We start from the raw sequence: 57,671 nt of genomic DNA on the forward strand, positions 1-57,671 counted from the left end.
AAACATCAATATTGTAGAAAGAATCCCAGCATACATACAAGTTGGTGGGTAAAATTCTTATATTTAAATTATTTATCAAAAGACCTAAATTAAATTCTGCGTCTTCGGCATTTACAAAATTTATATAGTGTCCTTCATTCTGAATAATATTAAAAATATTCGTCCGCTCGTTTTTTTGTATTTTATATTTTAAACAAAAAGAAATAAAAGCATCATCACTCTTTTTTTTTGAAAGGGTGATAAAATTAATATTCACCATTTCATGGTCTTTTCTAAAAAAAATCTAATTTAAATTGTTCCATATCTTTTTCATATATCGGTTGTTGAAATAATATTTCAACAGCCCGTAGAGTCAATCCATAGAGTCAACCAACAAGTGCAAAATTAGTCAATCATTTTATAAAACTCTTGTTTGGTGTTGAAAACTTGAGTTTTTCTCTTCCAACCTGGAGTACAAAGTACCGACGCGTTCTCGTAAGTTCATTTTTCTTTGTTCTGGGTTACAAAAATAGCAAAAGGCAGAGAAGCTATCCCTGCCTTTGTGCATAATTATTTAGAACAAAATTGATTATCAGGCAGTTATTCCAACAGCTACCAATCTGGAGCATTACCGGATTTTATCACAACTTAAGTAGTAATCCAATTGCATTATTGCGATCATCTATATTAAAAGTCTTTTTTGCATCTATATCTGGGAAAACACCTTTTTTGGTATATACAAAAGGCGTAACAATAATTTTTTTTTCAGCCAAAGAAAAACTAATTATTCTGTGCGATTTATATAATATATTCCAACTCTTAATACGCATTTCTTTTAGCACATTCTTTGCTGTTTCTTCAGTTACAGATACTCCAGAATTACTATATTGCAAAGCTATATTTATCACACTTTCCATATTACGAACATCATTTATAGAGACTACAAAACATGGTGGATGTGCAATCCATAACCCTAATTCATTTTTTGATTCAGGATAAATTTTAATCTCTGTATCCGTTTTGCATATAGTTATTTGTTTTTTTATATTCATAGTTTTATCTATTTATAACCAAGGAACATTTCCTTTTTGAGAGAAGATTTATAATTACCATATATTATAATGACAACTCCCAATCTAGGGCATTACCAAAACTTTAAATATCGTTATTCAAAGTATTTTGCAACATTCTGAAAGTTTTGCTTTTTTTGTCTATTTTGTATAATTTATAGATACTATCATAACTGCTTATAACAATTACTGAATCACTGATGCTTTTTATATTATATTTATCACTTCCTAAAATTAATAGACTATCTTTATATAGCGACCACTTCTCGCTCCATAATTGATCGCGTAGATAATATTTTTGTATTTTATTTCTATCAATATGCTCGTAAATAAACCATTGCCCATCTTTGTTAAAATAATAATAAATAAAATGATTGTCATCTTCATGTTCCTTTGTTTTCCAAAAGCAATAAGAACCCTCGCAAATAATTTCAGCACCATTTTTTTTATGAGGTTTACATGATATTATCCAAAATAAGAGAACAATAAAACCTATAAAATAAAAATAATGTATTTTGCAGTCCATTAACTTCTTGCCAATGGACTGCACTTTATATTTAAAATTGTATTTCATTGCCACCATTTAAATAAATTGGAACACTATTTACACCATTTGCTTTTAAAAGTTCGATCTTTTAAAAATCATATTGATAATCAGATGAATATTTTGATAATTCCCCATTTGGAGTATTACCTATCCTCTACAATACTATTTGTATATTTCTAAAATCTCTTTTTGTAAAATATAATATTTACTATCAGGTTTAAAATTCCATTCTCTTACAATATCAATAAGTTTTCTTGAATCTTTCCCATATGTTTTTAATGGTGCCATTAGTGATTGTCTCTTAGACACACATAGATAATATACAATATCTACCTTATGCTGAATAGCAGCAACTTCCAACATACTGATCTCATTTGTTGTAAATTGAGGTGGTACTTTCCCTTTCTCTATAAGCTCTTTAACGTATAGCAAGGAGGTTCCCGCAGCCTTATAAGGAGCACTCCTCTCAAGCCCTGTAGCAGGGTCGATAGCTTTTATTGTAGGGTCTGCACCTGCGTCTAAAAGATCTATTAAATAGCGCTTATCAATATTATAATTTTTGTCTAAATAGCCAGAAGCTAATATCAATGGGGTCGAACCGTCTTTTCGGCAAATATAATTAGGATTTGCTCCTAAATGTAGCAGACATTTAAATGACAAATACTTACCATTTGATATAGTCCACATTAGTAGACTTCTTTGTGAATATGCATTAGGTTCGTCTATGTCCATATCCTTATGATTAGCTATATAGTTAATTATTCCTGAGGTATCTTCATCGACAACATATTTCAAAAATTCTGCAACTTCCTTCCTTTCAAAGCCACGAACATTCTTAAATGAATGTTTTTGACCACAAGACAATACTATTATGCAAATTAAACAAATATTTATATAATATTTCATTTTGTTTTATTTTATTTTTTTTCATTAAAGAGGATATCATATGATTTTTTATACGTTGAAGAGTTCGTATTTTATCATGTTCCCTCCACTACATTTCATTATAAACAAATTCAGACAAATACCAATGACCATTGATTTTAGAGAAAGCCAGTATGTAGAAACAACTACTTTGAGGTATATAGATTTTTTCCGTTGCACTATCTTCTGAATCTAATTTATATGATACTGTATACATCGAATCATTTATTGCTTTGTTGGCACTATTTAAATAATATATTAAATCACCTTTTCCCCAAGAAAAATTTGTTATAGAATCAGTTTCATCTTCTATTGAAGATTCTTCGTAGTCTGAATTAAATCCTGTAACCTCTTGAGCGATTCTTTGTATCTGAAACACAGAATCTCTATGAAATTGAGTTATAAAGTCCGAAAATGATTCATTTGTCAGTTTTTTTGTAGTGTTAAAATCCTTATTTTTTTTCGTGATATTCTTTTTCTCATCATTTTTAAAATAAGTACAACATGACAAAAGACACATTATAATGAATATATATATATAGTTCTTCATTTTTGTAGTATTATAATCTTATAGGGTGGAAAATCCCCCTATAAGATACATAAGTTATTCTTTATCTTGAGTATTAATTTTAATTCATAGAGTCAACCTACAAGTGCAAAATTAGTCAATCATTTTATAAAACCCTTGTTTGGTGTTGAAAACTTGAGTTTTTCACTTCCAATCTGGACGTAATGTGCCGAAGCGTTCTCGTATATTCATTTTTCTTTGTTCTGGACTACAAATATAGCAAAAGACAGGGAATCTTTCCCTGCCTGTACGTCAAACCATTTAAACATCACATTGATAATCAGATGAATATTTTGATAATTCTCGATTTGAAGCATTACCCGAAATTTGTTATATTTTAGAACTCTGTTATTCAAAGATATTCTGAATTTGTCGAATTCACGTTAATTAGAATAGTCATCTATCTGAAATAATATCCAAGAATGCTTATCTGTTTTGAATAAATATTTTATATATATTCCCGAATCATAGCCCTTTAAGATAACAGTATGCGTCATTGTATCAACCTTTAACATTATTTTTTGCCCATCTATGATAGAATCGTTGAATTTTGTATATATCCAATCACTCTTGCTGATATGCAGAATCGAGTCTGTCTCTTCATAATCATAACCTTCATATATAATTTTCAACGGAAACAAAATGTGTTGCCGTTGAAAACATGAGTCTGAGGCGAACTTTTTGAAAAAATCATAAAAAGTTGTTTTTCCTGTCACATTTTTTTTTAGTGATATCACAGCCCCATCCTTTAAAACTTGCTTTTTATTATTTGGTTGTGCACAGCTTATTAAACAGAGGAAAACAAATAGTATGTAAGTAAACTTATTCATAATATATGATAACTACTCGTTGGCGGAATTTATTTAAGTTGATAAGTATGAGTAAAAAGTTGCACACGTCGTTGAGCTTTTAGTAACTTAGTGCTACAAAATCTATTAGGTTATAAAATCATTGTTATGCACAACCTCATGGCAAAGTTCAAAAAAATACTTGAAATCTGCAAGCAATATGCTGGAAATCAAGTCTACGGGAAGAGAAAAGTTCTCGGTTTGAAGCATTATCTATGTCGTGATACTATATCTATTTTTCTACGATAAGACTATTTCTCCATACTATTTTCAAACTGTTCTTTCAAGATATTATCAATTTTAGAGCTTCGTTTAAAAAACGGATATGTTTGGTAAAACATTTTTAAGTCCATGGTATCAGTATAGTTTTCCATTATCCATGAAGATACAATATAGACCATCATATTGTAGTTAGCCTTATTTTGTTGTTCTGCAGGAAGTAAGCTTATTGCTTTTTGTATTCCTTTAATTTTGTGAGGATATTTGATTAGCATTTGGCTCAACCCATCAGCAAAAGTTTCATCGTACTGTTCATCGGTATGTGAAAAACAGTGTTTTACAACTAAAGCATAGTCCTGTTCTGTAGAAAATTTCTCTTGAAAAAAGTTTCCATCAATAATTCTTTTCACAAAAAGACTATCACCAAACTCTATTTTGTTTTTTTTTATTGTTTCCTTTTTCTGAATAGTATCTTTAATATTTTTCTTTTGTATTGATATGAGGTGAGAGTTAGAGTTGTTACTATTACAACCTGTAACACCCCCAAAAATTAACAGAGTCATTAGAATTAGTAAATTTTTATTTTTCATTTTCATGTTTTGTTCCTCCTCTTTTCGACTCTTTTTCTTCTGTATTCTGAGGTCTATGACCGGTGACTACAACTTCAGGTAACTCGTAGAATTTCATTTACTTTTCTTTGACTTAGCAATTATCTTATCTTCAATACTTTCGTTCATAATTACAAGATATTTTTGTCGCGAAAGAATACATTTTTCGCGACAACAAAGATACATATTGTATTTAATAATTTGAAAGAATCCAGGGAAAAACACATACCTGTTCAAAAATGGCAATTCATCCAATTCGTTGTTAAAACAAACGCAAATGATTGTTTTTGCCAACAAACGACCTGTTTAGGTGAAAGAGTTGTGCCGATGAACGGTGTTCTTTCTGCTTTGTTTCCTAATAAATCTTAAATCAGTGGAACTTCCGCAACTTTTAATTATATTTGTACATCCAACAAACAATCAAACAAATGGAACTATGGTAACAGGAATTGTGATTTTGGTAGTCATCGTGCTACTGGTGCTGGGATGCATCGGCATCTATAACAACTTGGTGAGATTGCGCAACAATCGTGAGAATGCGTTCGCCAATATCGACGTACAACTAAAGCAGCGTGCCGACTTGATTCCTCAGTTGATTGGGGCCGTCAAAGGTTACGCCGAACACGAGAAGCAGGTGCTGCAGCGCATCACCGAGGCCCGCGCCATGGGCATGGGGGCTACGACCATCAACGAGAAGATGAAGGCCGACAACGCACTGACGCAAGCCTTGGCAGGTCTGCGCGTGTCTTTGGAGGCTTATCCCGAACTCAAGGCCAACCAGAACTTCATGCAGCTGCAGAACGAGATTGCCGACATCGAGAACAAGCTCTCTGCCGTGCGCCGTTACTTCAACACGACGACGCGCGAGCTGAACAACGCCGTGCAGACATTCCCTTCCAACCTCTTTGCCAACATGTTTGGCTTTAAGCGCGAACCCATGTACGAGGTGGCTCCCGAACAGCGCGCTGAGATTGAAAAGGCACCAGAGGTGAAGTTTTAAGGCATGAAATACGTAGGCATCCAAACGCAGATACGCCGCAACAACCTCATGAGCGGGTTGTTGCTGCTGGCGTTTCCCGTCATCATCCTGGCGATGATTTGGATTTTTCTGGCGCTGCTCAACTACTTAGGCGGAGGCTATTACGACGCGAATGGCGAAATGGTACACACCCTCAACGTAGAGGAGGTGAACGCTTATTTCGTCCAGGCCATTCCCTGGGTCGTCATCGGGGTGGGCGTTTGGTTCGCCATCGCTTATTTCTCCAATGTGTTGATGATTCAGCATGCCACCGGCGCCCGTCCGCTCACGCGGCGCGAAAACCCGCGCATCTACAACATTGTGGAAAACCTTTGTATGACTTGCGGCATGGACATGCCCAAGATTAACGTGGTAGACGACGCGCAGTTGAACGCCTTCGCCAGTGGCATCAACGCCAAAACCTACACTGTGACGCTCACCACGGGCATCATCAACCGTCTCAGCGACGAGGAGCTCTCCGGCGTGGTGGCTCACGAGCTTACCCACATTCGTAACAAGGACACGCGCCTGCTGGTGGTGAGCATTATCTTCGTGGGCATCGTGGCCACGGTGATGTCCATGGTGGTGCGCATGTTGTATCACGCGATGTGGTGGGGTGGCGGCTCGCGCAGAAGCAACGACGAGAAGGGTAACGGACTGTCGTTCCTGGTCATCCTCGTCGTGGGCTTGGTTTGTTGCGCCATCGCCTACTTCTTCACCATCGTCACCCGCTTCGCCATCTCTCGCAAGCGCGAGTACATGGCAGACGCCGGTGGGGCGGAGCTGTGCGGCAATCCTATGGCCTTGGCCAGCGCCTTGCGCAAGTTGTCGCAAGACCCAGGACTGGATAACGTCAAACAACAAGACGTGGCCCAGCTCTTCATCGTGCAGCCGGATGAAATGTCATCGGGCCTGATGGGTTTTATGAACTCGCTCTTCTCCACGCATCCCGACACGAAGAAGCGCATCGCCATCCTCGAACAGTTCTGATAACCTTTGGCGGATGGTTTGTCACTTCCACATGATTTTGTCAGGAGAGAACCATGATTGACACGATATTATACTTTTTTTGAGTGTCGAGTGTCAATTTGTGTCGAATTGTTCACTTCTGACATTAAATTGCTATCGTTCTTGGTGAAAATAAGATAAAATGTTGTAACTTTGGCATCTCAAGTTCTTGACAGCTGAAGTGGAATACGACAGGACTATCTGTTTTTCTCACGTAACACCCCAACTCTTGGGATGTTTCAGGTGCATGAGCTTGAGAATTACCTAAAAAAAAGAATTTACCTAAATACAACAAGCTTATGCGAAAATTATTACTTTTATTCACGTTGTCGTTCTGCATCATAGCATCGGCCGACAACAGACAAAAGTTTGTCAGCAACACACTCAACAGTAGGTTGCAGGCATTATCCTTGCCGCTGTACAAACAGGCTCCAGTTACGAAACCAGTCGACCAAACGTCCATCGTTCCCAATGATGCGCAGCAGGTAACCTCTGTAGTATACAATGAAGACGGTTCGGTGAATGTTCCTTTTGTCTTTGCACCCACGAAGGAGGACTTTGCCAAGTTCAAGGTTGTGAATAACAATCAAGACAAATGTACTTGGAAATTCAATGCTAAGAAAAAGGCGCTGATGTATCGGTATTCCACCAAGGTGAATGCCGATGATTACGTTATCTTGCCGGCCATCAACATCGTAGAAACTAGTAAGGTTTATCAATTCACCATCGATGCGGCTCCCAGTAATTATACGTATGGCGAGTCGTTTGAGATGTGTGTGGGTCGATCGCCAGATCCTAAAGACCTCAAGACAATCTACGCTTCGGGCATGCTTTACGGTGAGAAATATGATCAACACAAGGCTTACTTTCATGCCACAGAGCCAGGGTTGTATTATGTAGCGGTCAAGGCCACGTCGCCCCGTAATGGTTGGTGTCTCTACGTCAAGAACCTGGGTGTTGCGCAAACCGAAATCAGCGTTGCCGCACCAGACTATCCAACCCAAGTCAAGACCAAGGCAGCCGACCTTGGGAAAAATGAGGCTATCGTGACTTTCAAGATGCCCGTACAGACAGCGGGCGCAACGCCTCTGGCCGCAGACGTGTCGTTGACAGCCATGTTGAAGAGTTCGGCAGGCATGGTTATGGTGACTGGCCTTCCCGGTACCGAGCAACAGGCTGTCGTTCGAACTGTGCAAGGTCAGAACGAGCTTTCGCTGGTTGTCACGAATCCTGCCGGGCAAGGATTGCCCGTCAAGATGAAGCTGTACACCGGGAAGGACATCCCCGTCGTACCCGTGGTGTCTACCTCGGTGAGTGACGACAACATGACCATGCACCTGTCATGGGAGAAAAACACGGTTGGCGTGAACGGCGGGTATGTAGATCCCAACAAGGTGTCCTACAAGCTGAAGAAATATAAAGAGGTGGCTGGTATGGGCACCTGGGAAGATACGCTCACGTTGGGCAATGTCACCACTTACGACTATACGCTTCGCGCAGGCGAGAAGATGCAGATGGCCAATTTGGGCATCACGGCATCCAGTAGTATGGGCGAGAATAAAGAAGTAGCGGTGGCCTCCGAGATGATTGGAACACCCTATGCTCTTCCCGTTGTGGAATATCTGAGGAACCGTGAGATCAATAACAAGCCGGTTGCTCCTGAGGAAGTTGATGAGAACTCGAATGCTACTTGGGGATTCATGAATCCTGCCGAAGTGTTAGAAGGTGCAGCTAACGAGAGTGGATCAGCTATGGTTGGGTATATCACCCATACGGGAAAGAGTCTGGCAAAGCTCACATTCCCCAAATTCTCGATGGAAGGACAGTCGAAAGTAAATCTTGAGATGGAAGTGTATTTTCACGACTTGATGCCCCAAACGCAGGTCTATGTTTATATGCTCGGCTCTGAAGACATCCTCGTGGGTACCCTTGATGCCACCATGGGTAAGGGGTGGAAAAAAGTTTCTTTTGCCTTGCCTCCCGCTTGTGCCGGTAAAAAATGGGTAGGATGGTATATCAAAGCCAGTTATCCTGGCGTTGACGAAAATGAATATCTCCTGATAGACAAGTATCTTATACGTCCCGTAATTCCGAACGACCTGGCTGTTACCGTGCTTGATGGCACAGAACGGACAACCGTGGGTAAGCAGATGAAGTACAAGGCCACGGTGGAGAACTTTGGCACGCAGACCACTCAGTTAAAAGAGGCCCGCTTCACGCTCTTGGCAGATGGTGTGCAAATTGCCTCTTCTGATGTTGTGAAATCAGATGCACCCGTCAATTTAGCTCCCAACCAGGCTGTCAGTTTTGAATACGAGTTTGAGGCAACTGCTGATTTGATAGGTAAAATACAAGTTAAGTTCGACATCGTTCACGATGATGCGGTACTCAGAAACAATACCTTGGATACCAAAGCCACCATTCAGAAGGGTGACAACCCCGTAGTGACCGATCTCGCAGGGAAAAACGATGAGGCAGGTGATGGCATGACCTTGACATGGACCAGTGTGGGAAAACTTGTTGGACTGCAGGGATTTGAGAAAACTGTACCATTCTACTACGGTGCCAAGTTGGAAGAATTCAAGAATGTAGACATGGATAAGAAGCACACCTATATATCAACGAGCTTCAAGCTTCCTCACCAAGGATATGCTAAGGCTTTCCAAGTGTTCAACTACGAACAAGCGCACGTCACGATAGAGAGCTACAAACCACATGGTGGAAAACAATGCCTCATTGCTTTCTGTCCCGACGATCAGACAACCAAGGCTGATGACTGGCTCATCTCTCCAGCTGTGAAGGGTGGCTCTACGGTGAAATTCTGGATGAACATCCTCAATGAAAAATACTCGCCCGAAATCGTAGAGTTCTTGGTATCCAACAAGACCGACGATTCCGCAGATTTCACGCTTGTGGAAACGATACAAAAATCCAATGTGGCCTGGCAGGAGTATTCGTTTAAGCTACCCGATGATGCCAAGTATTTTGCCATCCGCTATCACAGCTTCGACCAGATGGGTGTCATGATTGATGACATTGATTACATTCCTGCCAGTGGCGAACCAGTTGTCACCTATCGTGTTTACAAGAACGGTCAGCAGGTTGCTGCCGATTTGAATGGTACGACCTTCCATGTTAACAAGGTGGCTGAAGGGGATTATCTCAACGTCACAGTATGTGTGGATGGGGTAGAATATGCTAAGTCGAATACCGTACATGTGGTGTCAACGGGCATTGATGCTGTGAACGGTGATGAGGAATGTCAGATTGTTGGTCTGCCAGGCGCATTGTCCATCAGCGCACCTGTCGACAAGAAGGTGAACGTGTGGACCATCGATGGAAGACTTGTTGTGTCGCTTCCAACTACGGGTGGAGTGCAGCACATATCCGTTCCAGGCGGAAGCTACATCGTAAGAATTGGTAACTGTGTACGAAAAGTAGTGGTTAGATAACGTTTTCTCTCCAAAGTTTCTTGAGAAACAACAGATGGACACGGATTGTTTTAGACGATACTTGTTTTTGCTTTTTTCGTCTGAATCATCTCCGTGTCCATCTTCATATAGGGGCGTTACCAATCGTTGCTCAGCTCACCTTTTTTTATTTTTGGTTTTGTTCCTGATGAGATATTTGCCGAAGGAGTGTCTTGTTGCAGTCTTACCATTTGTGCAAAATGAGCTATACGCCAAAACTTTACTTTAACTTGCAACCATTTATCAATCGATTTTCAAAGTAAACCTTAATTCCGCAGTATTTTTTCTTGTGAGAAAATTTTATATGTTGAGGTGTCTTTTTGGGACTCTATATGTTGATATGAGGTGCTTTGGTGTTTCTTGGGTCTTTTCTAAGCATAAAATCCCCCACCCAAACCAATGGGGAAGTATGAAAAACCACAAAGAAGTGATGTTTATTCAAGGAAGACCTCAGAGTAGTAGGTTTTATTTGTATACAGGTTCAGAACGTTCTGCCTTCCCGTTCTCACCCATTTTGCTGGCACGCTGACAAAATGGAGGATAAAGGCTTTCAGCCTGCTTGTCTTTTTCAATGGCTTAACCTTTTCGCTGATATTACGGACGAGATAGAGATAGAAGTTCTTCAGCATGGCGGTAACCATCATGAAAACCATGTTCTCAGCCATGAAGGAAAAGGGCAGATGCGACCAGCCAAAGTCATTGTTCTGTATGTCGAAGTTCTTTTCGCTTGCTCCACGCTCATTATAAAATGTAATGATGTCCTTCTCGGCAGACATCCAGTTATTGGTGAGGATACAGCGGTATGTGTATATTACTCCGAAGATATCCGTCTGCTCACTGCCATCCTTGTCTTTCAAAGGATTACGCTGTACGACAAGCCTGTATGACTTTCCTTCTATTAAGTTGTCCATGCTGACGGAGGTGATATCGCATTTCTCATAGCCAACTTCAATGCTCTTCCATTCTTTTAGCTGGCGGAACTCCTCATATCGGCTGCCGCAGTTGGCAGCACGTATATAGAACGTGTTGCAGCGCTGCTCTACGGTTTGGATGATTTCCTTTGAAAACGACCCGCAGTCGGCACGGAAACGCTCTATTACCACACCAAGTTCTGAGGTTACACGGTCCATAATGCGACGGAGCGTGTCCTCCTGATGGAATTTCACATTGGTGTTTCCGTCACGATTCTCACCTCCGACTATGATTCCCCCAATGGAAGCCCAACCAGGGAAATAGCCAAAATCCTGCTTGTAAGAATACTTTGCATCGAACTTGTGGGTTGGAACAAACTGGTGGTCAAAGTCTAAGTCAACATGACTACCCACCTTTATAAGCCCCATCCTCCGTATCATTCGTAAAAGTAAGGTATTCAACTTCTGTGCCGTGTTGAAACTATACGACTTGTCGGAGGTTTCGCTCTTATAGACAATACTTTTCTCGGCAAGCTCCTTTAGTCCGCGCCCCACAGTGTCGGCACCGGGTAATAGCGTATCAGGTCTCTGCTTGAACTGTCCTATAAGCACATTGATGTCCTCAAGGCATTCTCCACCACAAAGGTAACTGAAGAAGAGAGAGCCGAAAATACTTCCATGGCTGAATGCCTTGCCACTACTTCCACGTTTGCCCAATACAGATTCGGTAAGTTTTTCAAAGCCCAACTTTGAGAAAACGTCCATAATGTGATAAATTCCACCGAAAGAAGTGATATTCTCGTTTTTAATTGCTACCTTTGTTACGTTAGATATTTTATTTGTTTTTTTTATAGCAATAAGAATAGGTGAAATTTCTGACATATCCAAGTGTTTTGAGAACTTTGTTTCTCAGACACTTGGAGTTCTTACAAGAATTTATGCTGCGGAATTAGGGGAAAAGAAAGAATTATTTTCATGAAGAAAAAGATTTATTTACATGAAAAAAAATAGTCACAAGTTGTTGAGAAGACTACTTACGATACATAACAGGAGTAGAAATAACGATAAAATCAATGACTCTTGATGCTCTGTTGTTACAAAAAACATTCTATTTTAAAGTCGAAATAAGTAAGAACAAATCCCGAAATAAGTAATAAGAAAAAATGTATAAGAACTTAACATATCTGCTAAAGCACTCTGCTGTCATCCTTGTTATCCTATTTTTCGTTCGCATTTGCTTTGCTATTGCGTTTGTTCCGATGGGTCTTATAGGCAGCAACCTAACTGTTCTTCCACGTTTACTTTTCAATGTCCTGCGTTTTGATATGCAGGTAGTTTGTTACGTGTTGTTGCTTCCAACGGTTCTGACCTTTGTTTTTGCAGCCCTTCGTAAGTCGTGGTCTGATCGTGTATTAAGCCGTTTTCGTAAGGTTTATTATGCTATTGTCGATATTCTTATACTGGTACTCAGCGGTATAGATTTGGGCTTCTTTTCTAATTTCAATAGCCATATTAACCTCACTTTCTTTGATTTCTTCAATGAAGGACCAATGAGTTTGATACAGGCTATATGGGAAGAATACCATTGTGTTTATGAAGGTTTAGCCTTCCTTTTCCTCTCATTATTGATCTTTTATGTTATTCGTAGAATAGAATCAGATAAGGTGTTGGCTCGTCAAACGAACTGTTCTTCAGGCGGTCGGAAGACCTCACGCTGTCAACTTATTAAACTTTCGGTTATCATCTTACTGTATATTGCTTTTGTAGTTATTGGTATGCGTGGCTCGGTATGGCGTTTCCCTTTGCAGATAGAAGACACCTTTGTGTCAAATCAGAAGCTTCTGAACGACCTTGTTCCCAATGCTATCTACATGTTGAAGAAGGCTTGTAAAGAGAAAGCTAAAGCCTTTAAGGTTGAGAGTACAGATGACTTATTAGCACAATATAAGTTTAAGAGTCTGCAAGAAGCATTAGATGTTTATACCGATGGACAGATAAAGATAGCAAAGAACGACACGCTAACAGCCTTGCAGCGTGCATTATTCGCAGAAGTGGGTGACAGTTTAAAGCAACCACAGCCTAATGTTGTAATTATTTATAGCGAAAGTTGGAGTAACTATCTGTTCAATCTCCAACAGAAGGATGCGGAGATGAACTTCGGTTTGGACCGTCATTTCAAAGAAGATTTGCTTTTCCGCAACTTCCAATCGGTTCAGAATGGTACGATAAATTCGCTTGAAAACCTCTTTGTGTCTACTCCTTTTCCACACTTCTTTACTTCATCTTATCGTTTCAATACGCTGCCTACGTCGATTGCCTTACCTTTCAAAGCCAGCAACTATACAACGATGTTCATGTCGGGAATGGATGCTGCGTGGGAGAACTGTGCTGAAGCATTGCCTCACCAGCAGTTTGATGCAGTCTATGATAAGTTCTTTCTCTTGAAAGACTATCCTCATGCGACTTATAATAGTATTGGTGTTTACGACGAATATCTCTTCCAAGCGTTGTTAGATAAGTTAAATAAACCATCAAAGAAACGGCAGATGATAACTGTGATGACGACGACAAATCATCCGCCTTTTGAGTTCCCAAAGGACTTGAAACTTCCTCCTTTGCCCGATTCTTTCTACGGTAAGAAGTGTTTTGCAGAGCATAATCGTAAGGTTTTGGATAAGTATCTCACTGGATTCCGCTATTATAACAAGACACTGACCGACTTCCTCAATCGCTTCAAAGCCTCTGCAGCAGCAAAGAATACGATACTTGTTATCACAGGTGACCATAACGTGCGCGTGATTCTTAATCATGATGTAATCGATAAGCGGTATGAACATTCCGTTCCGCTCTATGTTTATCTCCCACCTTATCTACGTAAGGAGGCTTATAACAAGCTAACTAATCGATGGGGAAGTCATGATGATATCTTAGCGACGCTCGCACCTTTTGCTTTCCGTAATACAAAGTATTTCAAGATGGGTAAGAACCTCTTAGATACGTCCGTTTCGGACAGTACTTATTATAGTGCAAACGTTGACCAGATAGAAGCTATACCAAGCTATCAAAAGAAGGCTGAGCAACTTATGGCAGCCCGCAACCTACTTCGATTGGTGTATTTTGGTTTGTATTGGAGGACACAACAGTAACAAAACGATAGAGGGTGTAAGTTTTGAAGCTTACACCCTCTATTGTTATATTACCTTAATTCCGCAGTATTTTTTCTTGTGAGAAAATTTTATATGTTGAGGTGTCTTTTTGGGCTCTATATGTTGATATGAGGTGCTTCGGTGTTTCTTGGGTCTTTTCTAAGCATAAAATCCACCACCCAAACCAATGGGGAATATTAAAACCACAAAGAAATACTGTTTATTCAAGGAAGACTTCTGAGTAGCAGGTTTTATTTGTATACAGGTTCAGAACGTTCTGCCTTCCCGTTCTCACCCATTTTGCTGGTACACTGACAAAATGCAGGATAAAGGCTTTCAGCCTGCTTGTCTTTTTCAATGGCTTGACCTTCTCACTGATATTACGGATGAGATAGAGATAGAAGTTCTTCAGCATGGCGGTAACCATCATGAAAACCATGTTCTCAGCCATAAAGGAAAAGGGCAGATGCGACCAGCCAAAGTCATTGTTCTGTATGTCGAAGTTCTTTTCGCTTGCTCCACGCTCATTATAAAATGTAATGATGTCTTTCTCGGTAGATGTCCAGTTATTGGTGAGGATACAGCGGTATGTGTATATTACTCCGAACATATCCGTCTGCTCCCTGCCATCCTTGTCTTTCAAAGGACTACGCTGTACGACAAGCCTGTATGACTTTCCTTCTATTAAGTTGTCCATGCTGACGGAGGTGACATCGCATTTCTCATAACCAACTTCAATGCTCTTCCATTCTTTCAGCTGGCGGAAGTCCTCATATCGGCTGCCGCAGTTGGCAGCACGTATATAGAACGTGTTGCAGCGCTGCTCTACGGTTTGGATGATTTCCTTTGAGAACGACCCGCAGTCGGCACGGAAACGCTCTATTACCACACCAAGTTCTGAGGTTACACGGTCCATAATGCGACGGAGCGTGTCTTCTTGATGGAATCTCACATTAGTGTTTCCGTCACGATTCTCACCTCCGACTATGATTCCCCCAATGGAAGCCCAATCAGGGAAATAGCCAAAATCCTGCTTGTAAGAATACTTTGCATCGAACTTGTGGGTTGGAACAAACTGGTGATCAAAGTCTAAGTCAACATGACTACCCACCTTTATAAGCCTCATCCTCCGTATCATTCGTAAAAGTAAGGTATTCAACTTCTGTGCCGTGTTGAAACTATACGACTTGTCGGAGATTCCGCTCTTGTAGATAATGTTCTCTTTGGCAAGCTCCTTTAGTCCGCGCCCCACAGTGTCGGCACCGGGTAATAGCGTATCAGGTTTCTGCTTGAACTGTCCTATAAGCACATTGATGTCCTCAAGGCATTCTCCACTACAAAGGTAACTGAAGAAGAGAGAGCCGAAAATACTTCCATGGCTGAATGCCTTGCCACTACTTCCACGTTTGCCCAATACAGATTCGGTAAGTTTTTCAAAGCCCAACTTTGAGAAAACGTCCATAATGTGATAAATTCCACCGAAAGAAGTGATATTCTCGTTTTTAATTGCTACCTTTGTTACGTTAGATATTTTATTTGTTTTTTTTATAGCAATAAGAATAGGTGAAATTTCTGACATATCCAAGTGTTTTGAGAACTTTGTTTCTCAGACACTTGGAGTTCTTACAAGAATTTATGCTGCGGAATTAAGGAATAACTACTTGAACTAATAAACGCATCCGATTTTCGGAATGAATGAACGCTAACGTTCCGCAAATGAAACAAATTTGACAAAGACGCACAACAGTTGCTGTCGAAAGATTTGTTTCATTCGCAGAGCGTTAGCATTTTTTGTCTTGTTGCCTTGATTCGCTTCATTGTGGCATTCGTGGTCCTACAATATTGCTTTTCAATGAAAGAATCGTGTTCTTTGCCAAAAACTTACGTTGCTTTTGCTCGCTTCAAGAAATAGAGCCGTTGGTGGGGTGTCTGTGTTTAAGAAAAAAATTGTACCTTTACACTCTAATCGTTGATGCGAAACTAAATTCCACCTGTGCAATGCGTGGGTGGAATGGAAATATGAAGCATCAAAAAAAAGAAGGAATGAATAAACAATGAGAGGCAACCCACCAACACAGAGTATTTTTCAACGTCCCATTTGGGTTTCACTATTTGCGCTCACAGCCGCTGTGGCATGGGGCTGGGCATATCCGCTCATCAAATTAGGCTTTGCCGAGTTTGGCATCACGCAAGGAATGACGGGTAGCAAGATGGTGTTTGCTGGCATTCGGTTTAGTTTGTCGGGCGTCATCATCTTGCTTATGGCGCAACTCACAGGGCGCGATTTTCATTTGCGCTCGGCGAGAGATTCGTGGTACATTCTGCTTTTTGCCCTTCTGAACACCACCTTGCATTATGCGTTTTTCTATTTCGGACTGTCGTATAGCGAGGGTTCGCGAGCCGCTATTCTCAATTCGCTCAGTGTCTTCTCGGTGGTTATCTTTGCCTGTCTTTTCTTTAAGAGCGACCGCATGACGCTGCGCAAACTCACGGGTTGTGTGGTGGGCTTTGCTGGTATTCTGTCGCTTAATTTGGGGAGTGCCGAGAGTGGACACTTCACGTGGTTAGGCGACGGCATGATTATCCTGAATGCTCTCTGTGGCGCTGTTACCTCCTTACTTATACGTGGACTGGGCAAGCGCATCGACGTGTTTGTGGGTACAGGAATGGCGTTGGCCATTGGCGGCTTGCTCTTGGTGGTGCCTGGACTGTTGTGGAATGGCACATTGCCACGCATCACGCTATTGGGCTGCGTGTACTTGGTGCTGCTCATTGGCATTAGCACGGTGGGTTTTGGCTTGTACAACAAGTTGCTGACCTGCAATCCTGTGGGAAAGGTGGCTATCTATAACTCGCTTATCCCAGTGGTGGGCGCCGTGACCTCTTGCCTCTGTCTCAACGAGACGTTTCATTTCAAGTATTTGGTAGCTGGCTTATTGGCAGCCGCTGGTATTTATATCATCAATAAGGGAAAATAAAAACTTACAATTGGCTGGTTCTATAAATTACCACCGCACATAGTCATTAAATGTTTATGAAATACGTTTTGTTATCTTTTGGCTTCTTTTTGGTTCAAAATGCAAGTTCGTTCAGTCGTGTAGCTCGCTACACTCCTTCACTCTCTTGCATTTTGACCTCAAAAATAAGCTCAAAATCTAACAAAGCTAATTTATAGAATCAGCCAATTGTCTGAGTTTTGTCCTGTTTGCTACTCTCTGAGTAGTGGTTGTTGTTAGAAGCTGTACTTCAGTTTAACCCACGCCTCGCTGTTTTTGCCATACATCTTGAACATTCCTCTGTCGGCATGAAAATAGTCGTATCCGATAGCGATTGCTGTTTGGTCGTTGAGTGAATAGGTGGTGGATAGGCGATTGAAGATGCCACCGTTTGTTACATCAACGTAGGCAAAGGTAGAAAGTTTTAGCGTGTTTTGCAGTAGTTCTTTGGCGAGCCGTGCCGTGGCTATCCCTGCATGGCGATAGATAGGCAGTCTTTCAAGATTGCCCGATGTGTATTTGTGGCAATATTGCAGGCTTGCATTCCAGTCGTTGCCAGGGTACCAATCAATGCCGATGAGCGCGTTGAGTGCATTGCGGCATTCCACTTCGCATCCCATTGCAGCATTTTGCGCCTCATCGATGTATTTGGCTACCTCTGCTCGAATGACGAATTGCCCGATGGGTAACGAACAGTCGGCTCCTAACATCGTCATGCGGTGATAGCGTCCATCGATGTGTAGTGACTTTCCATCGGTTGTCATTCCCATGCGGAGGGCTGGCAGTTTGTTCCACGTCCGCAAGGCACTCAGGGAGAAATCCACACCGCTGAGGTTGACGGAGATGCGTCCACCATATTCCATGTTCTTCAACCGCTTTTCTGGTTTTCCGCTTTCCAAGTCTATGGAATAGGGGAGGGAGGTGTTCGGCAACCGCATTGCCCACGGATTGCGCAGGTCGGTAGGTATCACAGCGAAGTTAGTCACAGGGTTGCACACCGCTTCTGCTGTAATGGCTCCCAAGGTGTATTTGACACGTAAGCCATTCACAGGCATACGTATGTCGTCATAGTCTTGGGCGAGAAATTCGGTGTAGTCGATGGGCGACACACAGTCGGTAAGTCGCAGTGCGTCTGCCACTCCCCATATAACGATTTGCCGTCCCACACGCAGGTCAAGGTTGCCTTTGGTATATGACAGATACGCCTCACGCAACTCAATGCCTGTGCGTTCTTTCAGTATTCCGTTGTAAATAGCGTTCAGCGAGACAAAGAGTGCTGTCGCTCCTTTTTCGAGTCTCACTTCGCCCCTTGCCCGAGTTCTCGACGCCATCCAGTCTGCATTCCCCGTTGTTCGGAGTGCGTGATAGGTGTCAAGAAATCCCTTCACCCGAATTTGTAATACGTCATCGCTGTCTTTGTCATACGTCTCCTGAAGAGTCTCTTCGGGTACTGTTTCAAGACTATCAATAGCTGCTGTTGGCGTTTCTATTTGGGCTGATGCCTGTGCCGAGAACATCGGCACAAGCAAGAGAGAGGATAGTTGTATCAGGTTCATATTAGAGTCCTTTCTCCAATTTGGAAACGGTGAAGAGGTTGGGCGCCACCTTGATGTTGAATCGCTGGTTGTCCATGCGAATGATGGTCTTGTGACCCGTCTGCACATTTTCCATTTGCATGAGGTGCATCGTCCAGAATCCCTGTACTTTATCGATGTTGGAGATAGAGAGTCGGCGGTGTAGCTTGTTCAGTTTGTCGTAGTACTCTGCCTTGACAGCCATCAAACAGTCTTGTCTTATCCATGTTACTCGACGTGTATAGATTTCGTCCTTGTCATTGGGAATCGATTGCACCACCCAGCATCTATGTCCCCCTAAGTTTTCTTCTCGCAGGAGCTGGTGTTTTTCCTCGTCCACATTGCGCATACTCATGTCGTTGTAGGTAAAGTCGCTGCCCATGAAGTAGTCGGTCTTCGACGACTTACCGCTAATGCGTCTTGTCTTTTTCATGGCAGGCAGATAGAGCCACTTGTCGTCCACCTTGCGTGGATTGTCGTAGTCCCAAGTGAGGAATCCTGTTCCCTTCACATCTCCGGGATAAGTGAAGAACATAATTTTCTTTGTGTCCTTGCCCACGTCCATTGCCCATGACTCGAGTTTTCTGATGCGTTTGTGTCCACTTCGCTGAATGAGTGTCATCTCTACGGTAGCGTAGCGTGTGTCGCCATCAGGTCGGTTCTTTACTTTCTGCATAATATCTCTACCAGACAGTCCTGCTGCCTGTGCGCTGCCAATTGCCAACAGAGCGATGAGCAGCAATGTAAAATTTCTTGTTTTCATATTTTTTTGATTTAATTGTTATTTTGAGTGTTGTTGATGTTTACTTTTTCTTGCTTGAAGATGTGGAGATAGTCTATGAGGATAGGGGTGAGGAAGAGGTCAGCCAACAAAGCCGACACCATGCCAGCTACTGCCAGTATGCCCCAGTTGCTCATCTGTGTGGCATCGGAGAAGACGAAGCCCATGAATGTTGCCGAGATAACGACCGTGGACATCACAATGGCAAGTCCTTCGGTGCGGAAGGTGCGGTTGATGGCTTCTGCATAATTGCCGCATCTGTCGTATGCCACATGACTGTGGTTGATGAAATGAATGGTGTCATCGACTGCAATACCCAAGACCATCGGAATGAGCGAGGCGGTCATCATGTCGAGTGGGTAGCCAAGCCAGCCCATCATTCCACCTACGATAATGGCAGGGGCAATGTTGGGTATCATCCCTACGAGTCCCACTTTCCAGTTTCCAAAAATCAGAACGAGGATGATGCCGATTACCAATACCGATAGCATCATCGACCACATCTGTCCTCGCTCCACATACTGCTGCATGACGGTGAATTGCGGAATATTTCCTACCACCGAAACGTGTGCATCGGGGAAGAGACGGCGTGCCTCCGCCTGAAGGTCGTTCATTTCCTTTTCGGCTTCGTTGGAGTTGTAGTCTTTCAGTTCTATTTGTAGCCTTAGCCGTTTATAGTTGTAGTCCATCCAGTATTCCGATTCCGTTCCTCCGGCGTTTTCGTACAGCAATAGCAACTGTGCCACCATATCGGCATTGTCGGGAATGGTGTAAAATTGCTGCTTGTTCCCATTGAGCGTGCAATTCATGTCTTTCACGATGTCAGTAATGGAGTTATGGCGTTTCGTTAGCTTGTAGCCGTCAGCAATTTTTGACAATTGGTCGAGCTTCTGTAGATTTCCTGGTTTCTTGGCATCGTTGTCGTGTGGCAGCGTAATCATCAAATCGTAGGCATACATGGAGCCGAGTTCCGTTTCACAAAGGTTGAGGAATTTGTTGACGTAAGGCACTTTTCTCCCCATCGTCTTCTCAATGTCGAATGCTGGCTCGATGAAGAAGAGTCCGATGCCACAGAAAATCGTCAGCACCACCGACAATGCGACAATGCCCCGATGATGACGTATTACAAAACTTCCGAATTGCTCAAACCGATTGCCAATATAGCCCTCAAAGCTCTTCGACATGTTGACGGCTGGTTTTCTATCTTTGCCAAACGACAACAGAAGGGGAGTGATGAAAAGGCAGGTAATCAATACGGCGAGCAGACTGATTGATGTATTGACACCAATTGCCTGCATGGGTACGATGTTCATGGAAAGGAAAGTCATCATGGCTGCCACGGTGGTGAGTGCCGAGAGCGATACGCCCCAACCAGTCTCGCCCATCGCATCGATGATGGATTGCCTGCGCCTACCTGTCTCTACGAAGCGCGTCTTGAAGAAGTTGTACAGGTGGATGTTGTAGGCAATGGAGCAGGCAAAGGTGAGAATGACGGCTATCATCATGGTTGTCATGTCGATGTAGATGCCTGTCCAGCCGATGATGCCAAAGCTGATGAGCAGTCCTAAGACAGAGGTGAGCAATGGCGCTATTACTCCGCGTAGCGAACGAGTTACAATGAGCATTACTACAATAGAGATGATGAATGCGAAGAAGAATAATCGTCCCATTTCGCCCTTGAGATAGACCACCTTCTCATAGCTCAGATAAGGCATTCCCGCAGCAGCGGGCGACAGTTCTGCATATTTCTCCTTGCCTATGATATGTCCTGCTTCCCTCCCAGTAATCATGTCGGGAGCCATGTCGCTCGTTTTCTTCCACACACTATCGGCAGGGAAGGGACGCAGCTTTACCATGATCCATGTCATTGTTCCATCGGTCGATACCATTTTCTTTGCCAGATAGGGCTTACTGTAAGCCTTGCGCTTGATTTCTTTCAGTCCAGCGGCATCCGATGGAATTTGCTCGGGTACAATCTGCTCTATGGTCATACCTTCTTCCGTACCAGAGGCAAATTCAAGATCGGTGAGCGATGTTACCTTGTCGGCGTACGACAAACTATCTTTCAGTTCGTTGCTCAGCTCACGAATGAGTGTGAGACTGCGGTTGGAGAAGATGTCCTTGTTCTTTACCAGCACTGCCACATAGTAGTCGTTGCCAAAGATAGACTTGAACTCGTTGGTCTTGAGCAGTATAGGGTCGTCGCTTAGGAAATAGTCATCGAACGAAGTTCTTATCACGATGCGCTTGGCTCCAACGAGCGAAAAGGCGATGACCACCGCAAACAGCGCACCCACAATAAGCCGATGGCGCAAAATCCAGTTCGCCAGCTGCCTGAAAAGGTTGTTGATTTTTTCGATTTTCATTGTTGTTTTTATTTTGATGATTGATGATATGATATTCCGGTCTTGGCGAAGCCGCAATAATGAACAATGTTCCGATTTGTTCAAAAAAAAAGCGCACCGCTCATTGCCTGAACGGTGCGCCTTGCATGGGCTGGCAGCTTCCTGCTGCCTGATATGTCGTTTTCTCCTTGTCATGTCATGATGGTTGTTGATGGCGACAAAGGTAAGGATAAAGACCGGGACGGACAATACCCAATAATGGGTATTTGTGCCGCCCCGTGCAGGCAGCTGACAAAAAAACACACGCTCTTTCATTTAAGGATATTGTTGTTGATACTGAAGGACATGATAGTTTTTGACAACAAACGACCCTTTTAAATGAAAGAGCCGTGCAAAAAACAGGCTGAACGCTTGGAACTATTGGATAATTTTCGTATCTTTACCCACGATATGTCAACTCCGTGGCTCGCACCACGTTATAAGCAATGTGCAGCGTGTGTAAAATGTGCAGATTAAAAATCGAAGTGCAATAAAAGAGTAGCCCTCGCCGAGAGATGCAGACAACCTCTCGCTACGCTTCGAGAACGTCTGCATCTCTCGGCGAGGTAAAGAAACAACCAGCAATACAAATAAAAAAAAGGGAGACCGCAGTCTCCCAAAGATTAATTAACTTTGTATTGTGAAATATCATCAATTAACCTCGGAGCAAAGGTCGCAAATTTTCGCCTTACTCCAAAAGAAAACAGCGAGAAAAGAAATTGCCCGCATTGTGGGCACGAGTGAGGCTACGCTCAGTCGTGAGCTAAAGAGAAACAGCACGCCATCGGGAAAGTATATCTGGACAAAGGCGCACGACATGGCTATGCAGCGCAGAGAGAGAACGGTAAAGAACTCCAAACTCTCCGACGAATTGGTCTGGAGAATCAAGGAATATATCACCAATGACCAGTGGTCTCCACGACAAATATCAGGTTATCTGCGCAAGAATGAGGGGATAAAGGTATCCCACCAATCCATTTATAATATCATCCATAATGATACAACAGGGGAACTTGCCAAACACACAAGGCATAAGATGAAATACAGGCATCGTCCCAAGAGCAGACATCTTCCAATTAAAGACAGGTTGAGTATCCATGAAAGAAGTAAGGAAGTTGACGGGAAGAGATTCGGAGATTTTGAGATGGACTTGATCGTAGACCCTGATCAGCATGCCATACTCACACTGGTGGAGAAATCCACCAATATGCTGCTTATGCAGAAACTGCCATTTGGAAAGCAGTCAAAGCCTCTGGCAAAGGTAGTTAGGAAACTGCTGCTACCATACAAGGAAAGTTTGAAGACCATTACAACAGACAACGGACCTGAATTTGCGGCACATAAGGATATTACCAAGTACTTAGGCGTGCCCGTGTACTTCGCCGATCCATATTGCTCATGGCAAAAGGGAGCTATTGAAAATACAAATAAACTTATCAGACAATATATACCGAAAAAGGATTCGTTTGAACATTATACAGAAAAGAGAATTATGTCGATACAAAAGAAACTGAACGAAAGACCGAGAGAAAAATTAAACTTTTCTACACCAAAACGAGAATTCTTCAAACACGTTTTGTAATTTTGCACTTGCTGGTTGACTCTACAATGCAAAACTTTTTTGATGACAGCGTGATTTTTCCGACAGATTATTTGGTAGTTCCAAATAATTTGCTAACACACGCACACACACAGGCTAACCGCCAGTCAACTCTCTTATTTAGATACGCGCATACGCGCGAGGCGCACGCATGGAAACATAGGCAGGACGGGGATTTCACGAGAATTTCTCTCCTGCTTTCTTAGTATCCGCTCGCCAAGCGAACAAAGCTCGCATAAGCAAGCGTCAGCAATAGACATTTCTCAAATATAATTATTATTTAAAGAACAATATCAAAGAACGATCAAAATGAAAAAGAAAAAGTACATTACACCCAATGTTGAAATCGTTTCCACGGAAATGCAACAGAACCTGCTCGCTGGCAGCGGAATAAAGAGTTCGATGGACAGTGATGACAGCGACTGGGAGGTTGTAGACAACAGCGACCCATCAGTTTCAGCACGAAACGCGACTGGGTTGAGCAAGTCCTTCAACAGCGACTGGGAAATCGAGTGGTAGGCGGAAGCAGCTTACAGGAAAGCGACTACGAAACAAAAGTATCAAACGACAAAAATGATTAAGAAAAACAGTATGAAAGCAATCAAAGCAATCAAAGCAATGAGACAGGCAGCGGTGACCGTAACGGCAGCCGTGGCGCTTGCACTGACCGGGTGCACCGGACAGGAAGACTTCATCGACGGCGGCGATACACCAGCACAGGGCGTAACGCTCACCGTGACCGCCTCGACTGGCGTGGCGAACCCCGACGGCACGCGTGCCAACCTCACCGAGGGCGACAGCAAGAATCCGTGGCTATGGGAAAAAGACGACAACCTGCTCGTGGTGAACGCTGACGGCAAAGCCCTCGGCATCATCACGCTCAAGGAAGGAATAGACAAGGAGAAGGGCGTGTTCGAAGGCACCGTAAACGGGTTGACAGCTGGACAAAAGGTCCGCATATTCTACCTCGGTCCCAACACGAATACATCTCGCATCGTGAACGGCAAGATTATGTTCGACTTCTCTAAGCTCGACGGCAAGCGCGAATCGCTGAAAAGCCTCTGCGCCCTTAACGCAGAAGGAACGGTGAAGATGGACGGCAACAAGGCGGGCATACTGGGCGACGTGACACTCAAGAACGCCTTCGCCGCAGCCCACTTCAGCGTCAAGGGCAACGCCGACTCGCGCCTGGGCAACACATACAAAGACCTCGTGGTACACGGCGATGTACCCCTGCAGGCCACCGTCGACGCGACAAGCGGACGCATTGAGAGCACCGTCATGGCGGGAAGGGAGAGTAACGTGCGTGAGGGGCTTGTGTTCACGACGGCGGCGAGCCCTGATGCACCCTATGACATCTACCTCCCTCTGGTGCCCAACGAGAAAGAGACCGACAAGACCACGCTCTCCTTCGACATCTACACCGACAAGCAAACCTCCAAAAAAATCGTCTCCGCCGGAGCCGAACCGGCGACCGTAGGCAACAACGCCGACGCCTTCGTGCGCAACGCCGCTGGCACCCCATCCGTGTTCACTGTGAGCAAGGATGGCAAGAAGGTCAACTTCACCGACGGCAACCTGCAGTACATGATGCCTAAGATGGTATATTCACTCACCGTGCGCAAGCACATCAAGCCCAACACCCTCTACCGCAAGGGCAAGGACCAACCACTAGCGCTGACTGCCAAGTACAACGTGCTGAAGGGATACTACCGACTCGCCCCCGAGCAGTGGATCATGGTGCCCCCCACCAGCTACGCTAACAACTACTACTTCGGCATCTACACCTGTACGCAGGACAACAACGGCGCATGGAACGTGAGCTGCACCACCAACCCCGTGTTCGACATGTTCTTCTTCGGAAAACCAGGACAACCCACCCTCGTCGACAAGAGTACGGGCAAATACTTCCTGCCCACGGCAAGCACCGAGTACCAGGGCACGGAAAATGACTGGACCAACTACGCGAAGCTGGGCGACAGCAACGACCCATTAGTAACCCCCAGCCTGAGCGATTGGCAGTACCTGTTCGACTATCGCAAATTTCCTGACGACGACACGCCTGCCTTCGCCCTCGCGTTCCTCGACCTCAACAGCAATGGTACCGTGGAGAGAAATGTGGACCAGGCTGGAATCGTGATATTCCCCGATGGAATGACCAAGTCGACTGCAATGTCGCTCTTCACCGCACCGAATGGCTCGACTTTCGGCAAAAGAACCCTCGAAACCGACGTGGAGAGCGGCAATCTGGGCAAGATTCTCAGGATGAAAGCCGTCACCGAGAAGGGCTGCCTCTTCTTGCCCTTCCCTGGATGGAACAATGGCTATAATGGTAGCGAGTGCAAGATAGAACAGATAGGCCGCCACTTCAACTACTGGACCTCCACGTCCCTGCCTATTCTGAGACAAATGTACCACTACAACATCACGATCGACGCGACATTCGGATCGAAAGGCGGAGTCAGCGGCAACGCCGTGCGCTTGATGCGCGTCGTAAAATAACACCAACCCCCGAGGGGAACAGCACTTCCGCGAGAAAAGAAGTACTGAACCCCGAGGGGACAACGCTGGCACCGCCCAAGAGGTGTACCAGCTGTTCAGAAAGTACGGCGACCTTGCCGACCCGCACGCCGAGGAGCTGGCGAGGCTCAAGACATTGATCGCCGAGTACGAGCAGAGTTCGCACTTCACCGTTGGGGCGGTTAAATTCACCGTACTGGCGGCAGGTACAGACACGGAGTGCGCCTACCAAGTATATCTCGCCGACGAGCCGTAGGACCTCTACTGGCTCACGGTGAAGGACGGTAGGCTGACCGAGGTGCGGTTCGCCATACAGCCCGGCGAGCCGGGCGGATTGACTGTGGAGAGGATAAAGTAGATTCTCTCAGCTTTATTCCCCCCAAAAGGAAAATGATATCTTAAAAGGGTTGATCGCAGCAATGCGGTCAACCCTTTCAAATATTTTGTTGTCAATTATCATTCAAAAAACAAGTTATACTCATTCTGTTTTTAATTGCTGAATATCTGTTTTTTGCATTTCAACTACAATTTTAATCCTTTCACCTTGTTTAGTTGAAGAAAAAGTATTATTTTTGCCACCAGTTATTTCGATAACAGCATTATTTTATTAGGGGATTCCGCTATGATTTTAGATTTTTCAGTAACCAATTTCAAGTCAATCAACGAAACACAGACCCTTTCGTTTGAAGCAACTAACGACAAACACTTAGAGGACTACTTCGTTATCAAAAAAGATAAGTACAGAGTATTAAAACTCGGTATAATCCTTGGTGCCAATGCCTCGGGTAAAAGCAACGTGCTGAAAGCATTTCGTTTGATGCGTCGACTTATTTTGCAACCTTGTGAAAACAAGTCGGATACCATAGATACGGATTGTTTTGCCCTTGATGATAATTGTAGAGAGAAGGATACAGAACTCAAAATGAACTTCCTATGTGGAGAGAACAAATATTGTTATGAGGTAAAATTCAACAATTCTATAGTTAGTTATGAGTCGTTGACTGCACACCCTTTTGGAGAATTGCGTTCCCATGAAGTGTTTACTCGTATCACGGATGCCAAGACGATGGTGGCGACCTTGAAATTAGGTGAAAAGTATCGTTCGGCAAAAGTTAGGACTGTGCTGACAGGAAACCTACTGCATAACCGTACTGTGTTCGGAGCATTTCAATATAGTAATGTAGATGTGCCTTGGCTGGCAGGCTTGGTAAACTGGGCTAACGAATATCTAATGCCCAATGTAACAACTAATGACCAAAATCTGATGATGTATGTTGCAGACTTAATAGCAGATCACCGGATTAAGAAAGAAGCAGTGGTAGATTTGCTTCACAAGGCAGATGTCGGTGTGTGCGATTTTGACTTGGAAAAGAAAGAGGAGCTGTTGCCTGCCGAATTGGTTGAGCGCATTATGAACGATAACAAAGCTCCTAATGCCTTGAAGCAACATCTCAAAGAAAGTCCCGTGAGTACGGAATATAAAATATCGATGATTCACTCTGGCAAAGACAAGCAAATAGCTTTCGAATATGAGAAAGAATCAAGCGGAACGCATCGATATTTCGAGTTGTCGGGCATTCTGTTGCAGTTGGTAGGACATCCGCATTTCGTTGCGATAGATGAATTGGAAAACAAACTGCATCCCGATTTGTATATGCACTTTGTGATGACTTACCTTGCCAATGCCAAGGAATCGCAGTTGCTTTTCACCACACACATAAGAGAATTTCTCGAAGACCGTAATACTTTCCGAGATGATTCGGTATGGTTTACAGAAAAATCGAAGGTCGGTTCTACCGAACTTTATTCGCTTGCCGACTTTGGCAGCGACGTGCTTCGCAATTCCACAAATCGTTATAATGCCTATCGTTCCGGGAGATTGGGCGGCATCCCTAAACTCTCGGACACATATATCGCACACCCAATAAAGGAGGATACCGATGAGCAGAAGGATAAATAAACGAAAAGGGCGAACCTCCATTGCAGTAATTGTGGATGGGAAGGATGAAAAATGGTATATGGAGAAAGTGAAGAAGCACTATTCATGTACAGTCTTGAAATATATTTCCATTAAACCTGAACTTCCAAGCAAGAAGAAAGTTGTGGAATTGTTTGATTTGGCAAAGACGAAAGTGGAGGCAGAAAACTCCATGGTATTGCTCATTATAGATTTGGATGAGGTGTTGAAAAGCAAAAGCGAACTCAATAACTTCAAAAATCAATATGAAAAGTATTTGAATGCCCAGCAGGGCAAACCGGCAAGAAATTGCGGATGGATGAAGAAACTTCTTGTGATTGTGAATAATCCCTGTTTGGAGTATTGGTATCTGTTGCACTTCAATCCCACAAGGAAATTTTATGCCGACTATGCAGGACTTAAAGAGGATTTGAGAAAGAATTTGCCATTATCGAAATACGAGAAAACAGAAGAATATTACAACTCTAATCCCGATATCTACAAACGATTGGAATCATGGTTGAAAGATGCAAGAAGCAATGCGACACCTTTCGATGTAACTCAATGTACGACGCAAGGATGCTCGGAAATGGGAACTGTTTTTGATCGTTTGGATAATTATAATTTATAAGATATTTATCGCATACACAAAAACAACGGCTGCAAAAATCCAATTGTTTTTTTGCAACCGTTGTTTTATAGTGTTTTTATGCTTTGTTTTCTTGTTGCAGTCTCACCATTTGTGCAAAAGTCCCATTGTGTGCCATTAGTTCATCGGGTGTACCCTGTTCCACGACTGTTCCGCCCGAGAGTACTATGATGTGGTCGGCACCCAATACGGTGCGCATGCGGTGTGCAATGATGATGACGGTCTTGTTGCGCACCAGTTCGGAGATACCAGCCTGAATCTTTGTCTCGTTCTCGGCATCAAGGCTGGCGGTTGCTTCATCCAAGAGGATGACAGGAGCATCTTTTAAGAGTGCACGGGCTATGGAGATACGCTGCCGCTCCCCACCCGAAAGGGTTTCCCCATTTTCGCCTATCACCGTGTCGTAGCCTTGTGGCATACGATTGATGAAGTCATCGCACTGTGCCAACCGTGCCACATGCCTTACTTCCTCATCGGTGGCGTCGCGCTTTCCTATGCGTATGTTGTCGGCAACAGAGGCATTGAAGAGCATCACGTCTTGGAACACTACGGCGTAATTTTTGAGCAACGTCTCTGGCTCTATGTCAGAGATGTCGTGTCCGCCCAGTGTTATCTTCCCGCTATTGATGTCCCAAAAACGTGCAGCGAGCTTGGCGGTGGTACTCTTGCCACCACCAGATGGACCAACGAGTGCGGTTATCTCGCCCTGTCGGGCAGTGAATGAAACATTGTGAAGCACCTGCTTGTCTGTTTCGTAGGAAAAGCTGACGTTGTGGAACTCAATGTCATAGTTCGAAACTTCCATCTCTGTGTTGCCCGTCTGTATGGGCATTGCCTCCATCTCTTTCATTCGTTTGATGCGTACATCGAGAAAAGTAAGAATAGCAAGGTGATTGCATACTTCAAGAATAGGATTATAAACCATTGCCGAGACAAGGAGGAACGCCAAATAGACGAACACCGACACGTCGCCACGCTGAAGCATCCATGCGCCTACAACGATGACGGTAGGCATGCCTAATTTAAGCAGTACAGCGGAGATGTTGACAAAAACACCTGCCAAGAGTTCAACGGCAACAAGTCCTTTTTCTAATGTTTTTAATCGCTGGTCGAACCGCTGGTTATATTCGTCCTCGCCATTGTACGACTTGATTTCCTGCACACATTCCAGTCCTTCCTGTATCTGTTCGCTCACTCCTCGTTTGATGTGGTAGATACGTGTAAAAGCCTTGTCCATTCGATTTCGTGAAACTAATAGCACCACCAAGGCAAAAGGTACTACCCAAAACACAGCGATGGCTAATCGCCAGTCGTAACAGAACATTCCCGCTGCGATAATGACAATGCTTACCATAGAAGCAAATAGTTGGGGAATGGCGTGCGAGAACGTTGTTTCCAATTGTGTGCAGTCTTCCATAATAGTGGCAGTGAGGTCGGAGAGATTGCGCTCACCAAAGAAGGCGAGAGGCAAACGGCGCAGTTTCTCGGCTAAGGAGATACGGCGTTGCGCACTCTCATTATATACGGTGGTATAGGTGCTGTCGTATTGCCGACGAATCACGATGAGCATCACGACCATTAACCCTGCTGCCACGAGGAGATAAAACCACAACGTATGAGGGGCATTCCTTGGCATATTATCGAGATACTCCATCAGGAAGAAAAACAAATAAGTGGGTGGCAGCATCAGCACATGGTTGAGCAGTGTCGAGAAGATGATGCCTTGCCGCAAGTCCTTTGCCCCTTTTTCCGTAAGAGCGAAACGGTTTTGAAAATATTTAATCATGACTTTATGACTTTATGACTTTTAATAGATGATAGTTTCCACGAAACGGATTGTTGATATTCATTCCACATACGGTGGTAATACTTTTCCTCACTCAATAGTTCCTTGTGCGTTCCCTGTTCGACAATCTCGCCATTGTCCACAACTACGATACTGTCGGCATCTTGCACAGTGGTAAGTCTATGAGCTATCATCAGCACGGTTTTTCCTTGGGTGAGATGTGCCAGTGCCTTACGGATAAGCTGTTCGTTTTCGGGGTCGGCAAAGGCGGTTGCCTCATCGAGTACGACGATAGGAGCATCTTTCAGAATGGCACGGGCAAGAACAATCCGCTGCTGCTCACCTCCCGAAAGATAAGTGCCTTCGGCACCGATAACGGTATCCAATCCCTGTGGCAGCCGGTCGATAATCTCGCGACTTTGTGAGAGGTCGATGGCACGGTTAATCTGCTCGGTTGTTGCATCAGGATTGCCGTAACGTAGGTTTTCGATGAGCGAAGTTTTGAATAGACGGGTGTTTTGGAAGACGAACGACACGTTGCGCATCAGTTCGTCCTTGCGCATATCCCTCACGTCTATGCCTCCTATGGTAACACTGCCATGACGTACGTCCCAAAAACGGGGTATCAATCTTGCTATCGTGGTCTTTCCGCTGCCCGACGCTCCTATAAGCGCAACGGTCTTTCCTTCGGGAATGGTAAGGTTGATATGACTCACTGCATCTTTTTCCGCTCCCTCATATCGGAACGAAACATCGTTGAAACGAATGTCATACGCTTCTGCCCGTTTTGGCTCGTCGTGCTGCGAGAGCGGTGCAATATCAGTGAGCTGCTCTAATCGTTCCACAGCCTCGTTTGCCATGAACAGGTCCTGACTGAGATACATGGCTTTCATCACGTTGGAAGCGATGAGCGGTGCAATCACCACATAAAGTATCACGTTGGCAATAATTGTGGTGGTATCTCCACCGTGTCCTATCAGGATAATAGCAGTAGGAACGAGGATGAAGGCAAAGGCATTGATAGCCAGTATATAAAATGACATTGGCGTGCGCCATACAAGCGTACACTTGATGACAAGGTCGCGGTAGCTGATAATGCTATCGTAGAAGCGTTTGAACGAGAAGACCGTTTGTTGGAACACCTTGACCACGGGAATACCTCTGACATATTCCACTGCCTCTGCCCCCATCTTCTCCTGCGCATCAAGGTAGAGCCTTTGAAACTGGTTGTTCTTCGGGTTCATCATATATCCCATAATGCCTATCGCGCCAATGAGAGGTATCATTGCAGCCGCACCCAACTGCCAATCCACAGCGAATAACAGTATGATAACACCTATCGGAGCAACGACACAGCTCGCCACATCGGGTAGCAGGTGTGCCACAAAAGTATGGGTCTGTCCCGAATCCTCATCAATGATTTTGCGCATACGCCCCGTGTTTTGTTCATCAAGATAGCCCAATGGTGCACGCATTAGCCGTTGCATCGCTTTGCGCCTCATGTTGGTTTCGATACGGAATGCTGCAAGATGAGAGAGCATCAGTGCCAAAAAGTAGAGCAACAGGTTTGCCACCGATATGACAAAAGCCCATAGAGCATAGTCTATAAGGGGTGTGTCTGAGAGGTTGCCCTTGGTGATAAGTAGTGTGCGCACCACGAGCCACAAAAGTATGAATGGGACAAGCGACAGCAGTCCGTTGACTGCCGACAGTGCTACGGAGCATGGCAGCAAGTATTTGCGCCCTCCCATGTAAGCTCCTAAACGTTTGAGAGTTTTCATCATATATTATCGTCTTTTAATAATTAGTCCTTATGGTTTCAGTAATGCTTTCCAACCTGCCATGCTAAAGTCCATGTACTGCTCCAAGGCAACTTTGATATCCTCGTCGCTGTAATCTTCGTGTTCTACAATCTCGCAGAAAACGGTTATCCATGTAGAGCAATTGATGTGAACCAAGAATGGCGAAATGTTGGCGTTGAGATGTGGATAGCGTTCTTTCATCAGTCGCAGGTATTCCATGCCCACTTTCATCTGTCTGTCCACCATCTTGTCTTTATATCCTTGTAGCGACGTACCCTCTGAGTTGAATAGGAGTAGTCGAAGCTCTGGGCGAAAGTCTTTGATGATGGCAAGCATAGCAAAGATGTAATCTATTTGGTGTTGCCGCATGTTGAACACGTCTATCGACAGGAACTTTTCGTCATTGTGCGACAGGATGTGTTTGTTCAATGCCTTGGTGAGAGGCCGCAGCACCTCGCAAAACAGTTCGTCCTTGCTCTTGAAGTAATTGTATAGGTTTCCTACAGCGACACCTGACTTGCGAGCCACTGTGCGGATGGAGGTGCAGCGTACACCATGTTCGATAAATTCTGCACGAGCGGTAGCGATGATGCGCTGCCGAATGTCATCTTTCAGAGTTTGCATATTTAGGGTAAAGGGTTAATAGTGAACGTTGTTCAATTTTGTTCATAAAAAAAACGCACTGTTCTTTTCTTGAACAGTGCGCTTCGATAGTGGAGGGGTGTATACCCATATATATAATATGGTACTTTCGTTTAATCATACTCTTGTATTTATTTGCTGCAAAGGTACGAGGTGTGAAGAAGTTTTGCAATACCTAAAAGTGGGTATTTATCTTGCCACTTTCTTTCCACCTATGATATATATACCCTTTGGCAAATGCTGGAGGGCTTTCCAGCCTGTGCCCACCTTCACACCACGAAGGTTGTATATGGGCAGATGGTCTTGATGAGCAGTCTTTTCGATGGAGTCGATGCCGCTTGGCGTACGAGCCGCCGTCTTTGTCATCGTGTCAGCATGTTGTCTTCTTGTTCCCACAGCACCACCTTGCCTTGCTGTAGTGATAGTGGTACGTTGATGATGCGTTGGTTGGAGCTGCCACGGAAGAGCAAGTCAGGGTCTTTGAGCTTTTCCACAAACGGACCGTCTACTAACACGTCTATCCACTCGAGGAGTTGGCGTTGTTGCGGATTCTTGATGAGCGCTTCGAAGGTAAAGCCCGTGTAGCACCAGATGTTTTTGTTGGTTCGTGTCTTTATGGCGTGTGCCAATTCTGCAAACCCTTCGGCTTGAAACATGGGGTCGCCTCCCGAGAACGTGACGTTGGCAAAGGGGTCTGCCTCTATCACTCGCATGATGTCTTCTACTTGCATCCATTGTCCGTTGTGGATGTCCCATGTCTGTGGGTTGTGACAACCCGGGCAGGCGTTAGGGCATCCCGCACAGTAGACGGTGGTGCGAAAGCCCGGTCCGTCTACCGTGGTGTCTTCGAGAATGGATAGGATGGATAGCATAATATACGGAGCGGCCTCTCCAACGGCGGCCTCTCCCCCGACCCCTCCCCAAAAGGGAGGGGAGTGGTTAGCGGATTACTTTGAACTTTGAGGTTTGAACTTTGAACAGTGCTTACTTTGAACATTGAACATTGAACATTGAACTTTGTGATTAGTTGAACTATTAACTTATAGGCTTGTCAACTTGTCAACTGGTAAACTAACAAGCCAGCTATCTACTCCCCTCCCCCTCGGGGAGGGGTCGGGGGAGAGGCCACTGGGGGAGAGCCCGCTCTTTCTACTCGTGTGTCACTCTGTCGTTGAGCTCTGCTAACTTGCCAGCATTCCAGCGGTCGGTAGTGCCTACGAGGTAGCCTGTGATGCGTTGCAGACGGTCGATGTGATGACTGCCGCACTTAGGACAGGTGTCGAGGTGTGCATCAGCGTTCTCGTATCCGCAGTCCATGCAGCGGTTGCGGTTGTGGTTCACGCTGCCGTAGCCCAAATTGTAACGATCCATCATGTCTACCACGTTCATGATGACTTGTGGGTTGTGCGTAGCGTCTCCGTCTATCTCCACGTAGAAGATGTGACCACCACGGGTCAGGTCGTGGTAGGGAGCTTCTATCTCAGCCTTGTGGCGTGCGCTGCACTTGTAGTACACGGGTACATGGTTAGAGTTGGTGTAATAGTCACGGTCGGTGATGCCTGGCAGTGCGCCAAACTCCTTGCGGTCCTTCTTGGTGAACTTTCCAGCCAGTCCTTCGGCAGGTGTGGCGAGGATGCTGTAGTTGTGTTGGTACTGCTCGCAGAAGTCTTTGGAGCGGTCGCGCATGTAGGTCACGATTTTGATGCCCAACGCTTGTGCTTCTTCCGACTCACCGTGGTGCTTTCCCACGAGTGCCACGAGACATTCTGCCAATCCGATGAACCCAATGCCCAAGGTGCCTTGGTTGATGACGCTCTCTATGGTGTCATTTGGTTCCAGCTGTTCGCAACCACCCCACAGTTTTGACATCAGCAAGGGGAACTGCTTGGCGAAGGCTGTCTTTTGGAACTGGAAGCGGTCGTCGAGTTGCTTGGCGGTGATTTCCAGCATGTCATCGAGCTTGGCGAAGAACTTGGCGATGCGTTGCTCTTTGTCTTTGATGTCCATGCACTCAATGGCAAGTCGCACGATGTTGATGGTGGAGAACGACAGGTTGCCCCTGCCCACGCAGGTTTTCATGCCGTATCTGTTTTCAAACACACGGGTGCGACATCCCATGGTTGCCATTTCGTACATATATCGCTTGGGGTCGTCGGCGCGCCACAGCTCATGTTGGTTGAAGGTGGCATCAAGGTTCAGGAAGTTGGGGAAGAATCTCCGTGCCGTCACCTTGCACGCCAAACAGTACAGGTCGTAGTTGCGGTCATTGGGCAGATAGCTCACGCCTCGTTTCTTCTTCCAAATCTGTATGGGGAAGATGGCAGTCTCACCGTTGCCCACGCCTTGGTAGGTGCTGTTGAGCAATTCGCGTATCACGCAACGCCCTTCGGCAGAGGTGTCCGTACCGTAGTTGATGGACGAGAACACTACTTGGTTTCCTCCACGCGAGTGGATGGTGTTCATGTTGTGGATGAAGGCTTCCATCGACTGGTGAACGCGTGCCACGGTGCGGTTGATGGCATGTTGCTTGATGCGTGCATCACCTTTCAGTCCGTTGAGTGGGCGGTCGATGTAGTCGTCTATCTCGGTTTGGTAGAGGTGCTCGAAGTTGTCACCATAGAGATTTTCCAGATTTTTCACCTCTTCTATATACGAGGAGCGCACGAAGGGGGCGAGATAGAAGTCGAAGGCAGGGATGGCTTGTCCACCGTGCATCTCGTTTTGTGCGCACTCCAAGGAGATGCACGCCAGCACGGCGGCTGTCTCGATGCGCTTGGCTGGTCTGGAAGAGCCGTGTCCAGCGGTGAACCCATGTTGCAGGATGTGATCTAATGGGTGTTGGCAGCAGGTGAGCGACTTGGTGGGGTAGTAGTCTTTGTCGTGTACGTGCAGCAGATTGTGTGCCACTGCCTCACGACTTTGCTCTGACAGCAGATAGTCGTCCACAAAAGGTTTGGTGGTTTCCGAGGCGAACTTCATCATCATGCCTGCTGGCGTGTCAGCGTTCATGTTGGCGTTCTCGCGTGTCACATCGTTGTTTTTGATGTTCACGATGTCCAAGAACACGTCGCGTGTCTTTGCCTTGCGTGCAATGCTGCGCTGGTTGCGATAGGCAATGTACTTCTGTGCCACGTCTTTGCGGGCACTCTTCATGAGTTCCATTTCTACAGCGTCTTGGATGTCCTCCACCGACATTTGTGGTTTTCCGTGCACTGAGATATGGTCGGTGATTTGCTGTATGAGTCGTTCGTCTTCACCTTTTTCGGTGTGTAGCATGGCCTTTCGGATGGCAGCCATGATTTTTTGGTCGTTGAAGCCTACTATGCGTCCGTCGCGCTTCACTATGGTTTGAATCATGTGTTTTTAGTTTACGAGTTTACGAGTTGACAAGTTTACGAGTTGATAGTTACGAGTTTATGAGTTTTTTTAGTTGACAAGTTTTTCTAGGTTTCTTGGGATTCTAGGATTCCTAGGTTTCCTAGGTCTTCTAGGGTTTCTATGTTCCCTAGGATTTCTAGTTTTTCTAGAATCACTAGCTTTCTAGGATGTTTCTAAGTAGAAAACTTTGTGCTTGCTTACTATCTTCTTGATTGCTTTGCAAAGATAATAATTATTTCATTGAAAAATCATTTTAGATAACTTTTATCAGGTTAATAAAAGTTAATCATTTTATAAACAGCAAGTTACAAAAAGTTTTGGAAAACTTTGTCTATAAATTGATGAGATAGATTATCTTTTTAGATAATTAACTTGCATAAAAATAACCAATTAGTTATCAGTTTTTGTAAAGAATAGCTAATAAACAAACAAGCTAATAAACAAACAAGCTAATAAACAAACAAGCTGGAAAACAAGCAAGCTGGCAAACAAACAGATTAACAAACAAGCTGACGAGCTGATAGCTTTCTCGTGAGCCTCTCAGCCCATGAACCATCAACTCGTCAACTTGTCAACTCGTCAACTCGTAACCTTGCAATCTATCTCACCACCAGTTTGTCGAACAGTAGGCGCTTACTGTCGTCAACCGTTCGAAGGGCACGCAGCATGATGTAGCGGGCGGGGGTGGGGGTGAGGTATACATCCTGTCGGATGGGGTTGTTGCGGATGTTCGAGAATTCGCCCGTGGTGAGGGTTCGCAGCTGTGTAGGGTCGTCGCCAACGAGTATCTCGTAATGGGTTGCGATGCCGTTTTGTGCTGGTAGGTAGTGCAGTGAACTCACGGTGCGGCTCTGTCCCAAATCCATCAACACCTCATTCTCTGCCGTGCCGGGCACTTGGGTATACGCATAACCCTTCAGGTCGGCTTCCTTCAACTCGAAACTTTCTTGGGCGTTGGGAGCATGGTAAGCGCCTATCTCACTGATGCAGAGGCATCCCCGCGCATCGTTAAAGCGGATGCGCAGCTGCCGAGTGGTGATTGGTTTGAAGCGCAGCAGTCGTTTGTAGCCAATGGTGGTGGTCTCTTCGTTGAGCCGGATGGGTAGCCACTGCTTGCCCGATCGGTACTCCACGGTGAAGCTCTTGACGCGCTGTCCCAGCGGGATGTACTCTTGCAGCAGCAGGCGGTTGAGCCGTGTGGCACGGGGGAAACGGATGCTGAGCGTGGCACTGCGCACACTGTCATGGGTGGCCCAATAGGTGTCGTAGTTATTGTCAGTCAGGGCCTTCACGCCAAACCGTCTTCCCCGCTCGTCAGACGCTTTGATGCGTGCGCCCCGCAGAAGGTTGTCCGCCAGTTCGTTCGTCACCCGTTGATGCATGGCGATGATGCGGGCCGAGTCGGTGGGATGAATGCGCCCCTCCTTGTTAACAGGGAAGTTGATGAGTAAGTTGGCGTTGTGTCCCACACTGCGATAATATAGGTCGGTGAGATGGTCTACCGATTTCACCTTGTTGTCCTCGCGCTCATGGTAGAACCAGCCCGGTCGGATGGACACGTCGCATTCTGCCGGCACCCATTGGTTGCCATCGGCATGTCCCTGTTGCAGTTCGTAATATTTCTCATAGCCAGGGAACACCTCGCCTCGGCGCAAGAACGACCAGTTGGTGGCATGCGCATATCCCCGCTCGTTGCCCACCCACCGACAGCCAGGCCCCCCGTCTGAGAACACGATGCACTGCGGTTGCAGCTCGTCAATCAGCTGGTAGGCGCGATCGTATTGGTAGTAGGTGCGGCGGTTGATGGTGCGCGTGTCCTTGGCGCCGCCATACCATCCATCGCCGCCGTTGGCTCCATCGAACCAAATCTCGAAGATGTCGCCGTAGTGTGTGAACAGCTCACGCAGCTGGTGGTAGAAGTAGTCTACATAAAACGGTGTGCCGTAGAAAGCCTGGTGTCTGTCCCAGGGTGAGAGGTACACGCCCAGTTTCAGTCCATACTTCTTGCATGCCGCCGCCAGCTCGCCCACCACGTCGCCCTTGCCATCCTTGTAAGGCGTGTTGCGTATGCTATAGTCGGTGTAGTTGGTGGGCCACAGACAGAAGCCGTCGTGATGTTTGGCTGTGATGATGACACCCTTCAGACCCGCTTTGACAAAGGTTTGCGCCCATTGTTCACAGTTGAGCCTGGTGGGATTGAAGGTTTCCAATTTGCAGTCGCCGTAACCCCATTCGCGGTCGTTGAACGTGTTCAGACCAAAGTGTACAAACGCGTATGTCTCCATCTGTTGCCACCTCACCTGATGCTCGGTAGGGATGGGCGTCACCGGTGCGGGTGCCTGGTCGTTGTCCTTGGCATGTACTGTCAAACTGCCGGCCAGCGTCATGGCCAGTAGGAGCATTTTTGTTTTCATATTGTTTCTTTTTATTATATAATGTGTACTGTCAATTGTTTGTTGTGTTCCGGCATGTTGTCAATCATGTATATGATTCCTCGTGTTTGTTTGGGTTTCAAAGAGTTTTTGTCAACATGCGCGCCTGTCACCTTCACGCTTGTCTGTTCGCAGACGCTTGTGAGGCATCGCTGTGCGTGTCGTTGCTCTTGACCATCATGCTCACGAACGATTGCTCGGCCATATACGATGAGCGCACCAGCGGACCGCTCTCCACATGGTCGAAGCCCAACTCCAACGCCTGCTGTTTGTACAGGGCGAAGGTGTCGGGATGAACGTACTCCACCACGTCAAGCTGGGCGGATGAGGGTTGCAGGTACTGTCCGATGGTCAGCATGCGGCAGCCCGCCTCACGAGCATCGCGTAGCAACTGCGTCACCTCGTCGGGCTGTTCGCCCAATCCCACCATGATGCCCGTCTTGGCGATGAATCCAGCCGCGGCAATCTCTTGCAGCACCGCCATACTGTTGCGGTAGGTGGCCCTACTGCGGACAGATGGCGCGAGCCGTTCAACCGTTTCCAGGTTGTGTCCCACGATGTCGGGTTGGGCATCCAGCACGGTTTGAAGCTTTCGGCCCCGGTAGTCGGGAATGAGTATCTCGATGATGGTGTTGGGGCACAGACGGCGCACCTCTCGGATGGTTTCGGCCCAGTGAGCCGCCCCCTTGTCGGGCAGGTCGTCACGATCAACCGAGGTAATCACAGCATGTTTCAGTCCCATCGCCTTCACCGATCGGGCAATCTTTATCGGTTCCGTGCCATCGGGTGGCAGTGGATGCCCCGTCATCGTGGCGCAGAAGCGACAGGCGCGCGTGCAGCGGTCGCCTAAAATCATGAAGGTGGCCGTGCCGTGTTTCCAGCAGTGTCCCCTGTTGGGGCATTTGCCACTGCTGCAAATAGTGTGCAGTCCGTTTTGTGCGATGGTGTCTTCCACCATGCCGTATTTCTCGCCACCCTCTATTCGGGTGTACAGCCAGCGAGGCTTCCTTAATATAGGTTTTCGTTGTGTTTTGTCCATGTGGTGTCTTTGTTCAGCTGGTTTATCCTGCCGTTTTGCTGTATGCAAAGATAGATATTTTTTGCAAATAAAAGCAAGAAAAAACACCTTTGCCTATTGCCCTGAAGGCGACTTCTTTTAAACTGATGCGTCTTGCCGTAGAATCTGCTCACTCTTTTTCACTTTCATTCACTATACCTTGGAAATAATAGTTCCAAATGATGGTGCTCGTTTATATGTAAACCGTTATCAATCAAGCAGATGACTTCTTTTTATACAAGCGCTTGGTAGTGATAGACGGCTAAATGCGCATGTACAAAGGGTTTGAACACAATTTAATAATTCTGCCTATTTAAACTCTGTAAATGGAACAAATCTTGCGCAAATCAACAGTATCTTTGCAAATGAGGAAAGGCACATCCCTGATTTCTCCAGCGTAGGTGCGTGATGCATCATGTTCGGTTCACAGAGTAGATGAACGAAGGGCGGGTAGGGATGACAGCAAACTTTTTTTGACATAGGATAATCAAGTATATATAAACTGTAAAGTAAAAATGGAAATCACACAAAAACAGGCAAAAGATGCCATGAGAAACACGTTTGAAAGGTTGATGAGGTTGCCAGAAGGCAGCCAGGTGCGGTGGTTGGGCACTGTGTCCGACTTGGTTGAACTGGTCCACATGATGTGGTACGACGGTCTGACCATCGATGAACACGGACAGGTGCTCAACTTCAGCACCACCGTCAACCTTCTTTGCGAGCGGCTCAACTTGCCCTCGCCCCGCAAACCTAATACGGTAATGAATAATGTGCGGAAGCGCAAGAACCCCGACCTGATGCTCCTCACCCGCTGCCGACACCTCATGGAGCAGGGCGAAGAGCCGCTGGGAAGATTTATCAAGGAACGGCCTCTCCACCGGCAGCCTCTCCCCCGGCCCCTCCCCAAAGGGGAGGGGAGTGATTAGCTGAACTATTAACTCGTCAACTTGTCAACTCGTAAACTAAAGAACTTATAAACTTATAAACTTATAAACTAAAAAACTCACAAACCTGTCTATCTACTCCCCTCCCCTTTGGGGAGGGGGTGGGGGAGAGGCTCTTTAATTACCATGAAAGCATATCTTAAATTAGAATTGAATTTTTTCGAGGCACCCGTGTACATGGAGATGCGGGCCATCGAAGGGTGTACCGGCGAAGGATGCGTGTTGGCCTTGATGCGCTACCTGCGCACCTGTCCCAAGGGAACGGGATACCTCGCCGCATTGAAAAACATCGCACACGACTGCCGTAAGTCAAAAACGTATTTGATGCACATCATTTCCGACTATAAAATCTTCGAAATCGTGGATCAAAAATTCTTTTATTGTCCCTACTTGGAGCATTCATTATTCGTTCAACATTCAACGAACAATCAATTTACCCCCTCGCAAGTGCTTGATAATCAGGACTCGCCCTTATATACTAATAATACTGATAATACTAATAATACTGATGATACTAATAATCCGACGACGGAGAAAAAAAGAGCCGACGCCGCCGACGGAAATTTTAAAAATAAAAATCGGGAAACGTTTCCGACACGCCAGGCCTGTCAACCGGAATCGCGACCTGCCACGCAGCCGGATGCTCAACCTGCATCGCAACAGGAAGAACAATCAGCAGCTCAACCATCGGCTCAAAGCGCTTCCCAAACGCCTGTTTGTGAACGGGCAGGCAATAGCATGTTGGTTGATGCCCAATCTCTTACAGATAAGCGTCCAAACCGCATGACTTTGGCGGCTAAGGAGCATGCTGTTGCCGGCCGCCCATCTGCGGCGGATGTGGAGGCGGTGGAGAAGGGCGTTCTCAACGCATTGTTTGGCGATGCCGTGTTCATGCACAGTCTGGAGACGCTCACCGGACTGTGCGTCTACCGCAGCGCCCACACCCGCTACTATTGCCTGCAGTGGTTCCGCATGCTGCGCCATTCGCAGGGCAAGCCCATCAAGGACATTTCGGATGCCAAATGTCATCTGCTGGCTCTGCTGCGCAAGGGCAGGAAGACGCGCGAGAACTTCCACCGCTGGCACAACGACCAGCTTGACCCCTCGCGCAGTTCGATGATTACATAGAGAAGATTTATTGCGCCCCTACGGTTTGCGCAACGTGATGACTCACGCCCCTACGGTTCCTCAAGCTCCTGCTACCAGGTAACTCATGTAGCCCAGGAACACCACGGTGAGCACGGCACCCTCCCAGCGGGCAATGGTGTATTTGGTGAACGAGAACAGCCAGAGCATCACCATGGAGATAATCAGCATCGAAAGGTCGAGGTTGGTGATACCCTTGAGCTGCATCGGACTGATGAGGCCGGTGATGCCCAGAATCATCATGATGTTGAACACGTTAGACCCCAACACGTTACCAATGGCTATGCCGCTCTGTCCCTTGCGAGCCGACACCACGCTGGTGGCCAGCTCGGGCATCGAGGTTCCGCCGGCAATGATGGTCAGACCGATGACGGCATCGCTCACGCCCATTGACTTAGCAATCACCGTGGCCGAATCGACAAACAGGTTGCTGCCAAAGACCAGACAGCCCAAACCCAACAGCAGGAAAAAAATAGATTTTGGGAGAGAATAGTTCTTTTGCGCCTCTTCATTCTCGTCGGGTTCTTGCTTGGCTCCCTTGAGGGTGAAATACATGTACAGCAAGAACATAGCGAAGAGCACGCCTGCGTCGATGCGCGAGAGATGGCGGTCGAGGCACAGCATCAGCAACACCCACGAAGCCACAAAGGCAAATGGGATGTCCCGCTTCACCGTTGATTTCAGAATGGTCATCGGCGCCACCAAGGCGGCGCAACCCACGATGAGCAGGGAGTTGAAAATGTTGGACCCCACGACGTTGCCCACCGCCATGTCGGGCGTGGACTTCAAGGCGGATAGCAGACTGACAAAAAACTCGGGCATGGAGGTTCCCATGGCCACAATCGTCAGTCCAATTACTATTTGCGACATGTGCATGCGTTCTGCAATAGCAACGGCACCGTCGGTCAGTCGGTCGGCACCCCATAACACCAGGGCGATGCCGGCAATCATCCATAAAATGTTCAACCACATAATCGTTGTATTTTATGCAAAGATAGTGCAAGCCGAAAACAAAGGAAACTTGTTTACTTTGTTGAGGCGATGCCTATCTTATGCAAAAATACAGGATTCTTTTCACATAATCATGTTGAAACCGTGTTTTTTGCAAAATACACCTTATTATATATGTGGTTGAACAAATCAGAAGAAGAATGGTTCCAGGCGTTAAACCTGGTACCGTCTTCGGGCCATTCTGCGGTTCTCTCCGGGATGACGCTTGCAACTCACATGGAGCCAGATGCGCCCAAAACGACTGTACTCAAAGAGCAGCTGGTCGAAGGGGCAGTGCAGTAGGATGAAGTCGAAGTACGCCTGACCGGTCTGCTCATTAGGCAGACGGATGTCGGCAGCTTCGCCAAAGAGATGTTGCGAGTTGCCTACGCCGTGTAGCAGGTTGTTGAGCAGTTCGCACCGATAGCCGCTGTTGATGTAGATGGGGCCGAAGCGGTGGCGCAAGGGCTCGAGGACCTGGCGACACAGCAGGCGCATGTTCTCCAAGGCCTGGGCGTCGGGCGTGTTGTTGATGTGATACTTTTCGGCCGTTGCCGAAGCTGTGAACTCTCGTAGCGAGAAATGCTCGCTAAGCATGTGTGTTTTCATGATAAAAATTATTTTTAGTGAATGAGAGTACAGCGCGCGGTCGTTGCCTACCTTCGCTCATCTCTCCGAGGGTCAAAGGTAGAAAAAGCATTGCAGTGGGTCGAACCCAAGCGATAGGTTTTGAAGGAGCAAAATGGATGGGGGGGATTGCTGATGGCGGCTTTCTCTAACGCATCCAACATAAGTTGTTAGTGGGAGGTGTGGCGACTGGTTTTGTGGTTTGTTTTTGCTCCATGCAAAAAAAATATATTAATTTTGCACCAAAATTAGAGACAGCCGAATGCAGGGGAAAGTTTTTTTTCTTTGTTGAGGCACGTTCTATTTTTACAAATCAATCAACAAAGAGACGTTATGGAAAAGAAATTGAAACCGGCAACCCTCTGCATCCGCGGAGGATGGAAGCCACAAAACGGACAACCCGTTCAACCCCCTATTTATCAGAGTACCACTTTCAAATATGATAACACCGAGGAGATGGCACAGCTCTTCGACCTGAAGAAATCGGGCTACTTCTACACCCGTTTGGCCAACCCCACCAACGACGCCGTGGCACAGAAGATAGCAGCCCTTGAAGGAGGCGTGGGTGCCATGCTCACTTCGAGCGGACAGGCCGCCAACTTCTACGCCGTGTTTAATATCTGCGAGGCTGGGTCGCACATCGTGGCTTCCACCGAGATCTACGGCGGAACGTTCAACCTCTTTGGTGTGACGATGAAGAAACTGGGCATCGACTGCACCTTTATCGACCAGGACGCATCGGAAGAGGAGATACAGAAGGCTTTCCGCCCCAACACGCGCGCCATGTTCGGCGAAACTATCTCTAACCCAGGATGCCGCGTGCTGGATATCGAGAAGTTTGCGCGCATCGCCCATCGCAACGGCGTGCCGCTCATCGTGGATAACACCTTCGCCACACCCATTAACTGTAGGCCTTTTGAGTGGGGATGCGACATCGTGACGCACTCTACCACCAAATACATGGACGGTCATGCGGCCGCCGTAGGAGGAGTGGTGGTGGACAGCGGAAACTTCGATTGGATGACACATGCTGACAAGTTCCCTGGACTGTGTCTGCCCGATGATTCATATCACGGATTGACGTATGCGAAGGATTTCGGCAAGATGGGCTACCTCACCAAGTTGGTGGCACAACTCATGCGCGACCTTGGTTCCATCCCATCGCCGCAGAACGCCTTCTTGCTCAACTTAGGCTTGGAGACGCTGCACCTGCGCATGGCCCGTCACTGTCAGAACGCTCAGCGCATTGCCGAGTTCCTTGAGGCAGATGAGCACGTGGCATGGGTTCACTACTGCGGACTGAAGAGCGACCCGCATTACGCCTTGGGACAGAAATACCTACCGGGCGGTTCGTGCGGCGTGATAGCCTTCGGTCTGAAGGGTGACCGCGAGACGGCCGTGAAGTTCATGGACTCGCTGCGGCTCATCAACATTGCCACCCACGTGGCCGACAGTCGTACCTGCGTGCTGCATCCCGCCAGCCACACTCATCGCCAGCTGAGTGACGAGCAGTTGCGCGCCTCAGGCATCGACCCCACCCTCATTCGCCTGTCTGTGGGCATCGAGGACGTGGATGATTTGCTGGATGACATCAAGCAGAGCTTGGGATAAAAAATAATCCTAGGAATCCTAGGGGCACTAGGAAAACTAGGACTCCTAGGGATTCTAGGGAGCCTAGGAATTCTATGAAATCTAGGGGTCCTAGAAAATCTAGCGAAAGCCTATTCCCCAAAAAAATATTCCCTGGGTGCCTTGCGGCCCCAGGGAATATTTTTACTTCTTTTTCTTCTCAGATAAAATCAAAGGAATGCCTTGTTGGAAGAATTCCTTTTCTTTTCCTTCTTCTCGGATGACTGCCTGTACAATCTGCATAGTCATGCTTGTGTGTCCGTTCTTCTCATAGTAAACACCAATCGACCCCGTGATGTTGTAATAGAATCCCACCTCATACTTCTTGCTCACCCCATGGTCATCCAACTGGTAGGTCAGTCGGGTAGGCTGTATGACAAAAGCTATGGGCGACACGCTATAAAACCCGATGTTGCACTTCAAGTCTTGGGCGGGTGCCGTGAGCAGTAGTTTCCGCAAGTCGGTGTTGGTCACATTCTCTGCTAAAGCCTTGACTGGGAAGTTGTGGATGACCATCGTGCTGTCTGTTGTCAGCGACCACGAGATGTCCAGCGTATCAGTGCGGTCAGTGGCACTCTTCACTTCACGCTGTGGGTAAATCAGTTTGCCGGTATGCTTACCCTTCACCTTGGCAAAAGCCAATTGTACCTCTTCTTTCGTAATCTTTACCTGGTTGTCTTCATTGGAGCCAAGACAAGAGGTTAACGAGGTTACACCCAGAGTAAGACATGCCGCTAACAGCCATGTCATTCCTACATTTTTCTTCATTTTGTTCATTTCCTTTTTATTTAATGTTTGACGAGTCATTGTTTGTCAGTACGGCCATCCATGTTGTGGTGGTGTCGTTGACAAACAAGCGATACTTCTGAAAAGTAAACAACCGACAAACCTAAATCATTGCACGCAGGAATGTTAAATAACGTGAATGATGTCCTATTTTGTTCTCTCAGCGTGTTTCCTATTCGGTTGCTTCCTCGTCGTTCTCTTTCTTTTCGGGTGCGAGAAGGGTTTCAAAGTCAGTCATGTTGTTCTTCACGAGGATGTCGTACCACTGCAGCAGTTTCTTGATGTCGCTGTCGTGAACGCGATCCTGATCGAATGACGGCAACACCTTGGCGAAATATTCGCGCAGTTCTTTGCTGTTGGCTTTCTTGTAGTTGAACGACACCAGCTTGTTTTGTTCCTGTTCGCCCACACCCTTGAGTACTTTCCACAAAGGTACGTCATCGGCGTCGGTGTACATGGCGATGTCGCCGAGATTGGTGACCCTGTCGGTGAAGAAGGCCGGCATGCGGCGACGTGTTTCATCGAGCGATTCGACGATGAGGTTCATTTTTCCGCGTGACACCAATTTATAAAGTCCTGGTTTACCTGCGATTGAAAGAATTGTTTCCATTGTTATTCGTTAATTTTCGTTTGATAGATGATACATGTACCACCCCGCAACCCTGTACACCTTATATTATAAGGATGTGGTTGTGGTGCAGTTGTTCTAAAATTTTCTCTATTTGTTGGGGTAAATTAGCTTTTCCATCGTTGACGAGTTCCACGTCGCTCAGTCGGACCATCTCTTCTTGTGGCATCTGACTGTTAATCCATGCCGTGGCCTTTTCATGGCTGATTCCGTCGCGCCGCATGATGCGTTCCACACGAATCTCCAGTGGTGCCGTGACGCATATCACCTTGTCGGGCGTGATGCGGCGGTCGAAATGAGCGTCAAACAAGATGGCACTCTCAATCCACTGCAACGGCGACTGTAGAAAGTCGGTAGCCACGGCGGGGTGAACGATGTCGTTGACCGCTTGCTTGTTGGCCTCTGATGCCAGCAGAAATTGGGCGAGCACCGACTTCTGAAGTTTCGTTCCCTCGTACACATCCGGTCCCACCAGTTGTGTAAGTTGTTGCCGCAGCTGACCATCTTCTCGCATGAGCCGTTTGGCCGCCTCATCACAATCGTAGACGACGATGCCATGCTGCCTGAGCAATTGACAGACATAACTCTTGCCCGACCCGATGCCACCCGTGAGGGCGACAATACTTTTCCTGTTGTTCATCGCACCGTTGGTTGCATGGGTGGTTATTGTTGTTCGACGAGATAGTCTATCTGGTTCATTTCCAACCGCGCTTGTCGTACCTCAGCGGGGACGGTTTTCAGGTGCAAGGCGCATTTGTCCGAAGGATTTGCCTGCAGCTCGTTGTAGTCGACCACCACCTCGAATTGCTTTTCATTGATTTTCCTGAATGCCGTAACACCGATGTTGAACAGCACCTTTACCTTGGATGGGAAGGTGCGCAGCGTCTTTCCTTTCGGCATGTTGATGGCCTTGATGGGTACCTCGATGCTCTCTTCGGTGAGGATGTCGGGGAAGAGCCCTATCTTCACTTTCTCCGGTACGGTCTTCACGCCAATGATTTTCTGCAGGTTGACCTGTCGAATCAGCGTGTCCGTGAAATTGGTGAGGTTCAGTTTCTCGGTCATGATGTACCTCAAGCTGTCCAGTTTGCTTTGCTGCGCATACACTGTCACCTTTTCGGGCCAGAAGCTCACGCGTGCCAGATAGTAGTTTTTGGCAGGTGTCATGATGCCGTTCGCACGAACTGGCAGGGTCTTCGACTGTCCAAAGTTGAAGTAGAATTTCAGCTGGTCGGGCTTCAGTGCGGTGATTCTGGAAGACGTGGCCAGACGTTGGTACAAGATGTTCTGCACGTCGGCCAGGGGTACATTTCCCCTTCCTGCGCTTTCGTTGGCGTAGGTGGAGAAGTTGAGGTTGATGGGTCGGAACGGTTCACCCGTGAAATAGCCGATGAAGGCAAATCCCTTGTCGCGTACCGTCACGATGACGGTGTCTGGCATGTTGGTGGTGATGATGATGTTCTTGGGCACGTTGACCAAGCGTATGGGCACGGGAATTTCTTTTTCGTACATCTCATCGAGCGTCATGGAAAGCCAGAACGCCGCACTGAGAAATAGGAAAAACAAAAACACCAGGAATCGCTTGGACACCAAGTCGAGCAAGAAATTCCTGATGGGTGCGGTAATACGCTTGAGCTGGTTGAGCATGTGCGTGTGTGGTTAAGCCTTTACTGCGTTCTGCGACGCTGCGTCGGCATAGAGGAAGTTGCGGTCAACCTGCACGGTAACGCCGCGTGCGATTTCCACGTCCACCTTGTTCGTGGTGAGGTCAATGCGCTTCACGGTGCCGTAGATGCCGCCGTTAATGATCACCTTTGAGCCTTCCTGCAAGGCGTTTTGGAAGTTGCGTATCTCCTTTTGTTTCTTTTGTTGTGGACGAATCATGAATAGCCACATGATAGCCAGCATGGCCACCATGAAGATGAGCATGCCTGTTCCTCCGCCTGCTGCTTGTGCAGCTAATAGTAGTGTTGTCATATTTGATTGATTGATTAATTAATTCGTATTTGTATTTCTATTTTTGTCTATTCTTGTCCTTCGGTCGGTTGCTCGGTATCTGGTGTTTCCTCCTTCTTGACAGACCGGCGTTGCTTGGGCTCGGGCATGGGTTTGAGCATCTTGCCTGTCGAGATAAGGTGACGTGCGATGGTGTCGAGCATGCCGTTGATGTATCCGCCGCTCTTCGTGGTGCTGTAGCGTTTGGCCTGGTTGACGTATTCGTATATCGTCACCGAGACGGGGATGTTCGGGAACGTGAGCATCTCGGCGATGGCAATCTGCATGATGACCACGTCCATGTAGGCCAACCGTGAGAAGTCCCAGTTGCGGCTGGTCTCGCTCATGTACAGTTGGTAGGTGTCGGCATTGAGGATGGTGGCGCGGAAGAGTTTGGTGGCGAAGTCGCGGTCTTCCTCGTCCTTGTATTCGCGCAAGATTTCCTGATCGGCCTTGTTAGCCTGGTCAAACCGCCTGATGGTTTTCAGCACGAAGGTATCTACCACCTCTTTGTCATCGTTCCAGTAGAGGCTCTTCTCCTCGAGCAGGGCATCCAATTCGGGATTGTCCTGAATGAGCTGTTTGTACAGCTTGCGCCATACCTCGCGGTCGGCCTCATAACTGTCATCTGTGTCGGCCATGTACGCTTGGTAGGTTTCCGACTGCTCAATCTGGTTGCATATCTTTCGAATGAACTCAACGTCATCGTCCCAGGTCAGTTTCTGTTCTTCGATGAAGTCGTTGAGCATCTTGTTCTCTTCCAGTTGAACGGCAAACTTGTTGAAAGCGAATTTTTGTGGAGGCAATTCCGTTCCTTCCCTTTCGGCTTTCTGCGTGTTTACCTCCACTCTGTGTCGCTCTTCACGTGAGATGGCCACGATGAGTTGGAGCAGATAGATGTACAAATGGTATGCTTTGGAGAGGCAGAAAAGCAATTCTTTCTCTGCGTTATCCATGTTGTTATTGCCATTCTGATAGTATGCGTAGGTTAACTGGACTATCTTGGTCCTGATTAGTTCGCGATTGATCATCCTTCAATAATTTGTGTTCTTGCTAAATTTGATATTGCAAATGTAGTCTTTTTTTACATGACATGCAAGCAATCTTTCTTGATAATATCAATTTTTTACAGAAACTTTGCATATCTCAGATAATTCAAGTAACTTTGCAACGCTTTTTTGAGCGCATCAGTGACGCCGACGCATGTCGTGAAAGCGGGGAGGGGAGCCATGCTCCGCCTGTCGCTCTTACTGGCAGCATCGGCCAAGCAGGAGAGTCCTGCGTCTCTGTGTGATGGCGAATTAAGGCAATGAATGTTCAACAACTTAATTTAGAGTAACACATTATGAAAGAGATTAATGTATCGGGTAAGAAGCGTGAAGACCTTGGAAAGAAAGCTTCTAAGCAATTGAGAAAAGAGGGTTATGTGCCCTGTAACATTTACGGTGCAGCACAGGCTGACGGCAAACCGGAAGCATTGGCTTTCGCAGCTCCCATGTCAGAGTTGCGCAAGGTGGTGTACACACCGCATATCTATGTAATCAATCTTAACATTGATGGCGAAAGTCATACCGCCATCTTGAAAGAACTGCAGTTCCATCCTGTGACGGACGCACTGCTCCACGTTGATTTCTACGCTGTGAACGACCAGAAGCCTATCACCATCGGTATTCCGGTGAAGTTGGTTGGACTGGCACAGGGTGTACGCGATGGTGGGCGTATGAACCTGTCTATCCGCAAGGTGAACGTTACCGCTCCCTACCAACGCATTCCAGAGCATCTGGACATCGACGTGACCAACTTGAAAATTGGTAAGAGCATCAAGGTGGGTCAGTTGAATTTTGAAGGACTGGAAATGGCAACACCGAAAGACGTGGTGGTATGCTCCGTCAAGATGACGCGCGCCGCTAACCTGTCTGCGGTCGCCGACACGGCTGATGAGGGCGACGCAGCCGCTGAGGGCGAGGGCGAAGCTGCACCAGCAGAGGCTTAATCAGTCCGTGACAGTCACGATAGTTTAATCAATGGACAAATACTTGATTTGTGGTCTGGGAAACCCGGGTGCTGAATACGCGGGAACCCGCCACAACACTGGATTTATGGTATTGGACGCTTTTGCCAAGGCGTCCAATATCGTTTTTGAGGATAAGCGATATGGCTTTGTGGCCGAAACCAGTCTGAAAGGTCGCAAAATCATCTTGCTTAAGCCCACCACGTTCATGAACCTCAGTGGCAACGCTGTACGCTATTGGCTTAACAAGGAAAACATCGACCAGCGACGCTTGCTCGTGGTTTCTGACGATGTGGCCTTGCCCCTTGGTGAGTTTCGCCTCAAGGGCAGTGGCAGCAATGGCGGGCACAACGGACTGGGACACATCCAGCAGCTCATCGGCCAGAACTATCCCCGTCTGCGCATGGGCATTGGCAACGAGTATCCGCGTGGCGGACAGGTAGACTGGGTGCTCGGTCATTATGATGAGGCGGATATGCAGGTTCTTCAGCCTGCCATCGACACCGCGGTGGAAATCATCAAGAGCTTTGTCCTGGCTGGCATCGACATCACCATGAACCAATTTAACCAACAGGGGAAAAAGAAAGGGGGCCAATAAGGCCAATAAGCCTAATAGGGCTAATAAGCCTCATTGGCCTAATAAGCCCAATGAGCCCAATAAGCCTAATAATCCCAATAATCACTATGACAGAAACAACCTCCACCTCTTCCAACCTTCGTGTCAAGGACACCGGCTCGGCGCGCATTGACAAGTGGCTCTGGGCGGCTCGCATCTTCAAGACCCGCACACTGGCTGCCGAGGCTTGCAAGAACAATCGTGTGAGCGTCAATGGGGTGAGCGTCAAGCCAAGTCATGTCATCAAGCCCGGCGAAACGATTGATGTCAAGAAACCGCCCATTACCTATTCGTTCAAGGTGCTCAAGACCATCGAACAGCGGGTGGGGGCTAAGTTCATTCCACAGATTTACGAGAATGTCACCGATGCCAAGCAGTACGAACTGTTGGAGATGAGTCGCATTAGTGGATTTGTAGACCGTGCCCGTGGAACCGGACGCCCCACGAAGAAGGATCGTCGCAGCATGGATGCCTTCGTCCGTCCGGCTCTCTTTGGATGGGATGAAGAGGATGAATGGGATGAGGATGATGATGACAACCAACAATAAGGCACAATTTGCCTAAAAACGATAGCAGCATGACAGAACCAACAACCACCACAGCATCCAAACGGCAACCCTGTAACGTTGCCATCTTTGTTTCGGGTAGCGGTACCAACTGCGAGAACATCATTCGCTATTTTCAAGATTCACCGCTGGTGCATGTCGCGCTGGTTTTGAGCAATAAGTCTGATGCCTATGCCTTGGTGCGTGCCAAACGACTGAACGTTCCTTCCGTTGTCGTGTCCAAGGCCGAGTTTGGCAAGACCGATGAGGTGCTGAAGCTACTTGATGAGCATCACATTGATTTCATTGTGTTGGCTGGGTTCTTGCTGATGATTCCCGACTATCTCATCCAGACTTACCACCGACGCATGATTAACCTGCATCCAGCTTTGCTGCCTAAGTTTGGCGGCAAGGGCATGTACGGACACCATGTGCACGAAGCGGTGAAGGCCGCTGGCGAAACCGAGACAGGCTTCACCGTTCATTGGGTCAGTTCGGTATGCGATGGTGGAGAGATCATCGCTCAGTTCCGCACCCCACTTCTCCCATCCGACAGTGTCGACGAAATTGCGGAGAAAGAGCACCAACTGGAGATGAAGCATTTCCCGCAAGTGATTGAGCAGGTTGTTCGGGATTTCTTGGGAGATAGTAAAAATAGTAGGAGTTAGCAGGAGTAACTTGGAGTTAGAGGGAGTTAATAGGAATAACTTGTAGTTGGGAGGAGTTAGCAGGAGTAACTTGGAGTTAGGGGGAGTTAACGGACATTAGCTTTGCAATCAAGTAGTTTGTAGTTATTGGGAGTAACTTGAAGTTAGGGGGAGTTAACGGACAATAGCTTTGCAAATGAATCACTTCTTTGGCGACGCTATTGTCCGTTAACTTCTATTTACTCCCCATTAACTCCCGTTACCTCCCATTAACTTGATTGGCAACGCTAATGTCCGTTAATTTTTATTTACTCCCCATTTACAGCCGTTGGCGGGAACCTTCTGCGTGTAGGCCCATGCTTGGCAGATACGGCTCCAGTGACAAACGTGCTGCCGGTTTTCAACAACTGTACCGTGGCATGCGTCATCGGCTCGTTCGTTTCTTTGTCTACCAGTGTTCCTGTAATCTGTCGTTCTTGTGTCCATGCGGCCATTGACATCATCATCAAGGCCAGCATGGTGAGGAGTTTTCGCTTCATCTGTTTAGTTTCGTTTACCTTTCTCATCGGCCTTGTTGTGGTTTCCTGAGCCGAGATACCTTATTATATGTGATGTTCAAAAAGCAATAAAGTTTAATTTTGGGCGGAAAATTTACCATCGTCTATGATTTTGTTACAGCCAGTTTGCCTGTCATTTGAAGTCGTTAACATTTCAAGAGTTTATTTTCATGTTTTTTTTGTCATCGTACACAAAAAAGCGTTATATTTGCAAAGTTAACAAAACTATTTACTAACAAAACAAATTGCCATGAAGGTTCATGAATATCAGGCGAAAGCCTTGTTTGCACAGTACCATTTGCCAGTAGACAAGAGTGTATTGTGTCGGACGGTCGATGAGGCCGTATCAGCTTACCAATCCTTAGGATCAGAGCGTGCAGTTGTAAAGGCACAAGTGCATACAGGTGGTCGTGGAAAGGCTGGCGGCGTGAAAGTTGCTAAAGGAGAAGAACAACTTAGAGAATATGCTTCTCAAATTTTAGGTATGGATATCAAAGGCTTTACCGTTGATCGTATCTTGGTAGGCGAAGCTATTGATATTGCGTCAGAGTATTATGTAAGTATTGTCATCGACCGAAAAGTAAAGTCTGCCATTCTGATGTTAAGTCGTGAGGGTGGTATGGACATCGAGTCGGTTGCTAAAAATACACCCGAAAAAATCCATAAGATACCCATTGACCCGCTCATTGGCATGCCCGATTACTTGGCAAGAGAAGCTGCTTTTTGTCTTTTCGATGACAAAGCGTTAGTGAAGCAGGCCGTTCCAGTTTTCCAAAATCTGTACCGTCTCTTCAAAGAGAAAGATGCTTCGTTGGCAGAAATCAATCCATTAGTAGTGACCAAGAGTGGAGAGGTGAAGGCGATTGATGCCAAGATGACTTTCGACAACAATGCTTTGTATCGTCATCCTGATGTTTTCGAACTCTTTGAGCCTACGGCAGAAGAGCGCAAAGAGCAAGATGCTAAAGACAAAGGATTTAGTTATGTCAACCTTGGTGGTGAGATTGGATGCATGGTGAACGGTGCCGGACTGGCAATGGCAACCATGGATATGATTAAACTGTATGGTGGCAACCCTGCCAATTTCTTGGATATTGGCGGTAGTTCTAATCCTACGAAGATTGTCGAGGCGATGAAACTGTTGCTCAGTGACAGTCATGTACGGGTGGTTCTCATCAATATCTTTGGTGGTATCACACGTTGCGACGATGTGGCAAAGGGACTAATCGAGGCGTTTAAGATGCTCGATACCGACATGCCAATCGTTATCCGACTCACTGGTACCAATGAAGCGGAGGGTCGCGAGCTGTTGAAAGGAACCAAATTCCATGTGGCTAAGACCATGAGCGAGGCTGGTAAAAAAGCCGTAGAGTTAGCTCAACAGTGCATGAACAAATAAGATATCTAACCATGTTAAATCTATAAAGCGATGAGTATATTAATTAATCACGATACAAAGTTAATTGTCCAAGGAATTACGGGACGCGATGGCAGTTTCCATGCCACGAAAATGAAGGAGTACGGAACCAATGTGGTAGGTGGAACTTCGCCTGGCAAGGCTGGACAAGAGGTTGCAGGGATTCCTGTTTTTAATACGGTAAAAGATGCAGTGAAAGCTACGGGTGCCAACACTTCGGTGATTTTCGTGCCAGCAGCTTTTGCCAAAGATGCCATGTTCGAGGCTGCCGATGCCGGCATTCAGTTGATTATTTGTATTACAGAGGGTGTTCCAACGCTCGATGTTGTTGAGGCTTATCGTTACATCTCCGACAAAGGAGCCAAGTTGATAGGTCCTAACTGCCCGGGATTGATTTCTCCTGAACAAAGTATGGTGGGCATTATGCCAACCAATATCTTTAAGAAGGGACACACGGGTGTGATTAGTCGAAGTGGAACATTGACCTATCAGGTGGTTGCCGACCTCACTGCTGCTGGCTTTGGACAGTCTACCGCAGTGGGTGTGGGTGGTGATCCTATCGTGGGTTTGTATTTCCAAGACTTGTTGGAGATGTTCCAAAACGACCCAGAAACAGACAGTATCGCCCTTATCGGTGAGATTGGTGGCGACGCAGAAGAGCGTGCAGCCGACTATATCAAGCAACATGTGACCAAACCAGTGGTGGCTTTCATCTCTGGACGCGAGGCTCCGAAGGGCAAACAAATGGGACATGCTGGTGCCATTATTTCCAGTGGTTCGGGAACGGCTGCTGAAAAGATTGCTGCCTTTGAAGCCGCAGGAGTGCCAGTGGCTCGCGAAACCTGCGAAATTCCAGTCTTGTTGAAAGAGCGCATGTAACAGCTGTCAATATCAGAGAGCGAGTTTGATAAGACAACGTTTAACACTTGTCTTTCCTACTTATTCCTGATGTTGAAACAAAAGCATAGAGTTAAGCCCCTTAAAGCATGTAGATTACACGCTAATCTACATGCTTTAAGGGGCTTAATGCAATGAGTTTGTTTGGAGAGGGAGAGTGGGGGCGTTTTTACCCAAAAACGCTTGACAGTTTTTGCTGTTTGCTATGTGTCACCTGTCAATAAATGATTAACTTTGCTATCGAAATTTATATTCTCGAAATCATCATCATTATATTATTATCAATCTAATTATTTTATCGATATGAAATCTCGGTTCCTGTTTATTTGCAGCATGCTTGTGATATTCACGCTTCATTTATATGCTCAAAATTCATTACTCCTTAAAGGAGACTTCATGTACACTAACGTCACTGTATCACATAATGGGAACTCTCGAAGTGTATCAGCCTTAATAGATACTGGTGCTTCTGTCTGTCTTATAGATTCTACTTATGCAGTTGATTCCTGCCATGTCGTAGTAACAGAGAGTAATGCAACTATCGGGAACACTGCAGGCAAGCGCATCAAATCTTTCGATTTTAATATAGACTCTGTTTCTATTGCTGGCATTTCATATCCTAAGGTGCGATGTTTTGTAGTTGATTTAGCAGGTAAATTTCTACATTATGCGCCCAAATTTATCTTGGGAGGAGATTTCTTAAAGAAGGAAATTTGGTGTTTCGATCTAAATACTCGTATGATGAAGCGTAGCGATGTTCCTAAAAAAGGATGTTCAATACGCATTAAATGGAAAAATCATGACGACTATAGAGATGTCGGTTTGAATTCTATATACTTTAAGGGTAAGATTGAAGGGAAGAAGACCCGTATCTTTTTTGATACAGGTAGTTGGAGCAATAACCTTCCCAAAACTTTTGGAATAAAAGCTACAAGAGAAATAGAAAAGGAGAGAGGAGATATTGCCCATAAACTAAAGATGAAGAAGTGTGGGCTATGCGAAGGAGTAAGTATGGAATTATCTCAAAATAGATACTTACTTGATTTTATTTTGACTAATGATCAAGAACCTCGTGTGAATGCGTCTTTCTTATTTGGAAAATCTTTCATTTTAGACTATTCACATAAAACGCTTCACATATTAAGATGATATACTCATCTTTCCTGATAACATGACTCCGGTATTGCTATCCCAATCTATACCCCAGCATTCGTGTCAAAAGTGTGGCTTAAATAGTATTTTGGCCATCCTCGATGCACCGAAAAGGGAGGAAAGAAGGCTTAGATAGTTGGATGTCTTCTTTCCATCTTCGCTCATGGCATTCTTGTTCTTGCTGATTTGGACTTCCATGAACTAAAACGTATAGCGGAAGCAGCCGTGGGCATCATGCCATGGTGGTGGTTCTTCCGATGAAAGCGATACGTTTTGCATGACAAGCGTATGGCATTTAACGGAAGAACCTTATTTTACATCAGCCTAATTGTGTACCAAAGTGCCGATGGGTTCGCCTTCCAGCACCTTCTTCAGGTTGCCAACCACATCCATGTTGAACACGTAGACCGGCAGGTTGTTTTCCTTGCACATGGCCGTTGCGGTGAGATCCATCACCTTTAGATGACGGTTATACACCTCGTCAAAGGTGATGTCGTCAAACTTCGTAGCCGTGGGGTCTTTCTCTGGGTCGGCCGTGTACACACCGTCAACGCGCGTACCTTTGAGCATGACGTCGGCTTCAATCTCGATGCCACGCAGCGAACTGCCTGTGTCTGTGGTGAAATAGGGTGAACCTGTGCCGCACGAAAAGATGCAAACCAGTCCGTTTTCCATCGCCTCAATGGCCTTCCATTTGTTGTAATACTCGCCAATAGGCTCCATGCGAATGGCTGTCATCACCTTGTTTTTAACGCCAATCGCACCCAAAGCGGAGCTCAATGCCAAGGAGTTGATGACCGTGGCGCACATACCCATCTGGTCACCCTTCACGCGGTCAAAGCCTTTCTGCGACCCGCTCAGTCCTCTGAAAATATTTCCGCCACCGATAACGATGCTTACTTGCACGCCCATGTCGTGCACTTCCTTGATTTGTTGGGCATAGTCGGCGAGCCGATTGGGGTCGATTCCATAACTCTGACTGCCCATCAGGCTTTCTCCACTCAACTTCAAGAGTATACGTTTAAACTTTACCATAATGATTATAAATGTTCGTTTGATTGATTCTGTTTAAAAAAATAGCGCAAGCCGAATACAAAGAAAACTTGTTTACTTTGTTAAGGCGCAGCCTATTTTATGCAATAAATTCCACCTCTTTAAGATAGTAGCCTCGCATGCGTCCATCGGTATCTTGCAGCACCAGTCGGCCATC

53 protein-coding genes (2 of these 53 cut by a window edge) are annotated in these 57,671 nt (G+C 46.2%); 21 read left to right on the forward strand and 32 right to left on the reverse strand.

Features of this window, described 5'->3' with window-relative positions; translation table 11 throughout:
- From HMPREF1254_RS08075 to HMPREF1254_RS08105, 7 genes are all read right to left on the reverse strand, one after another.
- A protein-coding gene (locus tag HMPREF1254_RS08075) for a hypothetical protein (protein ID WP_023058193.1) crosses the window boundary here: on the reverse strand, positions 1 to 259 show its 5' portion. 134 nt of this gene lie to the left of the window's left edge; 259 of the gene's 393 nt are visible here — the first part of the coding sequence; the start codon lies at positions 257 to 259; its stop codon lies off the left edge, out of view.
- Positions 260 to 620: 361 nt separating this feature from the next.
- Complete coding sequence (locus HMPREF1254_RS08080) at positions 621 to 1,031, reverse strand: hypothetical protein (protein WP_196806303.1); 411 nt, start codon at positions 1,029 to 1,031, stop codon at positions 621 to 623.
- 103 nt (positions 1,032 to 1,134) lie between these two features.
- Entirely contained in the window at positions 1,135 to 1,623 is a 489-nt protein-coding gene (locus HMPREF1254_RS08085; protein ID WP_036879945.1) for a hypothetical protein, read from the reverse strand.
- Between the two features lie 135 nt (positions 1,624 to 1,758).
- A complete protein-coding gene (locus tag HMPREF1254_RS08090) occupies positions 1,759 to 2,502 on the reverse strand; it encodes an ankyrin repeat domain-containing protein (protein WP_023058198.1) in 744 nt (247 codons plus the stop codon).
- Positions 2,503 to 2,590: 88 nt separating this feature from the next.
- Complete coding sequence (locus tag HMPREF1254_RS08095; protein WP_036879939.1) at positions 2,591 to 3,070, reverse strand: DUF4348 domain-containing protein; 480 nt, start codon at positions 3,068 to 3,070, stop codon at positions 2,591 to 2,593.
- A gap of 401 nt (positions 3,071 to 3,471) precedes the next feature.
- Complete coding sequence (locus HMPREF1254_RS08100) at positions 3,472 to 3,918, reverse strand: DUF4348 domain-containing protein (RefSeq protein ID WP_036879951.1); 447 nt, start codon at positions 3,916 to 3,918, stop codon at positions 3,472 to 3,474.
- A gap of 269 nt (positions 3,919 to 4,187) precedes the next feature.
- Entirely contained in the window at positions 4,188 to 4,745 is a 558-nt protein-coding gene (locus tag HMPREF1254_RS08105; RefSeq protein ID WP_023058168.1) for a hypothetical protein, read from the reverse strand.
- A gap of 454 nt (positions 4,746 to 5,199) precedes the next feature.
- Here HMPREF1254_RS08105 and HMPREF1254_RS08115 point away from each other — a divergent pair, with 454 nt between their 5' ends.
- The 3 genes from HMPREF1254_RS08115 to HMPREF1254_RS08125 all read left to right on the forward strand — a co-directional run bounded on the left by HMPREF1254_RS08115 (position 5,200) and on the right by HMPREF1254_RS08125 (position 10,241).
- Positions 5,200 to 5,763: a LemA family protein gene (locus HMPREF1254_RS08115; RefSeq protein ID WP_023058130.1), complete on the forward strand. Its 564-nt coding sequence runs from the start codon at positions 5,200 to 5,202 to the stop codon at positions 5,761 to 5,763.
- 3 nt (positions 5,764 to 5,766) lie between these two features.
- Positions 5,767 to 6,771: a M48 family metallopeptidase gene (locus tag HMPREF1254_RS08120; protein ID WP_023058131.1), complete on the forward strand. Its 1,005-nt coding sequence runs from the start codon at positions 5,767 to 5,769 to the stop codon at positions 6,769 to 6,771.
- Between the two features lie 317 nt (positions 6,772 to 7,088).
- Positions 7,089 to 10,241 (forward strand): choice-of-anchor J domain-containing protein, encoded by a 3,153-nt coding sequence (locus tag HMPREF1254_RS08125; RefSeq protein WP_023058176.1) that lies wholly within the window; start codon positions 7,089 to 7,091, stop codon positions 10,239 to 10,241.
- Between the two features lie 452 nt (positions 10,242 to 10,693).
- Here HMPREF1254_RS08125 and HMPREF1254_RS08130 read toward each other — a convergent pair whose 3' ends face one another.
- Complete coding sequence (locus HMPREF1254_RS08130; protein WP_023058170.1) at positions 10,694 to 12,052, reverse strand: IS1380 family transposase; 1,359 nt, start codon at positions 12,050 to 12,052, stop codon at positions 10,694 to 10,696.
- A 281-nt stretch (positions 12,053 to 12,333) separates the two neighbouring features.
- Here HMPREF1254_RS08130 and HMPREF1254_RS08135 point away from each other — a divergent pair, with 281 nt between their 5' ends.
- The gene (locus HMPREF1254_RS08135; protein ID WP_023058180.1) at positions 12,334 to 14,316 is read left to right on the forward strand and encodes an LTA synthase family protein; all 1,983 of its coding nucleotides are present in this window, start codon (positions 12,334 to 12,336) and stop codon (positions 14,314 to 14,316) included.
- Between the two features lie 220 nt (positions 14,317 to 14,536).
- On the opposite strand, the gene HMPREF1254_RS08140 is transcribed toward HMPREF1254_RS08135, so the two are convergent.
- Positions 14,537 to 15,895, reverse strand: a complete 1,359-nt coding sequence (locus tag HMPREF1254_RS08140; RefSeq protein ID WP_023058215.1) for an IS1380 family transposase — start codon at positions 15,893 to 15,895, stop codon at positions 14,537 to 14,539.
- A 475-nt stretch (positions 15,896 to 16,370) separates the two neighbouring features.
- On the opposite strand from HMPREF1254_RS08140, the gene HMPREF1254_RS08150 reads away from it, so the two are divergent.
- Positions 16,371 to 17,294 carry a DMT family transporter gene (locus HMPREF1254_RS08150; RefSeq protein ID WP_023058184.1) on the forward strand — a complete coding sequence of 308 codons (924 nt, stop codon included), beginning with the start codon at positions 16,371 to 16,373 and terminating at the stop codon, positions 17,292 to 17,294.
- Positions 17,295 to 17,548: 254 nt separating this feature from the next.
- Here the strand turns inward: HMPREF1254_RS08150 and HMPREF1254_RS08155 are convergent, their stop codons facing one another.
- The 3 genes from HMPREF1254_RS08155 to HMPREF1254_RS08165 are packed head-to-tail and all read right to left on the reverse strand — an operon-like array spanning position 17,549 to position 22,033.
- The gene (locus HMPREF1254_RS08155) at positions 17,549 to 18,868 is read right to left on the reverse strand and encodes a DUF1302 family protein (protein WP_023058134.1); all 1,320 of its coding nucleotides are present in this window, start codon (positions 18,866 to 18,868) and stop codon (positions 17,549 to 17,551) included.
- Position 18,869: 1 nt separating this feature from the next.
- Positions 18,870 to 19,649 carry an outer membrane lipoprotein-sorting protein gene (locus HMPREF1254_RS08160; RefSeq protein ID WP_023058192.1) on the reverse strand — a complete coding sequence of 260 codons (780 nt, stop codon included), beginning with the start codon at positions 19,647 to 19,649 and terminating at the stop codon, positions 18,870 to 18,872.
- Positions 19,650 to 19,660: 11 nt separating this feature from the next.
- A complete protein-coding gene (locus HMPREF1254_RS08165) occupies positions 19,661 to 22,033 on the reverse strand; it encodes an efflux RND transporter permease subunit (RefSeq protein WP_036891192.1) in 2,373 nt (790 codons plus the stop codon).
- 658 nt (positions 22,034 to 22,691) lie between these two features.
- Here HMPREF1254_RS08165 and HMPREF1254_RS08170 point away from each other — a divergent pair.
- The 6 genes from HMPREF1254_RS08170 to HMPREF1254_RS08200 all read left to right on the forward strand — a co-directional run bounded on the left by HMPREF1254_RS08170 (position 22,692) and on the right by HMPREF1254_RS08200 (position 28,759).
- Positions 22,692 to 23,633 carry an IS30 family transposase gene (locus HMPREF1254_RS08170; protein WP_023058121.1) on the forward strand — a complete coding sequence of 314 codons (942 nt, stop codon included), beginning with the start codon at positions 22,692 to 22,694 and terminating at the stop codon, positions 23,631 to 23,633.
- Positions 23,634 to 23,960: 327 nt separating this feature from the next.
- Positions 23,961 to 24,170 carry a hypothetical protein gene (locus HMPREF1254_RS08180; protein ID WP_023058166.1) on the forward strand — a complete coding sequence of 70 codons (210 nt, stop codon included), beginning with the start codon at positions 23,961 to 23,963 and terminating at the stop codon, positions 24,168 to 24,170.
- 72 nt (positions 24,171 to 24,242) lie between these two features.
- The gene (locus HMPREF1254_RS08185) at positions 24,243 to 26,153 is read left to right on the forward strand and encodes a hypothetical protein (RefSeq protein ID WP_155945449.1); all 1,911 of its coding nucleotides are present in this window, start codon (positions 24,243 to 24,245) and stop codon (positions 26,151 to 26,153) included.
- Between the two features lie 82 nt (positions 26,154 to 26,235).
- Positions 26,236 to 26,427 carry a hypothetical protein gene (locus HMPREF1254_RS08190; RefSeq protein ID WP_023058165.1) on the forward strand — a complete coding sequence of 64 codons (192 nt, stop codon included), beginning with the start codon at positions 26,236 to 26,238 and terminating at the stop codon, positions 26,425 to 26,427.
- 366 nt (positions 26,428 to 26,793) lie between these two features.
- Positions 26,794 to 28,131, forward strand: coding sequence for an AAA family ATPase (locus HMPREF1254_RS11495; RefSeq protein ID WP_023058151.1), 1,338 nt, complete (start codon positions 26,794 to 26,796; stop codon positions 28,129 to 28,131).
- Positions 28,112 to 28,759, forward strand: a complete 648-nt coding sequence (locus HMPREF1254_RS08200) for an RloB family protein (RefSeq protein ID WP_081699057.1) — start codon at positions 28,112 to 28,114, stop codon at positions 28,757 to 28,759. The genes HMPREF1254_RS11495 and HMPREF1254_RS08200 overlap by 20 nt, the downstream gene beginning before the upstream one ends.
- 76 nt (positions 28,760 to 28,835) lie before the next feature.
- Here the strand turns inward: HMPREF1254_RS08200 and HMPREF1254_RS08205 are convergent, their stop codons facing one another.
- The 8 genes from HMPREF1254_RS08205 to lipA form a co-directional block, all read right to left on the reverse strand.
- Complete coding sequence (locus tag HMPREF1254_RS08205; RefSeq protein WP_023058202.1) at positions 28,836 to 30,563, reverse strand: ABC transporter ATP-binding protein; 1,728 nt, start codon at positions 30,561 to 30,563, stop codon at positions 28,836 to 28,838.
- On the reverse strand, positions 30,560 to 32,347 hold the full coding sequence (locus HMPREF1254_RS08210) for an ABC transporter ATP-binding protein (protein ID WP_023058163.1): 1,788 nt from the start codon (positions 32,345 to 32,347) through the stop codon (positions 30,560 to 30,562). Before HMPREF1254_RS08210 ends, HMPREF1254_RS08205 begins: the two co-directional genes overlap by 4 nt.
- Positions 32,348 to 32,374: 27 nt before the next feature.
- Positions 32,375 to 32,989 (reverse strand): TetR/AcrR family transcriptional regulator, encoded by a 615-nt coding sequence (locus tag HMPREF1254_RS08215; RefSeq protein WP_023058162.1) that lies wholly within the window; start codon positions 32,987 to 32,989, stop codon positions 32,375 to 32,377.
- Between the two features lie 207 nt (positions 32,990 to 33,196).
- A complete protein-coding gene (locus tag HMPREF1254_RS12055) occupies positions 33,197 to 33,373 on the reverse strand; it encodes a hypothetical protein (RefSeq protein ID WP_023058196.1) in 177 nt (58 codons plus the stop codon).
- On the reverse strand, positions 33,370 to 33,879 hold the full coding sequence (gene nrdG, locus HMPREF1254_RS08220; RefSeq protein WP_023058205.1) for an anaerobic ribonucleoside-triphosphate reductase activating protein: 510 nt from the start codon (positions 33,877 to 33,879) through the stop codon (positions 33,370 to 33,372). Before nrdG ends, HMPREF1254_RS12055 begins: the two co-directional genes overlap by 4 nt.
- Before the next feature lie 277 nt (positions 33,880 to 34,156).
- Positions 34,157 to 36,364, reverse strand: coding sequence for an anaerobic ribonucleoside triphosphate reductase (locus HMPREF1254_RS08225; RefSeq protein ID WP_023058222.1), 2,208 nt, complete (start codon positions 36,362 to 36,364; stop codon positions 34,157 to 34,159).
- 620 nt (positions 36,365 to 36,984) lie between these two features.
- Positions 36,985 to 38,799 (reverse strand): alpha-L-fucosidase, encoded by a 1,815-nt coding sequence (locus HMPREF1254_RS08230; RefSeq protein WP_023058178.1) that lies wholly within the window; start codon positions 38,797 to 38,799, stop codon positions 36,985 to 36,987.
- A gap of 133 nt (positions 38,800 to 38,932) precedes the next feature.
- Positions 38,933 to 39,856, reverse strand: a complete 924-nt coding sequence (lipA, locus tag HMPREF1254_RS08235; protein WP_023058226.1) for a lipoyl synthase — start codon at positions 39,854 to 39,856, stop codon at positions 38,933 to 38,935.
- A gap of 533 nt (positions 39,857 to 40,389) precedes the next feature.
- Here lipA and HMPREF1254_RS08240 point away from each other — a divergent pair.
- Together HMPREF1254_RS08240 and HMPREF1254_RS08245 are read left to right on the forward strand one after the other, a co-directional pair.
- Positions 40,390 to 40,800, forward strand: a complete 411-nt coding sequence (locus HMPREF1254_RS08240; protein ID WP_023058129.1) for a hypothetical protein — start codon at positions 40,390 to 40,392, stop codon at positions 40,798 to 40,800.
- A gap of 144 nt (positions 40,801 to 40,944) precedes the next feature.
- On the forward strand, positions 40,945 to 41,946 hold the full coding sequence (locus HMPREF1254_RS08245) for a PT domain-containing protein (RefSeq protein ID WP_036880185.1): 1,002 nt from the start codon (positions 40,945 to 40,947) through the stop codon (positions 41,944 to 41,946).
- Positions 41,947 to 42,006: 60 nt separating this feature from the next.
- Here HMPREF1254_RS08245 and HMPREF1254_RS08250 read toward each other — a convergent pair whose 3' ends face one another.
- Complete coding sequence (locus HMPREF1254_RS08250) at positions 42,007 to 42,936, reverse strand: calcium/sodium antiporter (protein ID WP_023058156.1); 930 nt, start codon at positions 42,934 to 42,936, stop codon at positions 42,007 to 42,009.
- 192 nt (positions 42,937 to 43,128) lie between these two features.
- Complete coding sequence (locus tag HMPREF1254_RS08255; RefSeq protein ID WP_023058212.1) at positions 43,129 to 43,563, reverse strand: D-Ala-D-Ala carboxypeptidase family metallohydrolase; 435 nt, start codon at positions 43,561 to 43,563, stop codon at positions 43,129 to 43,131.
- Positions 43,564 to 43,914: 351 nt separating this feature from the next.
- Here HMPREF1254_RS08255 and HMPREF1254_RS08260 point away from each other — a divergent pair, with 351 nt between their 5' ends.
- Positions 43,915 to 45,192 (forward strand): O-acetylhomoserine aminocarboxypropyltransferase/cysteine synthase family protein, encoded by a 1,278-nt coding sequence (locus tag HMPREF1254_RS08260; RefSeq protein WP_023058207.1) that lies wholly within the window; start codon positions 43,915 to 43,917, stop codon positions 45,190 to 45,192.
- A 162-nt stretch (positions 45,193 to 45,354) separates the two neighbouring features.
- Here the strand turns inward: HMPREF1254_RS08260 and HMPREF1254_RS08265 are convergent, their stop codons facing one another.
- From HMPREF1254_RS08265 to nusB, 6 genes are all read right to left on the reverse strand, one after another.
- The gene (locus HMPREF1254_RS08265) at positions 45,355 to 45,978 is read right to left on the reverse strand and encodes a DUF4840 domain-containing protein (protein ID WP_196806304.1); all 624 of its coding nucleotides are present in this window, start codon (positions 45,976 to 45,978) and stop codon (positions 45,355 to 45,357) included.
- A 190-nt stretch (positions 45,979 to 46,168) separates the two neighbouring features.
- A complete protein-coding gene (locus tag HMPREF1254_RS08270; protein WP_023058167.1) occupies positions 46,169 to 46,606 on the reverse strand; it encodes a DUF5606 family protein in 438 nt (145 codons plus the stop codon).
- Between the two features lie 61 nt (positions 46,607 to 46,667).
- Positions 46,668 to 47,264: a dephospho-CoA kinase gene (gene coaE / locus HMPREF1254_RS08275; RefSeq protein ID WP_023058144.1), complete on the reverse strand. Its 597-nt coding sequence runs from the start codon at positions 47,262 to 47,264 to the stop codon at positions 46,668 to 46,670.
- Positions 47,265 to 47,287: 23 nt separating this feature from the next.
- Positions 47,288 to 48,271: a CdaR family protein gene (locus HMPREF1254_RS08280; protein ID WP_023058171.1), complete on the reverse strand. Its 984-nt coding sequence runs from the start codon at positions 48,269 to 48,271 to the stop codon at positions 47,288 to 47,290.
- 12 nt (positions 48,272 to 48,283) lie between these two features.
- Positions 48,284 to 48,601 (reverse strand): preprotein translocase subunit YajC, encoded by a 318-nt coding sequence (gene yajC / locus HMPREF1254_RS08285; protein WP_023058174.1) that lies wholly within the window; start codon positions 48,599 to 48,601, stop codon positions 48,284 to 48,286.
- Positions 48,602 to 48,648: 47 nt separating this feature from the next.
- Positions 48,649 to 49,650: a transcription antitermination factor NusB gene (gene nusB / locus HMPREF1254_RS08290; protein WP_023058191.1), complete on the reverse strand. Its 1,002-nt coding sequence runs from the start codon at positions 49,648 to 49,650 to the stop codon at positions 48,649 to 48,651.
- A 314-nt stretch (positions 49,651 to 49,964) separates the two neighbouring features.
- Here nusB and HMPREF1254_RS08300 point away from each other — a divergent pair, with 314 nt between their 5' ends.
- From HMPREF1254_RS08300 to purN, 4 genes are all read left to right on the forward strand, one after another.
- Positions 49,965 to 50,612, forward strand: coding sequence for a 50S ribosomal protein L25/general stress protein Ctc (locus tag HMPREF1254_RS08300; protein WP_023058133.1), 648 nt, complete (start codon positions 49,965 to 49,967; stop codon positions 50,610 to 50,612).
- A gap of 31 nt (positions 50,613 to 50,643) precedes the next feature.
- Positions 50,644 to 51,228: an aminoacyl-tRNA hydrolase gene (pth, locus tag HMPREF1254_RS08305; protein ID WP_023058229.1), complete on the forward strand. Its 585-nt coding sequence runs from the start codon at positions 50,644 to 50,646 to the stop codon at positions 51,226 to 51,228.
- Positions 51,229 to 51,314: 86 nt separating this feature from the next.
- A complete protein-coding gene (locus HMPREF1254_RS08310; RefSeq protein WP_023058155.1) occupies positions 51,315 to 51,794 on the forward strand; it encodes an RNA-binding S4 domain-containing protein in 480 nt (159 codons plus the stop codon).
- Positions 51,795 to 51,823: 29 nt separating this feature from the next.
- The gene (gene purN, locus HMPREF1254_RS08315; protein ID WP_023058210.1) at positions 51,824 to 52,459 is read left to right on the forward strand and encodes a phosphoribosylglycinamide formyltransferase; all 636 of its coding nucleotides are present in this window, start codon (positions 51,824 to 51,826) and stop codon (positions 52,457 to 52,459) included.
- A gap of 287 nt (positions 52,460 to 52,746) precedes the next feature.
- On the opposite strand, the gene HMPREF1254_RS08320 is transcribed toward purN, so the two are convergent.
- Positions 52,747 to 53,004 carry a hypothetical protein gene (locus HMPREF1254_RS08320; RefSeq protein WP_023058195.1) on the reverse strand — a complete coding sequence of 86 codons (258 nt, stop codon included), beginning with the start codon at positions 53,002 to 53,004 and terminating at the stop codon, positions 52,747 to 52,749.
- A 241-nt stretch (positions 53,005 to 53,245) separates the two neighbouring features.
- Here HMPREF1254_RS08320 and sucC point away from each other — a divergent pair, with 241 nt between their 5' ends.
- The 3 genes from sucC (at position 53,246) to HMPREF1254_RS08335 (ending at position 56,458) form a co-directional block, all read left to right on the forward strand.
- Positions 53,246 to 54,394 carry an ADP-forming succinate--CoA ligase subunit beta gene (gene sucC / locus HMPREF1254_RS08325; protein ID WP_023058194.1) on the forward strand — a complete coding sequence of 383 codons (1,149 nt, stop codon included), beginning with the start codon at positions 53,246 to 53,248 and terminating at the stop codon, positions 54,392 to 54,394.
- A gap of 30 nt (positions 54,395 to 54,424) precedes the next feature.
- Positions 54,425 to 55,291: a succinate--CoA ligase subunit alpha gene (gene sucD / locus HMPREF1254_RS08330; RefSeq protein WP_023058182.1), complete on the forward strand. Its 867-nt coding sequence runs from the start codon at positions 54,425 to 54,427 to the stop codon at positions 55,289 to 55,291.
- 414 nt (positions 55,292 to 55,705) lie between these two features.
- On the forward strand, positions 55,706 to 56,458 hold the full coding sequence (locus HMPREF1254_RS08335) for a retropepsin-like aspartic protease (protein WP_231385834.1): 753 nt from the start codon (positions 55,706 to 55,708) through the stop codon (positions 56,456 to 56,458).
- Between the two features lie 66 nt (positions 56,459 to 56,524).
- Here the strand turns inward: HMPREF1254_RS08335 and HMPREF1254_RS12425 are convergent, their stop codons facing one another.
- The 3 genes from HMPREF1254_RS12425 to HMPREF1254_RS08345 form a co-directional block, all read right to left on the reverse strand.
- The gene (locus HMPREF1254_RS12425; protein ID WP_255325158.1) at positions 56,525 to 56,659 is read right to left on the reverse strand and encodes a hypothetical protein; all 135 of its coding nucleotides are present in this window, start codon (positions 56,657 to 56,659) and stop codon (positions 56,525 to 56,527) included.
- A gap of 126 nt (positions 56,660 to 56,785) precedes the next feature.
- Positions 56,786 to 57,496, reverse strand: coding sequence for a UMP kinase (gene pyrH / locus HMPREF1254_RS08340; RefSeq protein WP_023058206.1), 711 nt, complete (start codon positions 57,494 to 57,496; stop codon positions 56,786 to 56,788).
- Positions 57,497 to 57,593: 97 nt separating this feature from the next.
- Positions 57,594 to 57,671, reverse strand: the end of a protein-coding gene (locus HMPREF1254_RS08345) for a biotin--[acetyl-CoA-carboxylase] ligase (RefSeq protein ID WP_023058164.1). Its footprint extends 654 nt past the window's final position; only the last 78 of its 732 coding nucleotides appear in the window; its start codon lies beyond the right edge, outside the window — the gene reads right to left on this strand; it ends in the stop codon at positions 57,594 to 57,596.

Origin of the sequence: Prevotella sp. BV3P1 (assembly GCF_000479005.1) — a bacterium.
In the GTDB taxonomy this organism is placed as follows: domain Bacteria; phylum Bacteroidota; class Bacteroidia; order Bacteroidales; family Bacteroidaceae; genus Prevotella.

Bases quoted from the DNA above. Each gene is read 5' to 3' on its own strand.
- HMPREF1254_RS08080 (WP_196806303.1), bottom strand. From the start codon at position 1,031: ATGAATATAAAAAAACAAATAACTATATGCAAAACGGATACAGAGATT.
- HMPREF1254_RS08085 (WP_036879945.1), bottom strand. From the start codon at position 1,623: ATGAAATACAATTTTAAATATAAAGTGCAGTCCATTGGCAAGAAGTTA.
- HMPREF1254_RS08090 (WP_023058198.1), bottom strand. From the start codon at position 2,502: ATGAAATATTATATAAATATTTGTTTAATTTGCATAATAGTATTGTCT.
- HMPREF1254_RS08095 (WP_036879939.1), bottom strand. From the start codon at position 3,070: ATGAAGAACTATATATATATATTCATTATAATGTGTCTTTTGTCATGT.
- HMPREF1254_RS08100 (WP_036879951.1), bottom strand. From the start codon at position 3,918: ATGAATAAGTTTACTTACATACTATTTGTTTTCCTCTGTTTAATAAGC.
- HMPREF1254_RS08105 (WP_023058168.1), bottom strand. From the start codon at position 4,745: ATGAAAAATAAAAATTTACTAATTCTAATGACTCTGTTAATTTTTGGG.
- HMPREF1254_RS08115 (WP_023058130.1), top strand. From the start codon at position 5,200: ATGGTAACAGGAATTGTGATTTTGGTAGTCATCGTGCTACTGGTGCTG.
- HMPREF1254_RS08120 (WP_023058131.1), top strand. From the start codon at position 5,767: ATGAAATACGTAGGCATCCAAACGCAGATACGCCGCAACAACCTCATG.
- HMPREF1254_RS08125 (WP_023058176.1), top strand. From the start codon at position 7,089: ATGCGAAAATTATTACTTTTATTCACGTTGTCGTTCTGCATCATAGCA.
- HMPREF1254_RS08130 (WP_023058170.1), bottom strand. From the start codon at position 12,052: ATGTCAGAAATTTCACCTATTCTTATTGCTATAAAAAAAACAAATAAA.
- HMPREF1254_RS08135 (WP_023058180.1), top strand. From the start codon at position 12,334: ATGTATAAGAACTTAACATATCTGCTAAAGCACTCTGCTGTCATCCTT.
- HMPREF1254_RS08140 (WP_023058215.1), bottom strand. From the start codon at position 15,895: ATGTCAGAAATTTCACCTATTCTTATTGCTATAAAAAAAACAAATAAA.
- HMPREF1254_RS08150 (WP_023058184.1), top strand. From the start codon at position 16,371: ATGAGAGGCAACCCACCAACACAGAGTATTTTTCAACGTCCCATTTGG.
- HMPREF1254_RS08155 (WP_023058134.1), bottom strand. From the start codon at position 18,868: ATGAACCTGATACAACTATCCTCTCTCTTGCTTGTGCCGATGTTCTCG.
- HMPREF1254_RS08160 (WP_023058192.1), bottom strand. From the start codon at position 19,649: ATGAAAACAAGAAATTTTACATTGCTGCTCATCGCTCTGTTGGCAATT.
- HMPREF1254_RS08165 (WP_036891192.1), bottom strand. From the start codon at position 22,033: ATGAAAATCGAAAAAATCAACAACCTTTTCAGGCAGCTGGCGAACTGG.
- HMPREF1254_RS08180 (WP_023058166.1), top strand. From the start codon at position 23,961: ATGAAAAAGAAAAAGTACATTACACCCAATGTTGAAATCGTTTCCACG.
- HMPREF1254_RS08185 (WP_155945449.1), top strand. From the start codon at position 24,243: ATGAAAGCAATCAAAGCAATCAAAGCAATGAGACAGGCAGCGGTGACC.
- HMPREF1254_RS11495 (WP_023058151.1), top strand. From the start codon at position 26,794: ATGATTTTAGATTTTTCAGTAACCAATTTCAAGTCAATCAACGAAACA.
- HMPREF1254_RS08200 (WP_081699057.1), top strand. From the start codon at position 28,112: ATGAGCAGAAGGATAAATAAACGAAAAGGGCGAACCTCCATTGCAGTA.
- HMPREF1254_RS08205 (WP_023058202.1), bottom strand. From the start codon at position 30,563: ATGATTAAATATTTTCAAAACCGTTTCGCTCTTACGGAAAAAGGGGCA.
- HMPREF1254_RS08210 (WP_023058163.1), bottom strand. From the start codon at position 32,347: ATGATGAAAACTCTCAAACGTTTAGGAGCTTACATGGGAGGGCGCAAA.
- HMPREF1254_RS08215 (WP_023058162.1), bottom strand. From the start codon at position 32,989: ATGCAAACTCTGAAAGATGACATTCGGCAGCGCATCATCGCTACCGCT.
- HMPREF1254_RS12055 (WP_023058196.1), bottom strand. From the start codon at position 33,373: ATGACAAAGACGGCGGCTCGTACGCCAAGCGGCATCGACTCCATCGAA.
- nrdG (WP_023058205.1), bottom strand. From the start codon at position 33,879: ATGCTATCCATCCTATCCATTCTCGAAGACACCACGGTAGACGGACCG.
- HMPREF1254_RS08225 (WP_023058222.1), bottom strand. From the start codon at position 36,364: ATGATTCAAACCATAGTGAAGCGCGACGGACGCATAGTAGGCTTCAAC.
- HMPREF1254_RS08230 (WP_023058178.1), bottom strand. From the start codon at position 38,799: ATGAAAACAAAAATGCTCCTACTGGCCATGACGCTGGCCGGCAGTTTG.
- lipA (WP_023058226.1), bottom strand. From the start codon at position 39,856: ATGGACAAAACACAACGAAAACCTATATTAAGGAAGCCTCGCTGGCTG.
- HMPREF1254_RS08240 (WP_023058129.1), top strand. From the start codon at position 40,390: ATGGAAATCACACAAAAACAGGCAAAAGATGCCATGAGAAACACGTTT.
- HMPREF1254_RS08245 (WP_036880185.1), top strand. From the start codon at position 40,945: ATGAAAGCATATCTTAAATTAGAATTGAATTTTTTCGAGGCACCCGTG.
- HMPREF1254_RS08250 (WP_023058156.1), bottom strand. From the start codon at position 42,936: ATGTGGTTGAACATTTTATGGATGATTGCCGGCATCGCCCTGGTGTTA.
- HMPREF1254_RS08255 (WP_023058212.1), bottom strand. From the start codon at position 43,563: ATGAAAACACACATGCTTAGCGAGCATTTCTCGCTACGAGAGTTCACA.
- HMPREF1254_RS08260 (WP_023058207.1), top strand. From the start codon at position 43,915: ATGGAAAAGAAATTGAAACCGGCAACCCTCTGCATCCGCGGAGGATGG.
- HMPREF1254_RS08265 (WP_196806304.1), bottom strand. From the start codon at position 45,978: ATGAAGAAAAATGTAGGAATGACATGGCTGTTAGCGGCATGTCTTACT.
- HMPREF1254_RS08270 (WP_023058167.1), bottom strand. From the start codon at position 46,606: ATGGAAACAATTCTTTCAATCGCAGGTAAACCAGGACTTTATAAATTG.
- coaE (WP_023058144.1), bottom strand. From the start codon at position 47,264: ATGAACAACAGGAAAAGTATTGTCGCCCTCACGGGTGGCATCGGGTCG.
- HMPREF1254_RS08280 (WP_023058171.1), bottom strand. From the start codon at position 48,271: ATGCTCAACCAGCTCAAGCGTATTACCGCACCCATCAGGAATTTCTTG.
- yajC (WP_023058174.1), bottom strand. From the start codon at position 48,601: ATGACAACACTACTATTAGCTGCACAAGCAGCAGGCGGAGGAACAGGC.
- nusB (WP_023058191.1), bottom strand. From the start codon at position 49,650: ATGATCAATCGCGAACTAATCAGGACCAAGATAGTCCAGTTAACCTAC.
- HMPREF1254_RS08300 (WP_023058133.1), top strand. From the start codon at position 49,965: ATGAAAGAGATTAATGTATCGGGTAAGAAGCGTGAAGACCTTGGAAAG.
- pth (WP_023058229.1), top strand. From the start codon at position 50,644: ATGGACAAATACTTGATTTGTGGTCTGGGAAACCCGGGTGCTGAATAC.
- HMPREF1254_RS08310 (WP_023058155.1), top strand. From the start codon at position 51,315: ATGACAGAAACAACCTCCACCTCTTCCAACCTTCGTGTCAAGGACACC.
- purN (WP_023058210.1), top strand. From the start codon at position 51,824: ATGACAGAACCAACAACCACCACAGCATCCAAACGGCAACCCTGTAAC.
- HMPREF1254_RS08320 (WP_023058195.1), bottom strand. From the start codon at position 53,004: ATGAGAAAGGTAAACGAAACTAAACAGATGAAGCGAAAACTCCTCACC.
- sucC (WP_023058194.1), top strand. From the start codon at position 53,246: ATGAAGGTTCATGAATATCAGGCGAAAGCCTTGTTTGCACAGTACCAT.
- sucD (WP_023058182.1), top strand. From the start codon at position 54,425: ATGAGTATATTAATTAATCACGATACAAAGTTAATTGTCCAAGGAATT.
- HMPREF1254_RS08335 (WP_231385834.1), top strand. From the start codon at position 55,706: ATGTACACTAACGTCACTGTATCACATAATGGGAACTCTCGAAGTGTA.
- HMPREF1254_RS12425 (WP_255325158.1), bottom strand. From the start codon at position 56,659: ATGGAAGTCCAAATCAGCAAGAACAAGAATGCCATGAGCGAAGATGGA.
- pyrH (WP_023058206.1), bottom strand. From the start codon at position 57,496: ATGGTAAAGTTTAAACGTATACTCTTGAAGTTGAGTGGAGAAAGCCTG.